This is a genomic window from Streptomyces sp. MS06 (assembly GCF_047200655.1).
Lineage (GTDB): Bacteria > Actinomycetota > Actinomycetes > Streptomycetales > Streptomycetaceae > Streptomyces.
This window is the reverse complement of the sequence record NZ_JBJZOJ010000029.1, coordinates 1-57,671: the sequence shown is the minus strand read 5'-3', so window position 1 is coordinate 57,671 and position 57,671 is coordinate 1. Positions and strand designations below refer to the sequence as shown.

The following is a 57,671-nucleotide window of genomic DNA, read 5'->3' as shown; positions in this document are numbered from 1 at the left end:
CGGCCGGGTCAGCTCGGTCGCACAGCGCGCCGCGGTCGTGGCCGCGTCCGCGGACAGGTTCCGGTAGGAGGTGCCGGGCGGGTCGGGCAGCAGCACGGCTTCGGCGAGCACGAGCAGCAGGACGCCGAACGTCATCCCGCCCAGCCGTTCGTCCAGGGTCTGCGGAGCATAGGGAGGGAAGCACGGCAGGATGTAGAGCAGTTGCAGGCCGGGAGCCGCCCCGGCCGTCCGTGGCCCGGTCACCGCGGAGTACGCGACCAGGAAGCCGATCACCAGAATGCCCGCCGTCGCGGTCCAGGTGCTCACGGCGAGCAGCGTCCCGGCGGTGACGAGCAGCCAGCCGACCGGAAGGAGCCGGCCGATGGCGACGGCGCGCTGCCGCCCGGTGCCGGGAACGCGGGAGAGCCCGCCCATCGCCACCACCGCGAACAGGCCGTAGGTGGCGGTGACGGGCTCGTGCAGGCCGTAGAGGCCCGGGTAGAAGGCGCAGACGGCGGCAAGCGTCACCCGGACGGCCCGCCTGCCCGCGTACGCGGAGGCGGATGTGCCGTACCGCACGTCGGTGACGAGTCGGCGCAGGTGCGGGGCGGCGCCCTTACGCGCGCGGGCGGTACCGCCGGTAGCCGTCCCTGAGCCCATGATCAGTGGTATCCGGACCCACCGGCTGTTCGCCGGGCGTCGAGAGGCCGGGTTCCGGAGGACCCGAGCGCTTCTTCGAGGTCCGCTCGGCCGGGGCGCCCGCCGGTGAGATGCCGCGCGAACTGTGCCGACTCGCTCTCCAAGTCCGCCATGACATCAGCGTAACCCCGATCTTGCAGGGGGGCCGCCGTCGGCGGAGTCGGTGGCGGCCCTGCCCTGCCCCGGCAGCACGCCGTCCGCCCGGCCGCCCACTCCACGGCCACCGCCCTCGACGCGCCGGCGGCGGGCATCCCGCGTCAAGCGACGGGGCGGCCCGACACGTGCCACCGGATAGGCTCTGCCCGTTCGGCCCGAGAGGCGGGCCGCCAACCTGGAGGGCTCGTCGCACTGAGCATCCACCTGCATCTTCGCGCCACTGCGGAGTCCGAGATCCGGGACGACCACACCTGGCTTGCGGCGTTCATGGCCGAGGCCTGGGACAACCACCCGGACGAGTACGCGGCAGGCGTCGCCGACTCGATCGAGAAGGTCTTCAACTCCGTCCACGACCTCCATGCCGCAGCCGAGGCCCTCGGTGCCGGCGTCGGCAGTGCCTGGACCCTGCCTGTTTTCGGCGGCCGCCCTGTGGCGTACGGCGCTGACGCCGACCCCTCCGGCCCGCCCCTGATGCTTCTGGAGTCACGCGGGGTGTCGCAGGCCGCGGACTTCCTCACTGCTGTCTCCTTCGACGAGCTCTGGAACGTCGCCGGTGCCGAGCTCGGCGGCTGGATGAGGGATGAGGAGCAGGTCAGGCAGGAGTTCTCGGATATTCACCGGGACCTGCAAGCCTTCTACGGGCGGGCGGCTTCCGCGGGCCACGCCGTGGTCAAAGCGGTGTGGGCCTGAGCCGGTGGCCGATGGAGCGGTGACGGGGAGACCTGACGGGGGCTCGGCGGATGAACGACAACCGCGGAGTCGGCGTCCCGTGTGCGACGCCCGGCCGTGGCTCCGCGGCCGGGCGCTCGCCCCCGACATGGTCGGGGAAGGTGCGTGACCCCGCCCCCGCGGTGTCTCCTGTCAGTCCCGGACGAGGCAGAACGGGTGTCCTGCCGGATCAGCGAAGACGCGCCAGCTCCGCTCTCCGTCCCCCTCGTCGAGCAGTGTGCCGCCCAGACCGAGGACGTCGTCCTGAGCCCGGTCCATGTCCTCGACACCCAGGTCGAGATGGAACTGCTGGGGCCGGGTGGGATCCGGCCACCGTGGAGGCTGATGGTCGGCCACCCCCTGGAAGGCCAGCACGAGCCCGTCGGTGTGGAGCGTCGCCCAGTCCACGCCGATCGACCACCGCGGATCCGGCTGGTTCACCACGCCGCCGAGAAGCGACTGGTAGAACCGGGACAGCTCAACGACGTCGGCGCAGTCCAGCACCACACACTGCAGCTTGGCGATCATATGCGGCAGCGTCCCACGACCCTTCGAGCACGGACTCGCAAGCCGTTCACGGACGTAAACGCAACGGTGTTGACCTCGTGGTGACCGCGCTGGAGTGTCCGAGCAGGTCCCGCAGGATCAGCAGCGGATCGGCTTTCACTGAAGTCCCGCCGGGCCCGCGGCGCCCGGCTCGAAGGACGCCCTTGCGTTTTCGCTGACAGTGACGGTGATGACGGCGGTGGCCGAGGGAGGCCACCGCCAGGACGGTCAGGACCGCCGTGCCCGCCGTCTCGACGTACACGGTCGGGCGGACCAGCTCCGCGTCGATCGACTCGCCGAAGCCGAACAGGCCGGTGGTGAGGCTCAGGATCAGCCCGCCGAGCGTTCCGGCCGTGAACAGCGCGGTGGCGGCGGCGACCGGCCCGAGCCGGCGCACGGGCGTGACGAGCAGCGTCACGGCGAGCAGGGTGCCGACGACGCCGTTGAGCAGGAAGAGCGGCCCGATGGTGGCGAGGTCCCGGTAGCCCTCGGCCCACAGGCGCAGATGGATCGCGGCCATGGTCGCCGTCAGGCCCGCGCCGGCGAGACGCAGGGCGAACCGCGCGGCCGCTCGGTTCGTGGTCATGGCCGCCTCAGTAGCCGTTGCCCGGGGACTGGTCGTTGTTCGACGGCTTGTTCGTGGACGGCGCCGGGGCTCCGCCGACCGTGATACCGGTCTTCATCCCGAGGTCCTTGTGCCCGTCGATCGGACAGTAGATCTGGTACGTGCCGGACTTCAGCGTCACCGTGAGGGCGGTGGACTCGCCGGGCGAGACGGTCTTGCTGCGGTTCGCGCCGCCGGGTCCCTGGACCACCAAGGCGTGTTCGTGGTGGCCGGTGTTCTTCGCGGTGAAGGTGTAGGTGCCGGCCGTGAACTTCTCCGTCGAGAGCTTGATGTGGAAGTCGGACAGCTCCGCCGTGACCTGGCTCGCCGAGGTTCCGGACTTCGGCGGGGGCGGCGCCGTCGCGGTACCGCCGCTGCCGCTACTGCTGCTTCCGCAGGCGGCGAGCACGGCGGTCAGGCCCCCGGCGGCCACGCCGAGGAGCACGCGTTGTCGGGTGCTTGGGATGGTCATGAGTCGGTCCTCCGGTTCGTCCCCTGGTAGGGGATACGGAGGCGGCCGGCCCGGGGATTGCGTCGCGGGCGGGACAATGGCCGTGAGGCAATCCCTTCGGGGCGGTGAGGCGTATCACTGGTATGTGGCGCATGGGCCTTTCTCTCGGGCGGGTATCCGACGAGACGTTGCTCACCGGTCTGACGACGGGCGATCCCGAGTTCGCGGTCGCGTTCGTGCGCCGTTTCCAGCGCAAGGTCTTCGGTGTGGCCGTCGCCGTCGTCGGCGACACCCAGCTCGCCGAGGACATCGCCCAGCAGACCTTCGAGCGCGCTTGGCGGCACGCGCAGGTGTACGACCCGCGTCGGGGCTCCGTACGGGCGTGGCTGACGGCCATCGCGCACAACCTGGCGATCGACGCGGTCCGGGCCCGGCGGGCGAGCCCGATGATCCCGGAGGACCTGGACGCGCTGCTCGGTGTGGTCACGGAGACGCCCGAGCGGCGGGCGCTCGCCGACGACAGCGCGGAGCGGGTGCGGCGGGCGGTGGCGGAGCTGCCCCCGGAGCAGGCGCGGGCGCTGGTGATGGCCGGGATCTACGGGATGACGGCGCGCGAGGTCGCGGCGGCCGAGGGCGTTCCGCTGGGCACGGCGAAGACCAGGATCCGGACCGGGACGATCAAGGTGCGGGCGCTCCTCGAACCGGCGGAGGGAGGGCGAGGGCGGTGAGCGGCATGGAGTGCGAGCGTTTGCGGGAGCTGGGCGCCGAACTGGCGCTCGGAGTCCTGCCGGCCCGCGAGCGGGCCGAGGCGGTCGCCCACCTGGACCGCTGCCCGGAGTGCCGGGAGCACGTCGAGCGGCTGACGGCGGTCGGTGACGGGCTGCTCGCGCTGCTGCCGGGCGCCGAGCCGCCGGTCGGTTTCGAGTCGCGGGTGGTACGGGCCCTGGGCGCGGCACCCGTGCGGAAGTCGCGCGCGCACCGGCTGCGGCTGGCGGCGACCGGGCTGGCCGCTGCCCTGGCCTGTGGGTTCGGCGGGTGGGCGGTCGGCGCCGCCGTCGTCGGGGGTGCGCCTGCGGCGGTCTCGCAGCGGACCGGGGTCGTGGAGGCCGCCCTGGTGTCCGACGGCCACGAGGTGGGCCGGATCTACGCGCACTCCGGCAGCGCGGGCTGGGTGTACATGTCCGTCGACCTCGGCCGGCCGACCGTCGACGGGCCGGTCCGCTGCGTGCTCGTGCACGCCGACGGGTCGACGGTCCCGGTGGGCTCGTTCCCGATCAAGGGCGGCTACGGGTACTGGGGGGCGCCGGCCGGGACCGATCCGACGACGGTGACCGGCGCCCGGCTGGTGTCCGCTGACGGAAACGTCCTGGCCACGGCTCGGTTCCCCGGCTAGGAGCGTGGGCCGGCAACGGCTTGGCCCAGCCGAGGCCGAGCGTGGGGTCCCTCGGTTGTCACGGCTCGTTTCCGGCCCCGGCAGGGAGCCGGGAGCCACCCCTTGACCGAATACCCCTGGGGGTATTTGACGCCGACCTCCGGTCCGCCGTACTCTCGCCGGAGAGATACCCCAGGGGGTATTTGAGGAGGCAACGACATGGCTCGTGAAGTGACGCAGGAAGCGTTCGCGGCGGCCTGGGCCGACGGCGCGCTCGTGGTCGACGTCCGGGAGGCGGACGAGTACGCCGCCGGACACGTGCCCGGCGCCCGACCGATGGCGCTGCGCACCGTGCCCACACGGAGCGGTGAGCTGCCGCACGGCCGACCGGTGTTCGTGATCTGCGCCAGCGGCAACCGCAGCAGGGCCGCCGCGGACTGGCTGAACTCCCGCGGCCTCGACGCCTACTCGGTGATCGGCGGCACCGGCGCCTGGGCCCGCGCCGGCCGTCCCGTCGCCACCGGTGCGCACGAGCACGCCGCCTGACCTCCCCCGCCCCCGTACGCCGGCCAGCAGGAAGGGAGCACCGCCTTGGCCGCCACACCCTCCCCCACAGACCACCCCCTCTCCGGCCGCCACCGCGTCGCCGTCATCGGCGGCGGCAGCGCCGGCATCAGCGTCGCCGCCCGCCTGCGCCGCGCCGGTGTCAGTGACATCACCCTGGTCGAACCGTCCGACACGCACTGGTACCAGCCGCTGTGGACTCTGGTGGGCGGTGGCCAGGCACCCCTGCGTGTCAGCCGCCGCCCCGAGGGGTCGGTCATCCCTGACGGCGTGCGGTGGATTCGCCGCCGCGCCCAGGCCGTCGACCCGGAGAACCGCACCGTGACCCTGTCCGGCGGCGCCGAACTCACCTACGAGCACCTGGTGATGGCACCGGGCATTCAGCTGGACTGGGACGGCGTCCCCGGCCTCGGGCAGGCCGTCGGTCACGACCGGGTGAGCAGCAACTACGCGCCGGAGTACGCCCCGCGCACCTGGGAACTGATACGCCGGATGCGCTCGGGCACGGCCGTCTTCACCCACCCGGCGACCCCGCTGAAGTGCGGAGGCGCACCGCAGAAGATCGCCTACCTGGCCGCCGACTACTGGCGCCGGCACAAGGTCCTCGACGACATCCGCGTCGTCCTCGTCCTCCCCGACCCGGCGATGTTCAAGGTGCCCGGCTGGTCGCAGGTCCTGGAGGAGGTGGTCGCCCGCTACGGCATCGAGGTGCGGCTGCGCTCCGAGATGACCGCCGTCGACGGCGACGCCCGCGAGGTCACCATCACCGACCACGCCAACGGCACCAAGGAGACCCTCGGCTACGACCTCCTGCACGCCGTGCCGCCGCAGAGCGCCCCCGACTGGGTCAAGGCGAGCCCGCTCGCCGACCCGGCCAGCCCGCAGGGCTTCGTCGCCGCCGACAAGCACACCCTCCAGCACCCCTCCTACGAGAACGTCTTCGCCGTCGGCGACGTGGCGAACCTGCCCACCTCCAAGACCGGTGCCGCGGTGCGCAAGCAGGCCCCGGTGGTGGCCGGCAACCTGCTCGACTTCATGAACGGGCGTTCCCCCTCGCACCGTTACGACGGCTACACGTCCTGCCCGCTGGTGACGGCCCGGGACCGGATGCTGCTCGCCGAGTTCGACTACGACCTCAACCCCGCGCCCTCCTTCCCGCTGCTCGACCCCTTCAAGGAGCGGCGCTCGATGTGGGTGTTCAAGCGGTACGGCCTGCCGCCGATCTACTGGCACGGCATGCTCACCGGCCGCCTCTGACCGGTCGGCCCGGGCCTCCCCCGGTCCCGGGCCGACCACCGCACCCCGCCCTCCGACGAGGGCGGACCGGACTCTTCCGCACAACCCCCAGGCATTTGGTCCCCATCCGGACGTGGAGGTCACCCGACCATGTTCTTCGCCCAGTACTACCTCGACTGCCTCTCCCAGGCGTCGTACCTGATCGCCGACGAGAGCACGGGCAGGGCCGTCGTCGTCGATCCCCGCCGCGACGTCTCGGAGTACCTGACCGACGCCGCCGCCCACGGTTTCACCATCGAGGCCGTCATCAACACCCACTTCCACGCCGACTTCCTCGCCGGCCACCTGGAGCTCGCCGACCGCACCGGCGCCTGGATCGGCTACGGACAGCGCGCCGAGGCCGAGTACCCGATCCGCGAACTGGTCGACGGCGAGCGCATCAGCCTCGGCGACGTCCAGCTCCAGATCCTGGAAACCCCGGGCCACACCCCGGAGTCGATCAGCGTCCTGATGTACGAGCACTCCGGCGACACCGTCCCCTACGGCGTGCTGACCGGTGACGCGCTGTTCATCGGCGACGTCGGCCGGCCCGACCTGCTGGCCTCCATCGGTGTGACCGCCGACGAGCTCGGCAGGATGCTTTACGACACCGTCCAGAACAAGCTGATGGGTCTCCCGGACGCCGTGCGGGTCTTCCCGGCCCACGGCGCCGGCTCCGCCTGCGGCAAGAACCTCTCCACCCAGCGTCAGTCCACCATCGGCGAACAGCGCGCCACCAACTACGCGTGCCGGCCGATGAGCGAGGAGGAGTTCGTCGAACTGGTGACGGCCGGGCAGCCGTCCGCGCCCGCCTACTTCGTCCACGACGCCGTCCTCAACCGCAGGGAACACGGCCTGTTCGACGCGACCGCCGCCCCCCTCCCGCTGACTGCCGAGGAGTTCATGCGGCGACGCGCGGCCGGAGCCGTCGTGGTCGACGCCCGCTCCCCGCAGGACTTCGCCCCCGGCCACCTGCGCGGCTCGCTCAACGTCCCCGCGGACGGACGCTTCGCCGAACAGGCCGGCATGGTCGTCGCCCCCGAGCAGGAGATCGTCGTCATCGCGCCGCAGGACCGGGAGGAGGAGGTCGTCACCCGGCTGGCCCGGATCGGCTTCGACAGGGTCGGCGGGTATCTGCGCGAGCCCGAGGGGGCCTTCCCGGCCCTGGCCGACGAGATGGAGCAGGCCGGCCGTCTGACCGTCGACGAACTCCGCCGGCTCCTGGACGGCGACGAACCGCCGCTGGTGCTGGACGTGCGCAACACCGCCGAACGCGAGGAAGGCTTCATCGGGGATTCGCTGCACATCCCGCTGGCCGAACTCGCCCGCCGCATCGACGAGATCCCGGCCGGCCGCCCCCTGGTCGTGCACTGCGCGGGCGGACACCGCTCCTCCATCGCCGCCAGCCTCCTGCGCCACACGGGCCGCAACGACGTCTCCGACCTGCTCGGCGGCTACGGCGCCTGGCTCGCCCTGCCGGCACCCGCCGACGTCTGATCCCCCGCGCTCCGGGCGGCGACCGCGGCGGCAGACTGCCGACGACCGCCGCGGTCGGCACCGGCCGGTCCGCTCCACGAAGACCTTCGCCGACCGGCCGCCTCACCGGCCCGCACATCGCCCGCCCGGGGCTTCGCGGCCCTCGTCACGGCGACCGCCCCCGCCGGCGGCGTGATCGGGGGGCTGCCGGTCGGGCGGCGGATCCCGCAGGACACGCCGGGGCGCGGTGCACGTCCCCCGGACCCGGCCCTGAGGAGGTGTTACGTGAAACCCACCCCGAAGTGCGTCCTGGACCGATCCCGCCCCTGCAACGCGTGCATCGCCCCGGACCCTCGCAGCTGCCCCTACCCCTATCTGCTCGCCGGGGACGACACCATGGACCCGGACGACGGCGTCGGCACGGACGACGGCATCGCCGACGACGGCATCGCGGACGACGATTCCGCGCACGCGGAGGAATGAGGCGCAGGACATGGACGCAGCGGGCTGGGACGAGCGCTACCGCGGCGGCGAACTGGTGTGGAAGGCCGAGCCCAACCGCTTCGTGGCCGAGGAACTGGCCGGTCTGAAGCCGTCCGGGCGGGCGGTGGACCTCGCCGCCGGCGAAGGCCGCAACGCGGTGTGGCTCGCGGCGCGGGGCTGGGAGGTGGACGCCGTCGACTTCTCCGCCGTGGCCCTGGAGAAGGCCGAGCGGATCGCCGCCGCCCGGGGAGTACGGCTGCGCACCGTCCAGGCCGATCTCACGCTCTGGGCGCCTGCGGAGGCGACGTACGACCTGGCGCTGATCGCCTATCTGCACCTGCCGTGGACGGACATGGCCCGGTTGCTGCCCCGGGCCGCATCTGCCGTCCGCTCGGGCGGCACCCTGCTGCTCGTCGGCCACGACGCGGCCAATCCCGAGCGCGGATACGGCGGCCCGCAGGATCCCCGCGTGCTCTACACCGCCGAACAGGTGGCCGACCTGTGGCGGCCCTGCGCCGACATCCTGCGGGCCGAGACCGTCACCCGGCCGGTGACCGACGCCGAGGGCAACAGCCGCACGGCCCTCGACGCACTCGTCCACGCCGTGCGGAGGTAGGGACCCGCCCGGCACTGATCACGGCTGACGGCGCCCGCGCCGAAAGCGTCGAGGCCGGCCTGTCCTGCGCGTTCTTCGCCCTCGACGCCACCGCTGAGGGGCCCGTCCTGGTTCGCGCCAGGACGGGTTCGGGCTCCCTACCGCGCCGGCGCCGGGTCCCGCCCGGACGAACAGCGGGGTCAGGAAGCGTTCAGCGGTGCCGCGGCGTCCGGATGACCTTCCGGCCAAGCGACCGCGTCGGGGTTCTCCCGGGTCCAGCGGGCGCAGACGGCCCCTCGGTGGCCGACTGCGGAAGCGGGCGGCGACAGCGGTGCGGAAGCGGGCGCGCGAGTGGTCGAGCCGCATCAGACACGACGCGATTTCGGAGTGGCTGACTCGCTCTTGGTTGCAGGAGACTCCGGATGCCCGGAGGCGGTGCGCTGCCCGTGACGAGAGTTGCCGTGGCGCGGTGGCCTGGTCAGCGTGATTTGGCGGACCAGTTGTTGAAAGCATGCCAGGCATGCAAATGTCGGCAAGGCGGCCGCAGCGACACCGGCGAAGGTCCGATCGGCGTCTACCACGCAGAGCGCCACGGCGAGAGAGGAGAACAGCAGCACGACGAACCAGGAGTGCGCAGCTCGTCGTTGGTGCAGAGCGGTCCGCAGGATGGAGAGCGAGGCGACAGTCCAGGGCCCGTAGACGAGAAGAGGCCACCAGGGCAGCGTGCCGGACTGCGTACCGGAAGCGATGCGCTGCAAAGGAGCGTAGGCGATCAAGCCGCCGAAAACGCTCACCATCGCCACAATGGCGGCAGTGAATGCGGCGATCATGAAACTGACCGTCTGTAACCACGAGAAGTGGCGTTTCCGAACCCGCACTTTCCGATGTCCGACAGAACGGGTCCGCAAGGGTGGCAACTCGCCAGTGATCCTTGCCAGGTTGTCCATCGAGTCACTGGTGAAGTCGGTGTCGGGCGATGGCTGGCTACGCGGTGGCGGCACGGCGCCTGCCTGCTCCGCTGCTGCGGGGTCCTGCAAGAAGAAGGTGAGTTCCTCCACAGCGTCCCAGCCGTCATCCAAGGGGGTCGCCGAGTGCCAGCCGCCGGCAGGACCCCGGTACTGGGCGGTGGTCAGACCGGTGGGACGCTCATCGGGATACCCCTCATGTCGAGCGAAGGACAGATCCGGATACTCGTCACTCACTGGGACTCGCCCCCCTCACATGGTCGTGTAGCAGGCGGAGCACTCCTGATCGTTCCACCTTCCGTTCAGTTCCTCCTGAGTCGCGTCCAGCATCGTCAGGAGTTCACTGAGCAGTGATTCGATGATCCGGAGTTCTACTGTCGCACCGTCTCGGTGCAATGCGCCGACAGCCTCGGTCGCCGGGCCCTCTGCGGCAGGTGCGCGGGGGTATCGCCTCACTGTCACAGCCCGGGCCGCCAGCAGATCCTCCGTCGACGCTCGGGAGGGTCCCGAGCCAAGGGAACTTGCTTTCGTCATATTCCGCTAACGCGGTAGGCCTGCTCCAGATGCGCGGCAATCGAGTGAGCCTAATTTGGTGAATAGCCGATGAGAACGTTTCCTCGATTCATCAGCGGTGCATGACCCGTCCGACGCGCTTGTGGTTCACGTGCTCGCCGTCGTCGCGCGGCTCGGCGGTGATGCGGGGGCGGCCGTAGGTGCCGTCCCACACGGCGTGGACCTCGATCCTTCAGACGTGATCCTGCCGGGTGACGTGGTCCGTTCATGCCGTTTGTTCCGACTGGCGCCGGATGGAATCTTTGCGTGTCGCTGCGGCTGCGCCGGGCTTCCACGACACCGGCAAGTACGTCGCCACACTGCTGCGCCCGGCAACGCCCCGCCCAACGACGTCGCCGACCACAAGACGGTGCCGGCCGCCGCGCTGCGGCAGCTCCCGCTGCCGCTGTGGTCGAAGCTGCTGGTACGGATCGACGGGGGGCCTTCAGCCACGACGCCCTCGACCACCTCCAGAGCCCGACCGCCAGCCCGCGCCGGGAGCGCTGGGTGACCGGCTGGGCCATCAACGAGACGGACGAGCAGGCCATCGCGCTGCTGCCCGAGAAGGCGTGGACGGCCGCACTGCGGCAGGACGGCGAGGTCCACGCGATCAAGGGACCCGACAGCGACATGGTCGCCGAGATCACCGGGTCCGCGACCTGACCGGCTGGCCCGAGGGGATACGGCTGATCGTGCGCCGGGTCAAGCCCTCACGGCGGGACGCGAAGAAGCTGACCACCTCCGAGACGCGCACCGGCTGGCGCTACCAGATTGTCGCCACCAACGTCCCCTCCCACCAGGGACTTTCCGGGGCGCCCGGCTCCGGGCCGGTGTGGTTCGTCGATGCCCTCCACCGTGACCACGCCGAGATCGAGGACCAGGAAGGAGCAGACCAGCAGGATTCCGGCCCCATGGAAGCCGGCGCACCCGCGGCATCACGCGACGGCCGGTCCCGACACGACACGGGACATATCGGGCAGCCAGCCGCTCACGACGTCACCGTCAGCCCTCGGAAGATCGAGGCCGGTGAGAGCCATGGTCCTCACCGGTCATCCTGGCCCGCAACCTGCACCACACGTCATGCGTACGCACGAAACCGCGGTTCGGGAACTCTTCGCGGCCGGCTCAAGAATGGCACCGCAGTTCCCATGATGTGTCATCGGAAGACCGTCGGCATCGACGAGTCACACCTGTGTCCCCGCGGAGGTCATCGGTTCCCCCGCCCGTGCCGCCGGGGTGCGGGGCTGAACCCCGGCCGCCGCACGGCCGGGGTTCGTCTGCCGGGATCGGTCGGGAGGCGGCCTCACCGGCGCCGCGAACCGCTCGCCCCACCCGGGGACGGCATCACAGAGCGGTCACCGCGCATCGGGAGGGTCAGCGCCGCAGGGTGAGGACACCCGGCCGCCAGGGCAGTTGGTTGTAGTCGCCGCCCGCGTTGGGATCCTTGCCCTGGTAGAGGAACTGCAGGTTGCAGGGGTCGATGGTCATGGTCTGGTCGGGGTTGTTGCGGACCAGGTCACCGTGGCTGATGTCGTTGGTCCAGGTGGCACCGCTGTTGGCCTTGCCGGCGAAGGGGCTGCTCTCGCCGGTGGCCCGCGGGGTCCACGCCCCGCTCAGGCTGGAGGCCGTGAAGGAGCGGAAGTAGCGTCCGTTCGCGCCCATCGCCTCAACGATCATGAGGTACTGGTTCCGGCCCTTGACCTTGTAGACCTGTACGCCCTCGAAGAGGTGGGCCTGCGTGTCGCTCATGATCGTCGTGTACGACGAGCCGAAGTTGCCCGGGAAGTTCCCGATCGGCATGCTCGCCCGGTAGATCTTGCCGTTGTCACCGGCGAAGAACAGGTACATGTTCTGGCCGTCGGCGATCAGGGTCTGGTCGATCGGGCCGGTGCCGGAACCGGAGATGCTCCCGGTGAACAGCGGCTGCGGCGAGGACCAGCCGTTGGGGTTGGTGGGGTCGCTCGACGTGCGGTAGATGAAGGGCCACGCGCCCCACTGGTACGCCAGCACCCAGATGTTCCTGGGCGCGAAGTAGAACAGCGTGGGCGCCACCGCGGCCTGGCTCATCCCGGTCTGGCCGGCCGACGCCATGTCCGACCAGTTCGTGAAGGGACTGAACATCATCGAGCCGTACGACGATCCCGACACGTTCGACGCGTAGACCAGGTGCTTGCCGTTGTACGTCACGGTGGTGAAGTCCTTGACCGCGGCCCACCCGTTCGCGGGCTGCGCCAGCGCACCCGTCGACGTCCAGCGGTACGTCGACGGAAGAGCACACGTGCCGTCGGTCGGCGGCGTCCCACTCAGACCGGTCCACTTCTGGTTGCTGCCGCCGTTGCAGGTCCACAGTTGCACCGCCGTGCCGTTGGCGGTGCCGGCGTCCGCGACGTCCAAGCACAGCCCGGACTCCACGCCGACGATCGTGCCGTCGGAGTTCACCCGCCACTGCTGGTTCGCCCCGCCGGAACAGCTCCAGATCTGCACCCGGGTACCGGCCGTGGTGGCGTGGCCGGGAACGTCCAGGCACTTGCTGCCGTACACGGTCAACTGGTTGGCGTCCGTCGACGTCCACTGCTGGTTGGTTCCGTTCCAGCAGTCGTAGATCTGCAGGTACGTGCCGTCGGTCTGGACAGCGCCCGGCACATCGAGGCACCGGCCCGAGCCGACACCGCGCAAGGCGCCGCTGGCAGAGGCCTGGGCCGGGGTGGCGACGAGCATCGCCGCCACCGCGGCGAGGGTCGCGACCACGGCGGCGAGCACCGCAGACGGATGCCTGCGGCTGAAACTTCGTCTGTGCATGGGGACTTCCTCAACCTTGAGTGGACGGTTCCGGCTTGAGCTGACGGTTCCGGCCGGCCTTGTCAGAGACTGCCCGGACTGTCGGTGCGGTGGTGCGGCGTGGCGCTATCTGACGCATACATGTCATGCACGCCACAGTTCCCGGCGAATCCGAGTGTGGCGCTGCACCTCGGAAGCACCCTGCCGCGCGATGGAGCGATCCGATCTGTTCGTCATTTCGAACAAAGGTCGACCTATCGAGCACCCGGAATGATAGAGGGCCCGTATACGACGTCAACACCTCTCGCACATATCGCTGCCGACACCGAAAGATTCCGCGAAGCACGGACTCGGACAGCCCAAGCCACGTCGACCTCGACCAACTCGCTCATCAGTCAAGACCGAGCAAGTGACACTGATATGGACCGTCGAAAGTTTCGAACACAGACAGAAACTTTCTTCGAACCAAGTCTTGACGATGCATTATCAAGACTCAATCATTCATGTCGGAGAAAGCGGCCGCGGCTCGACATCTCGAACAGCATCGACCTTGAGGAATCCGTGCCGCGCGGCGGTCCCCGGGCAGAGCCGCGATGTGGTGCCCCGCCCCTGCGCGCTCACTCCTCCCCCCTCACTTCCCCCTTGGAGGCACAGTCATGGGCTCCTACGCCCTTGCCGGACCCGTTGCCCGCCGGAAGATCCGCGGTGTGGTGTTAGCGCTGTTCGTCGGCGTCCTCTGTGCGGCGTCCGCACTGGTCACGCCGCCGACAGCACACGCCGCGGAGAGCACGCTCGGTGCCGCTGCGGCGCAGAGCGGCCGCTACTTCGGCACCGCCATCGCCTCGGGAAGACTGGGCGACTCGGCATACACGTCGATCGCAGGCCGTGAGTTCAACATGGTGACGGCCGAGAACGCGATGAAGATCGACGCGACCGAACCGCAGCGGGGCCAGTTCGACTTCAGCGCCGCCGATCGCGTCTACAACTGGGCGGTGCAGAACGGCAAGCAGGTACGCGGCCACACCCTGGCCTGGCACTCCCAGCAGCCCGGCTGGATGCAGAGCCTCAGCGGCAGCTCACTGCGGCAGGCGATGATCGACCACATCAACGGCGTGATGACCCACTACAAGGGCAGGATCGCCCAGTGGGACGTCGTGAACGAGGCTTTCGCCGACGGCAGTTCGGGAGCCCGCCGGGACTCCAATCTGCAACGCACCGGCAACGACTGGATCGAGGTCGCCTTCCGCACCGCGCGCGCCGCCGACCCGGCGGCCAAGCTCTGCTACAACGACTACAACATCGAGAACTGGACCTGGGCGAAGACCCAGGCCGTGTACGCCATGGTCCGGGACTTCAAGCAGCGCGGCGTGCCGATCGACTGCGTCGGCTTCCAGTCGCACTTCAACAGCGGAAGCCCCTACAACAGCAACTTCCGCACCACCTTGCAGAACTTCGCCGCCCTCGGCGTCGACGTGGCCATCACCGAACTCGACATCCAGGGTGCCCCGGCCTCGACCTACGCCGACGTGACCAACGACTGCCTTGCCGTCTCGCGCTGCCTCGGCATCACCGTCTGGGGCGTGCGCGACACCGACTCCTGGCGGTCGGATCAGACGCCGCTGCTGTTCAACGGTGACGGCAGCAAGAAGCCCGCCTACACCGCCGTCCTCGACGCACTCAACGGCGGCTCCACCACGCCGCCCCCCGCCGATTCCGGACAGATCAAGGGTGTCGGCTCGGGCCGCTGCCTGGACGTGCCCGACGCCGGCACCGCGGACGGCACCCAGCTCCAGTTGTGGGACTGCCACAGCGGCACCAACCAGCAGTGGACGTACACCGACGCAGGCGAGCTGAGGGTCTACGGCGACAAGTGCCTGGACGCCGCCGGCACCGGCAACGGCTCCAAGGTCCAGATCTACAGCTGCTGGGGCGGCGACAACCAGAAATGGCGCCTCGCCTCCGACGGGTCGATCGTCGGCGTCCAGTCCGGCCTCTGCCTGGACGCCGTCGGGGGCGGCACCGGCAACGGCACCCTGATCCAGCTCTACTCCTGCTGGAACGGCAGCAACCAACGCTGGACCCGCACCTGACGTTACCTGCCGGCAACGAAAGAGCGCATCGATGACGGCCCACGGTGCGGTCGCTCCCGCGGCTCACTGAAAGCGTCGTGGATGGCCGCGGGTCGCCGCCGTGAGGGCGGCGACCCGCACTGTCCGCCGGCTCACCGCGAGGGAACACCGGCTCGGGAATCGCCACGCACTCCGCATACGACGTCAAGGAGAACAGGTCGCCATGCGGCGGAGATGACATACCGGCAGGTCGGCTGCCGCTTCCTGCTACGGCCGTCGCTGACCGCCCCACCGCGGTGCACGCGGATCGAAAGGTTTCGTGCCCGTGAGTGCACCGGGACCGGACCATTCCGACGCCGTGACCGCCTCAGTGGTCGGTGCGATCATCTCGCCCGTGACCAGCGGTTGCGGCAGCCTGATCTCACTCCACCGCGCCGCGCCCGCGGCTCGAAGGGAACACGCGCTTTGCATACATACGACAATCCGGTGATCAGCGGCTTCCATCCCGACCCGAGCGTGTGCCGCGTCGGTGACGACTACTACCTGGTGTGCTCCAGCTTCGAGTACGTCCCCGGGCTGCCCCTCTTCCACAGCAGGGACCTCGTGCACTGGGAGCACATCGGCAACGTGCTCGACCGGCCCGGGCAACTGCCGCTGCCCCTTCCCGGCGCCAAAGCGTCCGGCGGCCTCTACGCCCCCACGATCCGCCACCACGACGGCCGTTACTGGGTCGTCAACACCAACATCGACGGCGGCGGCAACTTCGTCGTCCGGGCCGAGCGTCCCGAAGGGCCGTGGAGCGACCCGGTGTGGATCGACCTGCCGGGGATCGACCCCGACCTGGCCTGGGAGGAGGACGGCACCTGCTGGTGCGCGTTCTCCCGCCCCGAGGGGGGCATCAACATGGCAAGGATCGACCCGGTCGAGGGTGAGGTGCTGGAGGGGCCCTTCGCCACGTGGTCGGGCAGCGGCCTGAAGTACCCCGAGGCACCGCACCTCTACCGCATCGGCGACTGGTGGTACCTGCTCATAGCGGAGGGGGGCACGGAACGCGGCCACAGCGTGTCCATCGCCCGCGCCCGCTCGCCGCGGGGACCGTGGGAAGGCGCCCCCGCCAATCCCCTGCTGTCCCACAGCGGTACCGCCCGCTCCATCCAGAACACCGGCCATGCCGACCTGGTGCAGGCTCCCGACGGCAGTTGGTGGATGGTGCTGCTCGGCGTCCGGCCCCGCGGCTTCACACCCGACGTGCACGTCCTCGGCCGCGAGACGTTCCTGACTCCCGTGGAGTGGAGGGAGGACGGATGGCCCGTCGTCACACCCGTTCCCGAGAGCCACCCGGCCCCCGGCGGCGCCTGGCACCCCGTGCCCGCGCTGACCGCCCGCGACGACTTCGACACGACCGCGCTCGCGCCGCACTGGATCTCGCCGTTCGCCCGGCCGGAGGACTCCTGGTCGCTCACCGAGCGCCCTGGCTGGCTGGTCCTCAGCGCCACCGGTACCACCCTCGACCGCCCCGGCTACACCTTCGTCGGCCGCCGCCAGCAGCACCACGACTGCCGCGTCACCGCTGTGATCGACCCGGATACGGGCCGCGGCGGCCTCAGCGTCCGCCTGGACGAGGCCCACCACTACGAAGTGGAGGTCGGCGACGGCGAGGCCTGCGTCATCGCCCGGATCGGTCCTCTGCACCAGACGGTGGCCCGCCGGCCGGTCGGGCCCGGACCGCTGACCCTCACCATCGAAGTCCGCACGTCCGACCTCGTGCCCGCGTCGCCCGAACTCACCGACGGCGGAACCACCGGCCCCGACACCCTCGCCTTCCGGGTCGGCGACCCCGGCGCCCCGGACACCCGGCCACTGGCCGAACTGGACGGGCGCTACCTGTCCACCGAGGTCGCCTGCGGCTTCACCGGGCGCGTCGTCGGCATGTACGCCATCGAGGGCGCGGTCGCCTTCGACTGGTTCGAGTACGTCCCGGTCCTGACGCCCGACGCCTGACGCCCGGCGCCGGGCGTCAGGCGTCAGGTGCCCGGCCGTGCGCGGCCCCCCGCGGACGGGGGAAACTGAACGGCCACGTCATCGGGATGCCGTGTCCCCATGTCCCCCCACCCGCCGGCACGCGCCCGACACTGTCCCTGGTGGCCAAGGCCGCCGGTACGAGCGTGCCCACCGTGTCCAAAGTGCTGCGCGGTGGGACCGACGTCTCGGCCGAGACGCGCGCGAAGGTCATGGAAGCCGTGCGGGCCGTCGGCTACACCCGCCGGACGGGGGCCAAGAGCGAGGGCGCCCGGGACGAGGCCGGCTCGTCCGACGTACTCGACCTCGTCCTCACCAACTGGTGGAAGGGCAACGTCACCCCTCCCCACCCGCGCCGGCAGCTCGGGCACCGGGCTCGCCGACCTGCCGGGCCGTACCGGAGATCACCTGGGCGCACTCGCCCGACTGCCCCGCTACGGTCGCCCCCGCGCGCACCCATGGTGACACTCGTAGCACCGAGAGTCACCGATGCCCGGGTGGGGGACGCTCCCGCGGCCGCCGCAGTGGCCCGGCGCAGCACTTTCCCCTCGGGGCATCGCACGAGTCAGGAGGAATCACCATGGGCCACGTCGCCCCGAGAATCCGGGCTTCGCTGACGTGCGCGATACTGCTCGCCGCCGCCGGGTGCGGCCAGCAGCAGGCAGGCACGGGGTCGGGCACGTCCGGCGACCCGATCAAGGCGGGGCTGGTCGCGAACCTGCAGAAGAGCGGGTTCGACGTCAGTCCCGGATACGCCAGGCTGTACACCCAGCAGGACTGCAAGGACTACACCTACCCGAAGCTGAAGAACTGCCTGGCGAACAACCCCGCGGCCCCCTACGTGGTACCCGTCGTGAAGACCTGGCCGGGCGAGTACGACGACCCGGCGATGGTGAACGCCTTCGGGGCGACACGTCCCGGCTACACGTCGAGCTACCGGCTCGATGCCCGGGACGCGCTCGTGATGTACGGCAGGATGCCGCCCCCGGGACGCTACATGAGCATCCAGACCTTCGAACTCAGCCAGCAGGGGCACTGGAAGACCAGCGACTACCTCAAGTGGCAGCGCACGACCGACGTCATCCCGATGCAGTACCTGTTCGACACGATCCCGCCCGACGGGCAGAAGTCGGACCGGACCCAGAGTTTCTCCTCGCTCGGGGACACCGTCAACAACGTCGGCATGAAGCGGCAGTCCGGTTACTCCTTCGACAAGGACCGGTACTTCATCGTCACCCCCAGCGCCACCACCGACCGCGCCGTACGCCGGGCCCTGCAGGCGCAGGGCGTTCCCGCCGAGGACATCTTCACCGAGCAGATCCCCGACCGCGACAGCCACGGAGAGATCGGGCCGCTCGGCATGGGCAGGAACGCCATCGACTTCTTCACCACGTTCCGGTACGCCCTCCCCGACCCCGGCCAGGAGCAGGCCGCGGAGAAGTGGCGGAGCAACCCCCCGATGACGGTGATGCGCGTGCGCGCCCCCGCCTCGGCCGGGCCCGTCCAGCGCTACGGGTCGCTCACCTACGCCAAGCGGACGGCCGACAGCGAGGCCGGCCTGGCGGGCGACATGGCGAACCTGATCAGCGCGGTGTGCGACCGCGTCCGCAGCACGGCGCACCTGCGGGCCGAGGACTGCACGCATCCGCTGCCGGAGTCGACCAAGATGGCCGACCCGGTGCGGGACTTCGGCTGGACCGGGCCCTACTGCCGCAAGATCAACATGAACTGCCTGGGCGACCAGCAGGACGCGGCGTACTTCGTGGCACCGCCACTCCCGCTCGACTCCGGACAGGTCTACGCGGTCGTCGACACCCTCGCCACCGAGACCGGCAACGCGACCTACAGCGCGCTGTCCATCAACGACGCCTCGTTGCTGGCGGGCGTGGCGAACGTGCTGGACACCACGCTCAAGGGCTCCGCCGACGGATACTCGAACACGGTCGGGAACAGCGGCAAGCTCTTCGTGCACTACTTCACCCGGGACTGCGCGGTGCTGCGGGGCCTGCCCGACTGGCCGAGGAACTGCAGCTCGATCAGCACGCAGTTGCTGCCGTCGCACCTGGACACCGCCGCCGAGGGCGACCCCGCTCTGCACGGCGAGTTCATGGCCGCGCTGCGTGACTACGTCAAGCCGGGCACCGAGCGCGGCCCGGACTCCTCGAAGCTGCTGTACCCGAGGATCCTGACGTTCACCCAGCGCGCAAAGTAGCACCCGTCCACCGGCCCCCGCCGCGCCCACGGGCCCGATCCGATCCGACGCACCCCGATCCCACGGGGCGGGTCGGATCGTGGTCGGACGGGGGGCAAATCGCGGTCGGACGGGGGTCGGATCGCGGTCGGACGGGCCGGCGGCACCCCAGGGCCGACGAACGGGTCGTCTGCGGCGGCCGGGGGTCAAGGTGCCCCGAGCAGCGCCGCGACGGCTGCGCGGGCGTGGCGGGCCGGGGCCGGGTCGCCGCTGATACCGGCCGTCACGATGGCTCCCTCGGCGAGCAGGAAGACCGGTTCGGTCACCGGTACCCCGGTGGCTCGCACCCACAGTGCGATCTGTTCGCGGAACGCCTGCTTGTGGGAGCGGACTTCGGCGAGCACCGCCTCGGACGACGCACCCAGTTCGGCGTGGGCGTTCACCCACGCGCACCCGCGGAAACCCGGCTGTGCGAACCACTCGGCAAGCCAGTCGAAGACCGCAAGCACGCGCTCGCGGGGGTGTTGGACCTGTTCCACGTGGGCTGCCAGGCTTCCCCTCCACCGCCGGTCGCGCCGTTCGAGCATCGCCACGACCAGATCCTCCTTCGTCGCGAAGAAGCGGTAGATCCGTTTCAGCGGCAGTCCGGATGCCGCGCGGACCTCGTCCATCCCGGTCGCCCGGATGCCCCGCCCGTAGAAGAGGCTCTCCGCTGCGTCGAGCAGCACTTCGCGGTCCAGGCGGTTCTGCTCCTCGGTGATCGGGGCCGGCATACGGGGCTCCTTGACGTAGAGAACGATCGTTCCCTACGTTAGTGCCCCACCGATGGAGAACGCTCGTTCTCAACCGAGGAGGACGCGATGCCGGAAGATCGCCCGCCCCACCCGCCGTTCACGCGGGAGACCGCCCTGCGGAAGGTCCAGGCCGCCGAGGACGCATGGAACACCCGCGACCCGCGGCGGGTCGCATCGGCCTACACCCGGGACTCGACATGGCGGAACCGGGACGTGTTCGTCAACGGCCGCGAGGAGATCGTCGCCTTCCTGACGCAGAAGTGGGAGCGCGAACTGGACTACGCGCTGCGCAAGAGCCTCTGGGCGTTCCACGAGGACCGGATCGCCGTCCGATTCCAGTACGAGTGGCACGATGCGGGGGGCAGGTGGTGGCGCAGCCACGGCAACGAACTGTGGGAGTTCGACGAGCGCGGTCTCATGCGACGCCGCGAGGCGAGCATCAACGATGTCGCCATCACCGAGGGCGGTCGACGCATCCACGGCCCCCGGCCCGCGGACGAGTACGGGGCCGACATCCCGATCCGCTGACCCTTCGACCCGCTCCTCGGACCGAAGGACCCCATTGCCGATCTTCCGTTTTCGAGGAGTGCCCAAGGAGACGGGCCGGGTGGGCACGGCGCGAGGCGCCCGGACGGCAGTCGGATCTTCGGGTGGCGCCGGACGGCGGGGCGGAGGCGACCGCTTCCGGGATCCGGAACTCCGCTGAGGTTGCCGCCTCCGAAGGAGGGCAGGCCGGCCTGCTGTGGGGTGATCTCGGCACGGCGGGTGGCGAGAACTCCCGGATCGTGGGCGGTGTCCATGCCGTCCGCGCTGGGCGGGGCGGCTCGGGGCTGGGGGGTTCTGTCGGTACCTGTAACGGCAGTGCCTTCCGTGAGGCTGTGAGCTGCGGTTTCCTCAATGGTGGCAACGGATGCGGTCCGGTCGCGAAGAACGGGGAACCCGCCTGCGGGATGCCTGCCGACCCGGAGTGGCCGAGAGTGGACACCGCCGCATCCTCGTGTTCGTACCGTCGCAGGGAGACACCTCATGGCGAAGCAGTCCGCGCCCCGGGAGCTGGCCGGCATCGCGCCGAAGCTCGTCGAGATCACCGACGAAGTCCTGTTCCAGGATGTGTGGGAGCGCCCCGGGCTCTCCCCGCGGGACCGCAGCCTGGTCACGGTCGGTGTGCTGGCCGCCCTCTACCGCAGCGAGCAGCTTCCGTACCACCTGGGTGTGGCACTGGACAACGGGCTCACGGTCGAGGAGCTGTCGGAGGCGATCACACACCTGGCGTTCTACGCCGGATGGCCCAACGCCATGACGGCGATCGCCCTGCTGAAGAAGATCGCGGACGAGCGCTCAGCCTGATCATCGGCTCGAGCAGCACAACGGTGCCCCACACGGTCGGCGGGGCGTGTTGGATCAAGAGAAGGAACGAGATGACTGACAACGGTTTTGATCAGATATTCCCCCTCGGGGAGAAGAACGACGCCTTCGCGCAGTACTTCACCGGCCAGAGCTACCTGGCCCCACTCGCCTCGGGGAGCGTTCCCGTCAGTAACGTCTCCTTCGAGCCGGGGTGCCGCAACAACTGGCACATCCACCACGGCACGGGCGGCGGCGGTGACCAGATTCTGCTGTGCACGGCGGGCAGCGGCTGGTACCAGGCCGAGGGCGAGGACCCCGTCAGCATGGAGCCGGGAACAGTGGTCCGGGTCCCGGCGGGCACGAAGCACTGGCACGGCGCGAAGGCCGACTCGTGGTTCTCCCACGTCGCCTTCATCACTCCGGGCGAGGACGTCGACAACGAATGGCTTGAGCCGGTCACCGACGAGGTGTACGGGCGACTGCACAGGAACGGAGCGAACGCATGACCATCCTGGACGAGACCTACACGCTGTCCAACGGCGTCCAGATTCCCAAGCTGGGGCTCGGCACCTGGTTCATCGACGACGACAAGGTGGCCGACGCGGTCCGCGCAGCCGTGGAACTCGGCTACCGCAACATCGACACCGCCCAGGCGTACGGCAACGAGCGCGGCGTCGGCAAGGGGGTGCGCAGCGCGGGAGTGCCCCGGGACGAGCTGTTCGTCTCGACCAAACTCGCGGCGGAGATCAAGGACTACGACCAGGCACTGGCCGCGATCGACGGCTCTCTCGGGGAGCTGGGCCTGGACCGCATCGACCTGATGCTGATCCACAGCCCGCAGCCGTGGAACGACTTCCGCGGCGGCGACTACGCCCAGGGCAACCGCGAGGCATGGCGTGCCCTGGAGGACGCCCACCAGGCCGGCAAGATCCGCTCCATCGGAGTCTCCAACTTCCAGCAGCGCGACCTGGAGAACATCCTCTCGAGCGCAACCGTCGTCCCGCACGTGAACCAGCTGCTCGTGCACGCCGGCAACACCCCCTCCGGCCTCCTGGCCTATTGCGAGAACAAGCAGATCCTCGTCGAGGCGTACTCGCCGATCGCCCACGGCGCGATCCTGAAGAACGCCGAGGTCCAAGCCATGGCGGAGAAGTACGGCGTGTCCGTCCCCCAGCTGTGCATCCGCTACACCCTGCAGCTGGGCACGGTGTCGCTGCCCAAGACGGCGAACCCCGAGCACATGCGGTCCAACGCCGAGGTCGACTTCGAGATCTCCGGCGCCGACATGGACGTCCTGCGCGACCTGCGCGACGTGGACTACGGCGAGCACAGCGCCTTCCCCGTCTACAGCGGGAAGTGACGCCGGACGCGCGCCACCTCGCGCCGGCACCGGTCGGCCGTGACGCACCGAGCCGGACGCATCCGCGCCGACCACGCCGGCATCAAGGTGGCGTTCACTGATGCGCTGACCCGGATCCTTTCCGGCAGCGGAGGTGGTGGCGGTCGGTTCTGCTCCTGGCCGTTCCGGGTGGGCAGGGTGGCGGAACGGGTGGCGCGGCCGTAGGTGCCGGTGGCGGTGGCGCTTTGGATGTGTTTGCCGTGGACGGCGAGGGTGCAGCGGACGGTGCCGCCGTGCAGCGGACGACAACGTCACCTACCCGGAGGAGGACGACGGCGCGAGGTCGGCGTACTGCTACGACCCCAAGACACGCTACTCGCTGCGCCAGTGGGACGCCGAGACCACGAAGTCGTGGACCTCGTTCAACCCGACGACCTACTGCGACCCGTCCGCACCATGGTCAACTCCGAGACCGACACCAGTACGACCTGCCAGAAGGGGCACAGCGGTGGCAACGCTTCCAGAGATCCAAACCCTCTTGGGGGTGCCCCGGTTCAACTGGTCGGATCCGACGCCGTGGATCGAATTGGAGCAGGAACTCGGCATCACGTTCCCTACGGACTTCCATGAGATCGTCGACGCCTACGGGTCGTTCGTCATCAACGGGCAGTTGTATCTGGAGCACCCCGCCGGCCACCTTCTGCACGATCTGGGAACAATGATCAGGAATGATCTCGAACTCTGGCGCGAGGAGGACATGGCCGAGTTCCTGCCGAGCCCGGTAGGGGCAATGCCGGGCGAGTTGATGCCGGTGGCGACGGCCACGACGGGCGAGGCGGTCTTCCTTCGCGTTCCCGACGACTCCGCGTCGCCCTGGCGCGTCGTCGTCCAGGAGTTCGACAGCCTGGCGTGGACACTCTACGAGATGAGCTTCAGCGATTGGCTGCTGGCCTATCTCAAGGGCAGAGACGTCACGTTGTGTTCGCGCAACCTTGCACCTGACGGTCCCTCCTGGAAATTCCTTCCCTGATCGCTGTACGGCCGGGGCCTGCAGCTGCGATACGGGCGCGACTGCCGCTGGTATCCGTACCGGGAGCGGTCCGGCACCTGGTGGCCCGCCGGGCCGCCCGCGCACGACCCCGTGCCGGCGCTCGCCGAGCTCCTCGACGGCTGACCGCCGCCCGACCGCCTTTCACGTGCTCCCCCGCCCGCCGCCCGCCGCCCGCCGCCCGCCGCCCGCCGCCCGCCGCCCGCCGAGCCAGGCTCCAACGAGCCTCCAGGTGTGGAAACCGCCATGGGGATCAACGCGTTCGCCGACCCCGGCGGGACGCGGACCGGAAGGAGGCATGGTGGAGGGCACCACCAGCCGCCGGCGATCGATCCGACAGGGCAGGACCGGCAGGAGTTGACCGAATCACAACGGGGCCGGCCTGCTGCACCATGATCGCGTCGCCCAACCGGACCGTCCCGGCTTACAGGACCTCCAGGTGGACACCGAGGCACGAGAGCCGCCGCAGGTCGAACACGGGGACGCGGTGCTCGGGGGGCGACCCCGCGCATGGTGCCGGGATCCGCCGGGAGTTCGTGGACGGTCGAAGTACGCGTCAGCTGACCCGAAGACCGACCGCCAGCGTCAGTTCAAGGACCCGGTGTGGCGACGCGAGATCCGGAAACAGGTCCCGCAGCTGCGACATCCGGTACCGGACTGTCTGGGGATGGACGTACAACGCTGCCGCCACCTCGTCCCGCCTGCCCTGGTGCAGCAGCCACGCCCGCAACGTCTCCTCCAGCCGCCGTGCGGTCGCGACAGGCAAGGTGTGCAACGGTGCGAGGGCTCGCGCGCGCAGGTCCGCCAACGCGTCCACGTCGGCGCTCAGCACCAGCTCGGGCAGGTGGTCCTCGGTGTCGCGAATATCAGAGGAGAGGGAGCGCGCGCGTACGGCTCGTGCGTACGAGGCGGACGCACGAGTCCATGGCCGGGCCGGGCCGACCACTGCGGTGCGGTCGGTCAGCTGCCGCAAGAGATGTGATCGGTCGGCATCGGGGACGAGCAGCACACCGGTGGCGTCCGGCAGATCGTCGAGGACGAGGGTGCCCGGGTCGAGCGCGCGGTAGGCGGGCCGGGCCTGGGCGGCGGGCAGCAGGACCGCGGTCACCGAAACCGGAGGCTGCCACCCGGCCCGTTGAGCAGAGGCCAGCAACACGTCCGGGCTCGCGCCGGCGAGAAGGTCGCGGGCCAGGTGTTCCAGGTGGCGCTCGTGGGCCCTGCCCCGGGCGGCCAGTTCGTCGGCGTGGCCCGCGGCGCTCGCGGCGGAGAGCTCGTCGATGTAGGCGAAGGTCAGCTCGGCGAACTTGGCCACCTCGGCGGCGGGCAGACCTGCGGGTACGGCACCCGCTGCCAGGCATCGCCAGGCCACGCGGGCGCCGACGCGGTAGGCGCTGAGCAGGGCGTCCATCGAACGGCCGTCGCGCACCTCGCCGCGGCCCAGCTCGTAGGCCGCGTCACCGGCGTCGCCGCCCGTGGCGTTCCCGCTCGCGAGGTCCAGGTAGTGCCCCAGGGCGGTGCGGACGGCTCGGCGGATGGTGGCGCCCATGTGGCCCGACAGGGCGTTGGCGTAGGAGGGAACTTCGTCCATGATCGCCTGGACGACCTCGTCGGCGGTGGTCTTCAGCGCGGCCCTCAGTGCGGTGACCGTCGTCTCGTCCAGGGCCAGTTCGCTGGCCCTCCGGGTTGCATGGCTCACGTCTTTGTTCCCTGCGAACAATTCTGCCGACCAGATTTACGTCCTGCGGTCAGGACTTTACGCCCTGAGGCGCAGCAAGCTGGAGTCATGACGAGTGCAACCCTCCGCGGCAGGGGGTGGAAACTGCTGGAGATGGTCACGACGCCGCTGCTGCCGTCGGACTACCTCGACCTGGTCAGCCCGCTGCGTGCGGGCGCTGACCTGCGTGGGCGCATCGAGGCCGTGTACCCCGAGACGGGTGACGCCGTGACTGTCGTGATCAGGCCGGGGCGGGGCTGGCGCGGCCACACAGCCGGTCAGTACGTGCGGATCGGGGTCGACGTCGACGGGGTGCGCCTGTGGCGTGCCTACTCCATCACCTCGCCGACAGACCGCCAGGACGGCCGCGTCACGATCACCGTGAAGGCGATCCCGGACGGCAAGGTCAGCAACCACCTGGTCCGCAGGGTGAAACCGGGCACGCTGATCCAGCTCGACCAGGCGACCGGTGACTTCGTGCTGCCGCAGGCCAAGCCCGCCAAGGTGCTCTACCTGACGGCCGGAAGCGGCATCACGCCCGTGATGGGCATGCTGCGCGACAACGAGTTCGACGACGCCGTCATGGTCCACTGCGCACCCCGGCCGCAAGACGTGATCTTCCGCAGCGAGCTGCACGACCTGGTCGCGGCCGGGAAGCTGCGGCTCACCGAGGTGCACACCGCCACGGACGGCATGCTCGACATGGCCCGTCTCGACGAAATCGTGCCCGACTGGGCCGAGCGCGAGACCTGGGCTTGCGGGCCGGCGGGCCTGCTCGACGCCGCCGAAAAGCACTGGATCGAGCACGGCGTACAAGAGCGCCTGCACACCGAACGCTTCCGCCCCAGCATCATCGTCGCCGGCGACGGAGGCGAGGTCACGTTCAGCGCCACCGGCAAGACCGTCGACGCGGACGGCGCCACGCCGTTGCTGGACATCGGCGAGGAGGCCGGCGTGCTCATGCCCTCCGGGTGCCGTATGGGCATCTGCTTCGGCTGCGTCACGCCGCTCAAGGCGGGCGCCGTCCGCGACCTGCGCACCGGCGAGATCACCGAGGCCGAGCCGGGCGTCCTCATCCAGACCTGCGTGTCCGCCGCAGCGGGCCCCTGCGACATCGAACGGTAGGAGCATCTTGACCGCCATCGACCCCACCGACCACCTGACCGCGGAGCAGATCGAGGACCTCGGCCGTGAGCTGGACGCGATCCGCGACGAGGTGATCGCCGGCCGCGGGGAGAAAGACGCCGCCTACATCCGTAAGGTCATCTCGGCGCAGCGCAAGCTGGAGCTGGTCAGCAGGGGCGTGCTGCTGTTCTCGATCTTCCCGCCGGCGTGGCTGCTCGGCACCGCCGGTCTGTCCGTGGCGAAGATCATGGACAACATGGAGATCGGCCACAACATCCTGCACGGCCAGTGGGACTGGATGCGGGACCCGAAGATCCACTCCACCACCTGGGACTGGGATCACGTCTCGCCGGCCGACCAGTGGAAGCACTCGCACAACGAGCTGCACCACACGTACACCAACGTGATCGGCAAGGACAACGACCTCGGCTACGGCATCATGCGCGTCGACGAGGACCAGAAGTGGCACCCGTTCCACCTCGGCCAGCCGCTGTGGAACTTCATCAACGCCTGTTTCTTCGAGTACGGCATCGCGGCGTACGACCTGGAGCTCGGCAAGAACCTGAACAAGCGCCGCCGCAAGAACCCGGAGTTCCGCGCGCGGGCCAAGGCCGTGGGCCGCAAGATCCGCAAGCAGGTGCTCAAGGACTACGTGATCCACCCGCTGCTGTCGGGCCCGTCGTTCCTCCCCACGCTCGCCGCCACGTTCACCGCGAACCTGGTCCGCAACATCTGGTCCCACTCGGTGATCATGTGCGGGCACTTCCCCGAGGGCGTGCAGGTCTTCGAGCGCCGGTCGATCAAGGGCGAGACACGCGGCCAGTGGTACCTGCGCCAGATGATGGGCTCGGCGAACATCAGCGGCAGCAGGGCCATGCACTTCATGACGGGCAACCTGTCGCACCAGATCGAGCACCACCTGTTCCCGGACCTGCCGAGCAACCGCTACGCCGAGGTCGCCGTGAAGGTGCGTGCGCTGTTCGAGAAGTACGAGCTGGAGTACGTCACCGGACCGCTGCCCAAGCAGGTGTTCTCCGCGTGGCGCAAGGTCTTCCGGCTCTCGCTGCCGAACAAGAAGCCCGAGGTCGGAACGCCGGACCGCGAGCAGGAGCTCGTCGCGGCCTGATTCCCGGTACTGGTTCGGATCTTTCGGCCGAACCCGGCGGCACCGCCGGGTTCGGTGAGATCGGCAGCGGACGGTGGGCCACCGCGACATCAGACGGTACGACACGGGATCCGCGGCAGCCCGGTGTCCGGCTGCGCTGCCTGACGTGCGCCAGGAGTTCGGCACACAGCCCACGGCGAGGTGTTGCAGTGCGCTGCCTTGTCATGGTCGGCGACGGCAGCAGCTTCCCGAGCGCCGCCCACCTGGCCTCCTACGCCGGCCTCGCACCGGCCACCAGATCCTCGAGGACCGCCATCCACGGCGCACGACCACCGATCGCTCCCGGCATGACGGGTGGGCGGGTGCGCTCGTAGATCAGGCGTTCCTCCGAGAGCAGCAAAGGATCAAGGACCGCGTACGGCCGCCGACCGCATGGTGCGTGCCAGTGCAGCCGATCTCACGGCCCGAAGCCGCACCGGAGCGCTCCGGTGCGGCTTCGTCGTCTCACGGCTCCGCGCAGATGTCCCGTCAGACGTTCCCCGGCGGGTTAGCCGTATCACCCGCTACGGCAGAGTTGTCACGAGCTGGGCGGATCCTCCCGGTAGAGACGGCACCACACGCCCGTCTTCCCGGCAATGACCGGAACAGCAGGTCAGCAATCCAGCGCACCTTCGGTGCGCGCCGGGGGCGTGGTAAATGCCGTGGCGCGCGCCGGGGGTGCTTCTGTCTGCCCTGACGTGGACTGATGGGGTACGGGACGCTGAGCTGGTTCGTTCCGGCCGAAACCGAAGCCTCTGTGATGCCGGTGAGCTCGCAGGTCAGCATGGTGCTGGGGACCGCCCACGGGAACCGTGGAGTATTGCTGCGAAGCACGTGCGTCAGAATTCCTGATCCGCCCTGGTCCTCCCGGAACGACGCACCCGGCTGTCCGGCGAGGGAGGGAGCAAGGCCGTGGATGTGCTGCACGAACGCTGCGCCGGCCTCGACATCAGCAAGAAGTGAACCGCCGACTTGTATGGGGGTAGCGGGACGCGGTCGGGTTGGCCGCTCGTAGCGTGCCGTAGGAGACCGCGACCCGGCCGCTCGAAGAGTCCGATGATCCGAACATCGACTGATCACATCCTGCCGACCATGGGAAACGGGAGCCGTCGGGGAAGCCGAGCGTCGGGCGACGGCAACCAGGACATCAGGGTGGGCGGGGGGCAGAGGCTGAGGGCGGCGCGCTCATGACCACAGGTCACGCTGGCGCGTGAACGACCATTCCCAGTCATGCCGTCGGGATTGATGCAACTTCTCAAGGAACTCCAGGTACTCGTCCTCGTATTCACGGCACTTGATGATCGCCACCATGACCGCATTCTTGCCGTTCCCTCTGACAGGCGCGCCTCTTCTCGCCATCTAGGCAGACAGTTTGAGGAACCCGTCGTCCACGTAAGTCAGCCCCCCGTCATTGCGCCGTGCATCGACCGGCTGTCCGTCCAGAAGCAAGTCTTGGGCGCGGCACTCCCTCGGGCGCAGGGGCCACAGGCAGTGCTGCCCTTCCGACGGTCAGCGGGGGCTGCCTGGAGGGTGACCAGCTCACCCCGCAGGATCCTCCCCCTTCTCGCTCCGGACGCCGGCTCGCACATCGTGACCCACCGAGGACTGTCCACCAGCCCACAACCGGCGCGGTACGCCCCCACTCCGCCCCGGCTCAGGTACGGGTGAGGTCGGCCAGGAGTGCGGGCAGCAGGCGCTCCTCCATGACGGCGTGGCCCGACTTCTCCATGTCCTGGGCCAGTCGGGGATCCCAGGGGCTGGCTGCGGGGGGTCCGGCCAGGGGGGTGGACTCGCCCTGGCCGAGGGCGTCACGGTAGTCGGCGGCGGTCATGCGCCAGAGGCGGGCCCCGTGGCGTTCCACGGCGGCGGCGGTGATGCGCAGGCCCGCCCAGTCGAAGTCGGCGCGCCAGTGCAGCCGGGCGCCGGCCCGTGCGGCGTCGCCGAGCAGCTTGTGGCAGGCGGCGGACGGTACGCCCTCGGTGCACACGAGGGCTGCGCTCTCGGCTTCGAGTTCGGCGGCGGCCGTGCGCAGGACGGCCGGGTTCTCGCACACGAAGATGTCACGGTCGGCGAGGACGACAGGGTCAGACGCGAGCTGGTGGAGCGTGAGCCGGAACGGGATGCCGAAGTCGGCGGCGTCGCGCAGCCAGTCGCAGACCACTGTGTCGCCCTCGGGCCGGATGCCCAGGACGAGGACCTGGCTGGCGAGGTCGTCGGCGATGGCGCCCGCGCTCTCCCACAGGGCTCGGCGTCCGGACCGGTCGCGCGGGACGTCGCCGCCCGCGTACCGGCCGCCCGCGCGCAGAACGAGAGCGCGCAGGACGAGTTGTTCGAGCGGGGCGCCGGGGACGAGGGCCTTGGTGTCCCCCGTGGCCCATTCGGCGAGGACCGGCAGTGGTACGACGCGGGACGGGTCCCGAGGAAGTCCCTCCAGGACGCGCACCGCCGCGTCGACCAGGGACGCGTCCTCCCGGCGCAAGAGCCGGGTGAGCGTGCCGTCGGCGGCGAGGCGGTCCAGCCAGGCCGCGAACCAGTCCTCACCGGCGAGACGGCTGGAGCGGGCGGACGTCAGGGACTGTTCTCGGCGGGTGTCCTCGTCGGCGCGTTCGGCGGGCCGGTCGCGCAGGGGGCCGTTCAGCCGGCCGAGGGTCTGGAGCAGACCGGTGCCGTACCGGTCGTACAGATAGGCATCCAGGGCGGCGAGGGGTACGGCGAGGCGTTTGACCGTCTCGGGCCGGTAACGGCCGGTGACACCGATGACGGTGCGGCGCTCGGCCTCACTGGGGGCGGTGAGGCCGATCTCGCCGTCAAGCGCGCCCGAGGTGCGCTCGAGCCTGCGGCGGGCGGCGGTGAGCAGCCGGGTCCAGCCCTCGCTGCGGAGTTCCTCGTACGGCGGTTCCCCGTGTCGCGTTGTGTCCTGCCCGGGCAGCTCAGCCGACATCGGCGACCTCCTTCGGCCCCGGTACGCGGCGGGTGCCCGGCGAGCCGAGCGCGGTGGTGAGGTCTCCGGTGTCGTCGGCGAGCAGCTTCGCGCCGTCCCAGACGAGCAGCAGCGCGGAGACGGTGTGGTCGATCGCCGAGTGCGCGAGATCGTAGTGGGCGGCGGCGGGAACGGAGGCGTGCGCGGCCCACAGGTCGTAGCCGGTCATGAACAGGTCGAGGTCGAACTGCGCGGCCAGCGACATCAGTTCACCCCGCCCGGTGTCGTCGACTCCCGCGAACGCCTCGTCGAGGGCGAGCAGCCGCGGAGCGTGCGGATGCGCGGAGTTGAGCATGGCGTGCGCGGCGGCGAACAGCGGCAGGTGCAGGGACACCGACTGCTCGCCGCCGGAGAGGCGGCTGTGCCGGGCGCGGGTGAGCCGCTCCTCGCTCCGGTCCGGGCGTACCAGCTGGAAGGCGAACTGCCGCCAGCGCCGGTAGTCGAGGACCTGGGCCAGCAGTTCGCGGTAGGGCAGGTCGCGGCGGCGGGCGCGGGCGTTCTTGATCTGCGCCGCGAAGTGGGCGCGGATACGGGCGCGTTCCTCGGGACCGAGCCGGGCGGCGTCCGCGTCGAGGATGGTGCAGACGGAGCGCTGCTCGTCGTCGAGGTCGTCGGCGAGCAGCCAGCTCACGCCGACCGTCGTCCCCGAGGACATTCGGCGCCGGCGCATGTCGGTGTTCATGCGCCGGATGAGATCGCGGGCGTCGACCGTGCGGTCGTGGATCTGCTGGGCGAGCCGGGTGAGCAGGGCGTCCTCGAGGATGCGCTGCTCGGAGTCGCTGAGCAGTTCGGCCTGGTCGCGGCGGTGCCCGGCGATCTTCCCGGCGAAGGAGACGAGGGGCAGCGGGCCTTCCTCGTCGGCGACGCGGACGACGATGACGCCGTCGGAGCCGTCCCATTCGGGCCGGTAGTCCTGTCCGGCGGCGGCCAGTTGGGCCTGCAGGTCGTCCAGGGCCTTGGTGAGGCGGGTGACGGACTGCTTGACGCTGTTCTCGGTGGGGGTGAGGTCGCGGGTGGCGGCCAGGATCGCCTCGTGGACGGCGACCGCCGCGGCGGGCAGCTCCTCGCCGGCCCAGTCGGCCTCCTGGGCAGGCCAGGCGAGGCCAGGCGGACAGCGCAGGATGTCGAGGAGTTCGCGGGCCGCGTAGGGGGCGAGGCCCCGGGCGGTGTCCTTCTGCTCGGCGGCGGCGACGGCGCGGGCCTCGGCCGCCGCGGTAAGGCGGGCCTCGGCGGAGGCGGTGGCGGCGATGGCGGTGTGCAGGGCGGCGGTCGACATCTCGGCCGAGCGGACCGCGCCGTCGATGGCGTCCTCGGCCTCCTGCGCCTGGCGCATCACGTCCTGCGCCTCCGCGCCGACAGCCTCCTGGAGGGCGTCGAGCCGTGCGGCCTCCTCGGTGTGGCGGCGGCGCGCGGCGCGCTCGGCGTCCAGGGCCGCTTCCTCGTCCTCGGCGGCCGCGCCCAGTCGGTCGGCGGCGGCCTGTACGGCCTGGAGCTGGCGGTCGTGTTCGCGGCGGCGCGCGGCGAGTTCGCGTACCGCCGTCTCGAAGGCGCGGGTGGCGGTCTCGACGGCGTCGACGCGGTCGGTTTCGATGCGGTGCTCGGCGGCGGCGCGGCGCAGGGCGCGCTCGGCGACCGAGGCGGCGGCCGCGGCCTCGTCGTACGCGGCCTGGGCGGTGTCGGCGGCTTCGCGGGTGGCGCGCAGCCGGGCGGCGGCCCTGTCGAGTTCGCGCAGCGCGGCGGTGATGCCGGCGGTGCGGGGCAGGGCGGCACGGGCGGCGTCGTACGCCTCCAGAACGGCGTCCGTACGGGCTTGTTCGCGCGCCGACTCCTCCAGCTGGGCGGCGAGTTCGGCGAGGAGGGCCTCGCAGGCGGCGACGCGGGCGGCGCGGCGGCACTCGCGGGCGGTGGCGCCGACGTATTCGGCGTGCTCCTTGGTGTGCGCGCCGACGAGGACGCCGACGGTGTACCGGCCGTCCGGGGCGATCTGCGCGGCGGAGGAGCCGGGGTCGGAGGTGACGGCGACGGAGCGCAGTACGGCGATGACGCGCGCGGCGGGGATCGGTGTGCCGTCCTCGGGGCGCAGCAGGTCGGCGAGGCTGGGGCCGTCGACGGGGGTGCGGGCGTGCAGGTAGCCGTCGCTGTGCCCGGCCGCCACGGGGGTGTCCTCGGCGGTGACGAGGGCGTCGAGGAGCCCGGACGCCTCCAGGGCGGCTTCCAGACCGGACCGCTCGCCCTCCGTCAGGTGGTCGGCGAAGTCGACGAGTTGCCACAGCGGCACGCCGGTTTCCCCGGTGCGGTCGGCGGTGCGGCCGCGGGCGGCGGGTGGGGCGTCGTCGTGTTCGGCGGCGATGCGGTCGCGTTCGGCCTCGGTCTCGGCGCGGCGGCGTTCGAGGCCGGTGCGCTGGGCTCGCAGGGCTGCGAGGGTGTCGCGCAGCTCCCGCACGGCGGGGGCGGCGACCTCGTTGAAGGTGTCGGCGAGAGTGGCCGCTTCTGCTTCGCCGGTGAGATCGAGGGCTTCGGCAAAACGGTCGGCGGCGCCCTCGGGGAGCAGCGGACCGTGGGCCTGCGTCCACTGGGCCAGCGCCGCCAGCGCCTGCGCGCGGGCAGTCTCGACCGCCGACTCGGCATCGGACTCGGCGCTTTCGGCGCCCGTGACGGCCTCCTGGGCGCGGTCGAGGGCACTCCGGGTCAGAGCGCGGGTCTGCTCGGCGCCGCGGCAGCTCTGCTGAGCGGCGCGCACGGCGCGTACGCCTTCGTGCCGGGCGGCGGCGAGCGCGGCGGACCGCTCGGCAAGCCGGGCGGGCTCGGCGTCGGCCGGGGTCCAGCCGATGCCCGCGGTGTGGGCGTGGTCGGCGACCGCGGCGGCGTCGCGGGACACGGCGGCCTCGAGTTCGGCGGTGAGCCGGCCCGCGTGTTCGGCTTCGGCGCGGGCGCGGCCGGTGGCGGCGGTGCGGCGTTCGCGTTCGGCGGCGGCCTGCTGAGCGGTGTGCTCACAGGTGCGCACCAGGCGTTCCAGGTCGGCCAATTGCTCGATGGCCTGGTAGGCGGCGGAAGAGCGCAGCTGGTCGAGGCGGGCGCGCAGGGCGGTGAGCGCGGCGCCGGCGCTCTCGGCGCGGGTCTCGGCGGCGGTCTGCTGTTCCCGGGCCGAGTCGAGATCGGCTGCGGCGGTACGCAGGGCGGTGGTACGGACGGTGGTCTCGGTGCGGCGGGCGGTGAGCCGGTCGGCGGCCACCCGGGCGTGGACCCGCAGATAGGTGGAGTAACTGGCGAGGAAGGCCCGGGTGGCGTCGTCGGCGGCGGCCAGCCCCTCCATGGTGCGCTGCACGGACTCCATGTCGTCGAAGGAGCGGGCGGCTTCGGCGATGAGGTCATCGTCGAGGGGGCGCAGGCCCTCGGTGAGGGTGTCGGAGAGCTTGGCCGGGTCGAGGTTCTTGGCGAGCTGCGGGCGGCGCAGGGTGAGGATGAGGGTGAGCAGCTGCTCGTAGCGCTCCCGGCCGAGGCCGAACAGCCGCTGGTCGACGGCGGCGCGGTAGTCGGTCGGGGAGGCGATGAGCTCGTGGCCGAGCTCGGCGGCGAGCTGCTTCTTCGTGAGCGGCCGGTCGTCGTCGGTGAAGAGGGAGAAGTCCTCGCCGACGCGGCCGTCGGTGACGAAGTGCCAGCGGGCGGGGGTGTCCCGGTGGCGCTGGGCGTGCAGGCCGATGCCGCAGGTGACGGCCTCGCCGGTGGCGGGCTGCACGAACTCGATCCAGACGTAGCCGAGTGCGTTGTCCTGCCCGCGGAAGAGCAGGTTGGACTTCATGGTGCGGTCCTCGGCGGCGAATGGGTTGAGCCGCTTGGGGTCGATACGGCCGTCGAGGACGAACGGGAAGAGGACTTCGAGGGCCTTGGTCTTGCCGGAGCCGTTGGGCCCGCGCAGCACCAGCCAGCCGCCGGCGAAGGAGAACTCCTCGTCCCGGTAGTCCCAGAGGTTGACGATCCCGGCGCGGGTGGGGACGAATCGGGTGACCGGGGCGGGATCGGGGGCGTTGGCAGGTGTGGGAGCGGGGATGCTCACGCGGTCGGGTCCTTGAGGGTGTCGTCGGCGAACAGGACTGGCTGCGGTGCGGGTGTGCGGCTGACGGTCTCGCTTCCCTCGCGGGACTTCACCCGGGCGGTGACCCCGCGGTAGCGGGCGAGGAGCGGAAGCGCGAGGACTCCGCCGTCGACACGGGCGATCAGCGACATGGCGGCCAGCAGGTCGAGGACTTGACCGAGCAGCCGGTCCGGGTCCTCGCGCAGGTCGACGGCGAAGCCCTTGCCGTACTCGCCGACGATCTCCTTGAGCCTGCCGCGCAGCCAGGAGTCGGTGACGAAGGGGTAGCGGGTCTCCTCCGGCTCGTCCCGCTTCCGCTCCGCCTCGCGCGTCTCGTACGCCGGTTCCTCTTCGGGTGCGGAAAGTCCGGCGAGCCGGCCGCGCTCCGGGAGGGCGGCGTCGATACGGCGGACACGGCCGGCGAGGCGTTCGGCCGCCGTCGGGGCGGGCAGCAGGTCGGGGGCGTGCCGCCCGGTGCGCTGGGCGGCCGCGCTGATGCGTGCACCGAGCAGCAGCGCGGCCTGGGCGACGGTGCCACCGCCGGGGAAGCGGATGTCGGACAGCCTGCCGGAGGTGTCGACGAGTGCGACTCCCTCGGCGCGGCGCTCCACGCCGAGGCCGGTGAGGCGCTGAAGGTCCTCGGCGAGTGCGGGGGCCCGCAGCTGGCCGAGCAGCTCGGGGTCGGCGTCGGCGTAGTAGGCGACCGGGTTCTCGAGCACGAGGCGGCGGGCCCGGCGGGCCTGGTCGCGGCGCTGTGCGTGGCGGCCCGTGGCCAGGCCGAGCCCGCCGCCGGAGTCGAGGAGCCCGGTGACCGAGGTCAGGTGCTGCAGGACGCGGGAGGGCTGGTAGACGGCGGTGAGGATCTCGCGGTCGATGTCGTACAGGGCCTCCGCGCGCTCGGGGTCGCCGGCCCAGGCGGTGGCGGAGCCGTCGGCGAGGGCGAGGGCGCCACGTTCGGCGAGCCAGGTGACGGCGTCGACGAAGGCGTCCCGGTCGGCCTTGCGGGCGGTGTCCAGGCCGAGGCCGTCGATGCGTACGGCGTCGGCGGCGACCGCGTCGGCGAGTTCGCCGAGGGCGACCTGTGCGCCGTGGCGGCCGAGGGCGGCGAGAGTGAGGACGAGGTAAGCGTAGCGGCGCCGGTCGAAGGGACGGCCGGCACGGGTGACGGCGGGCCGCGTCGCGTCCAGGTGGTCCTGGGCACGCTGCAGCCGCGCGGTGTCGGCGGTGGTGACGAGCCGGTAGCCAAGGACCTCCATGAGGTCGGTGCGCAGCTGCTCGGCCCAGCGGCGTACGGTGGCGAGGGCCGCCCTGTCCGGGTAGGCGGGGGTGATCAGCGTATGCCGCAGGACCAGCCGAACCGCCTTCTGGTAGTCGGCGAGTTCGAGGGGCGAGACGGTCTCGGCGACGCGCCCCGCCCGCCCCCGGCCTCCGGCGGGAGGCGCCCCTGGCCCTCCTGTGCCGGGGGCGTCGGGCGACGGGCGGGAGTCCCGTGCTCCGGTGCTCATACGGTGACCTCCAGTCGCAGCCCGTCCAGGTGCAGGTCGCCGCGGACAGTGCGCACGGTGGTGGAACCCTCGGCGGGGGTGAGAGTGAGGCGTACGCCGTGGGCGGCCCCGGCGGCGGCGGTGACGGTGCGGCTCGCCGGGACGCGGGCGGCGAGCGCCACGTCCATCAGCCCCAGCAAAGCCCGCGTCTCGGCCTCGTCGAGCACCCTGCCGTACACGCCGTCCGACGCCAGGGACACGGCGGCGCGGCGGCGCTCGGCCTGCTCCTTCAGCTGCTCGGCGCGCAGCCGGGCCCGCTGCTCCTCGTTGCGTTCGACGCGGCCGGGGCCCCTGAGCGCCGGGCTGCGGCCGGACTGGACGAGAGTGCGCGCCAGCTCGACCGGTTCGGCCTCCCACCACGACGTACGCCCCGGGATCAGCTCGGGGTCGGCGTACGGGACGGCGATATGGCGGGGCGCGCCGAGCCCGAAGACCGCCTGGAAGAGGGCGTGCGCGTCGTCGTCGCTCTCGCAGGAGGTGAACCACTGGGCGAGGTGGCGCAGTTGACTCTCCCGACTCACCCCGCCGCGGCGGGCCTCGGTGACGCGGCGCAGCAGGGCGAGGACGGAGCGGATGGCGGTGACCGTGGCGTCCTGCAGCCGCTCGGCCTCGCTGTGCTCGCGCTCCGCGAACCAGTGGACGATGCCCTGCCACCGCTGCCGCCAGTCGTCGAGGCGTTCGGCGGGGCTGCGGAAGAGGCGCTCGTCGGCCTCTGCAGCATGCTCGACCATCCGGTCGACGCCGGTGGCCGCGGCGTTCTCGGCGGCTTCGGCGAGCAGCGGGGCGTAGCGGCCCAACTCGGCGGTGAACTCCCGCATGTGCGCGAGCAGGGCGTCCTTGTGGGCGAGGAACACCTCAGGCCGGGTGTCGTTGGTCCGCGCCAGGTCGCCGAGCATCAGGTAGAACCGGGCGGCGCGCTGCGCCATCTCACCCAGCACGGAGTCCAGTCGGCCGAGCTTGCGGTACACCTCCTCGGCGTCGCCCGCGGCGTTGGCCTCGGCCAGCGCGTGCAGGTCGGCGAGGATGTCGGGGAAGACCAGACGCGACAGCTGGGCGTCCTCCAGCCGCGCCCCCAGGACGTCCTCCACAGCCCGGTACGCCCGGTATCCGGCCTGGGTGAACTGGTAGACGTAGTGCCGGTTGCGGTACTCGGCCAGGTTCGCGGCGCGCGTCCCGTCGTAGCTGCGGTCCAGGACCCGCCACTCGGCGAGCGCGTCGAGCAGCGGCTGTACGTCGCCGACGGCGGCCGCACCGGGATGGTCCGCGGCGAACCGCTCCAGCAGCCTCGCGGCGTCCGAGGCGTGCAGCAGCACCTGATAGTTGGCCCGTCCCCGGTCGAAGGCACGCAGCAGCCACAGATAGTCGTGGCGCTTGTCGGCGGCGGCGAAGTGGAACAGCCGCAGCCGGTCGTCCAGGGTGAAGGCGTCGATGCCGAAGGCACCCTCGTCGGCAGCTTCCAGGGCCATGGACTCGTCGGTCACGGATGCGATGGCTCTCTCGTCCGGTCGGCTCGGGTCTGATGCGAACAGCGCCCAGTGTGCCAGTCCGCCGTACGGGTTATCGCCACGCCCGGCACCTTGCACTCCCTGCGCTAAAATGCGCCGCCTCACACCCCCCATGACGCCGAGCCTCCGCCCCACCCGCAGCCCCGCCCGGCACGGGCAACGGTTGCGGTGGACGGCAAGTCCGGCCGCAGGCTCCGCGGCTATCGAGGCTGCCATGCCCGTACGAGGTCCTCCGGTCCCCAGTGCGCGGTCAGCGGCAGATCATCGGCCACCCCGCAGCGGGAGACCGCGACCATCGGGGTGTCCGGGGCGGTACCGGGAACAGCGAGCATGTCGCGTACCAAGGCGTCGTACTCATGACGGCCGAAGGGCTGGGTCTCCAGCCACTTGACCGACCCGACGAAGTGCACCTGCCGGGCCACCGGCTCGCGGTCTGCACCGATGAGGTCGATCTCGGGGTTGTTCCGACGGTTCCACCAGCCGCCGATGGCCTCGGCCTCGGGCCACTCGGCATTGGGCATCAGGCGCAGCAAGGACTCGCGGATCAGCGGCTCGACCGCTCGCCCGCGCCAGGTGGTCCATGACCGCTCGATGCGTTCCAGTGCCAAGTCACCGCGGCCACGCTCGATGAGCGGGATCGCGCGCACCAGGAAGGCCAGCCAGAACCGGAGATACGGGTCAGCGATCCGGTAGCGCTTGTTCTTGCTGTCCGGCTTGACGGACAGGGGGAGATCAGCGGCCAGGACTCGCTTGGCCTGCAGCATGGCCAGCAGCGGGGAGAGCGTGCCGGACGGCAGCGCGCTGACGCCGCCGGCCTGGGCCGCAATGGCGCTGAACGTACGCTCGCCGCTGCCAACCGCTTCCAGGACGGCCCGTGAGTGCGAAGCCTCGGGAAACTCACCCAGCAGGGACAGCTCGCCGGCCACCAGCAGGGGTGAGAGAGGATTGGCGACCGAAGCCCGCAAGAAGTCCGTACGCCCCATACCCGGCCGCCACGACTGCACGATCTCGGGGAATCCTCCAGTGATCAACTGGGCGTCGACGGCCCCGGCGGCGTCGAGCCCGGTCATGGCCTGCACGTCGGCCAGGTTCAGGGGGCGAATGGTCATTTTCGCTGCCCGGCCGAAGAACGGGCGCCCGTACGACTGCAGTGCCTCCATCACCGATGTGTCGCTGCCGACCAGCAGCAGAAGCACGGGCTTGGAAGACAGGTGACGGTCCCAGACGGTCTGGAGTGCGCCCTCGAATTCCTGATCCTGCTCGACCAGCCAGGGCACCTCATCAATCACCGCGATGCTGGGTGAGTCATCGGGTACCGCGAGCGCCAGCGAGCGCAGGGCCTGGTTCCAGTCCTGCGCCTGAAGGCCAGCCACCAGCTCCACCCCCGGCAGTGGCGACTGCGCGAGGGCCGCGGCGAAGTCGGCGCGCTCAGTCACCGGGTTACGCCCTCGGGTGGCCTGAAACACCACGTACGGCGCTCCCGAGCGGTCGCAGAACTCCTGGACCAGTCGTGACTTCCCCACCCGGCGCCGGCCCGTCATGATCACAGCCCGCCCTCGAGTGGCTCCAACACCCTCTGCCACTGCCCGGTACTGCTCGCCCAGCAGTTCAAGATCCCCGACCCGACCTTGAAACTCCATGACACCCCCGGAACTAACGTAGATAGATTATTACGTAGATTGAATCTTACTACATCTCAAGCGACCTCATGAATAGAGTACACAGACGGCCACGGAGAGTGAGATCACCGGGGCATCCGACGCCTATCAGGGGGATTGGCGCCACAGAGGTCGGCGCGATTCGACCCAGATCCGTCCGTGCGGATCGCGAGGCGCCCCTTGCCTGCGACGGGACGGACGGGTGGATGTGATGGGCCTTCAGAACGAGCGTCATGCGAGCGTCGACAACCCGACGGGCGCGCGGACACGCCTTGCGTCACCATCGCCGTGCCCGTCTGAAATCGCAGGTCAGGCGGGTATCGCAGACAAGCCCCGCGCTTCACCTGCTGGACGAGGGGAAACAGGTCAAGCGGACGACGATAACCACAAAACCGCAGGTCAGGAGCCCTTCGCGGCCGGCTCCAGGATCGCCACGCACTCCACATGATGCGTCATCGAAAAGAGATCCAACAAAAACATGTGAAAGAAAGCAGCAGGTCAACGGACCGTGAGACTCAAATCGGACAGACCGTTGGTGTGCGTTATGTGCAGAGTGGGCGGAATATGCGCCGCGCTGACGCTTCCTGCCTGTGTCCGGGCGCGCGAGAGGAGCCCGGCAAGGGCCGACTGTGACGTCCGCGCGTCGTCCATTCAACAGCCGTGGGTCCGGGAAGCCGGTGAGGCGCGGAGGGCACGGCCTCACGAGAGGTTCGGGAGATCGGCCCAGACCCCACTGAGGGTCCTTCACCCGCCCCCGTGCCCCGCCGAGACGGCCCGCCCCGCCTCTCTGGACGGAGCCGCCCCGTCCGTCCAGCAACGGCTGGGATCTTGTTCGACAGGACTTTAAAGCGAGCGTGCCACGCGCCGTGTCTCGGCGGGCGCCCGGGAGCGCCACCGTCGCAGGTATGCGTACCGCCGGTCCCCGGTTTCGGGCATGCTGGTGAGCATGAGCAGCAGGTACGCAAAGCTCCGGCCGTACACCCTGCCGAACTCGCTCGGGGATCTGAGCGGGCCAGTGGACGGCCTTGTCGTCCTGCCCCGGTACCTGGATTGGGGTCCGCACTACGAGTACGACCTGGCCGACGACGCCGACGTGCTGCTGACGTACGAGCGGGTGATCCGCGGGGCGCAGACGCCTGAGGCCCTGCACGCCCACCTCAGTGCGGAGGTGCTGCGGAGCCACTGGCGGGCCCGTTTCTGCCCGGCCCGGCGAGAGCCGCCTGGGATTCCCGCTTCCCCGAACTCGCCAGTACGCTGGCGGCGGCCGCGTAGTGAAAGACCTGCGCCATCGGCTCATCCGCATCGGCCTGGAAGCGCTCGCTGAGGAATTCGGCTACCGGCTCGCCGGAGGACACGCGATGGCGTCCCGTCATATGGTGTAGGGAATCTTGGCTGGGAAGTACCTCTACGCCAACCGAGTGGTGCCCACCGCTTTCGTGATACTTCCGTGGCCAGGAGTACGCCGACACCCGTCGGAGAGCGGGTTCAAAATGACCGGCACCGGCGCATCGCGCTGCTCATGATGTGTGTCCTCTCCTCTTGCGAAGCAGTGGGGAGACGATCAACAGTCGGGGCTGTCCACGCCCGTACGCCGCTGCTGCGAGCGCACCGACGGCAAGGGCTGCGCCGATGGCGGCCTTTTTTCGCGGGCTTGTGCCAGCGGACCGGGAAGGGGACGCGGGGGCTGGCGGCTGGGTGATCATCCGGGGATACGGCCGCACGGCCGCCGTATAGCGGCGTCGGCAGACCTGCGCGACCCGTGCACGCCGCGCGGGTGGCAGTGCGGAGAGGCGGTCCAGGAACATCGACTCATACCGGTCGACCTCGCGGCGCAGCTCCGCGGCGGCCGCGTCGCCGAAGAGCTCCACGAAGGCGGCGTAGACGTTCAAGGTGCCCAAGGCGACGTCCTGTTCGTAATGCCCGAGGTCGTTCGCGATGTCCGCGAGCACTTCCACCGGCCAGAGCAGGTCTCGGGTCGCGGGGTCCATCGACCGTCCGCGCAGGGCGAAGGTCATGGCACGCAGCAGGCGTACGTCGGTGGGCCGCAGTTCGACCAAGGCCAGGGCGTCCTGACGGGTGACGGTGCCGCGCGACGTAGTGGCGTTCTCCAAGCGGATGAACCGCTCAGCCTCGTCGACCAGGAAGGCCACGTCCTCGTTCCATGCCCCCAGGGCCCGCAACACCTTCTCGAAAGCCTTCTTGTACGTATGGAACGCCTCGTAGTCGCTGTTGCGCTCGGCGTCGAGGTCCACCGACGTGTTGCGTTCGGCCAGGGAGTCGACGCGGTAGACCAGGTACTCGACGCCGAGCAGCACCGGCGTGAGACGTAAACGCTGCCAGCGCGGCACCTCGTCCACGATGTAGTACATCCGCAGCACGTAGTCCCGTGTGATGCCCACCGCCTTCCCCAACGGGGTAGACGCCAGGCGTGCCAAATCGTTCACCATGTTTCCTTTCCGGAGATATCCAGGGAGCGGACGTCGACACGCCAGGCGCCCGCGAAGCCGACCACGAGCCCCAGCACGACGCCGCCCACGACGTCGGCGGCGTGGTGGGCGTCTGCCAGCACGCGGGAGACGCCGACAGCCGCCACGAGGGTCGAGCCCAGGCCCACGCACAGCCACCACACTGGCGTGCTGGTACGCAGCACGACCAGGAGCACCATGAGAATCAGCGTCGCGGAGGCCATGTGCCCGGACGGGAAGCTGTACCCGGGAGCGGGGAGAGTGCCGTCGACCGGCGGCGGCATCGGCCGTCCCACCAACGCTTCGAGCGCCGTCTCCGCCGCGAACTGCACAGTCAGGCCGGCGAGCACCCACATTGCGGCGCCGGGTCGGCAACGGCGCAGCAGTACGCCGAGGACCGTGAGCATGCCTGCCCCCAACAGGGCCGAGCCCACCGTGTCGGCCGGTCCGTCGGCGCCGAGCCAGGAGCCGGCCGACGTCCCGAAGACGCGGTCCGCAAATACACGGGCGTTGCCGTCGAACGCGCTGACGGCGTCGCTCCCGGACCCAACCAGCGCGGTCAGCGTGACGAGCGCCATCGTCGCGACTGCCGATCCGAGGAGATGCCGGGAGGCGGTCCCGGCTCCGGCGCCGGTCACGACGTGGGCTCGACGGGGGGGTGCGCGGTCGGGTCGGCGTCGCCGGGCTTCCTGGTGGTGACGACCTTGTAGCGGTGGTCCCAACGTGTTTCCTCGAAGTGGTCGACGACCTGTTGGCGGGTCGCGTTCACGACCGTTCCCTTCTGTCATCCGAGCGCGGACGACAGCCCTGTTGCGGAGCGGAGATTCTCAGAGCCGGCGCCAAGGCGACATGCCGGCGGCCTTGATGGAGCGGTGGAGCAGGACGCAGTAGGCGACGTCAAGCAGGAACGTCCATCCGTACATGACGTTGATCAGCGGCGTCAGCGGATACGAACGGCTGCCCAGCGACTTCCGCGTGAAGTCGGACCAGCTCGTGGGCCAGGTCTGCTTCGGTGACGTGGTGACGGTGAGGGCCGTGGCGATCCAGGCACACAGCGTGCCCAGCCATTTGCCGATGGCAATGTACATCGACTGGCCCGCGGGCGAGCCGCGGTCCTCCAGCATCTTGAGGTACAGGATGGACATCATGAGGTTGATGCCGAATCTGGTGTACTCCCCATCGGGATCCGCCAGGTCGATGAACGCGTGGTAGTTGACCGACAGGGCGGCGGCCACGCACAGTCCGAAGAGTGGCCGGAAGTAGCGGCCGAGCGCACTGTTCGGGAACTGGGCCGCGCCGTACTTCCATACCTGCCAGGCGATCACCGCGTCGACCAGAAAACCGAAGATGCTCGCGGTGTGGAAGTAGTCGCCCAACGGGTCGAGGAGGAAGCCATAGGCGAACTCCCAGGTCAGGTTGGCGAAGAAGGCGGCGAGCGGCACACCGTACGTCTGGTCGGCGAATCCCCGGTAGACGATCGCCACGTAGGCCACCAGCCATCCGACCGCGCAGAGCATGCCGAACAGGACGACGGCGCTCGAGACCCCTTCAACCGCGCCCTCCTCCTCGTGCCGGTCGGCCGCCGGTTCCGGGAAGGCGTCTCGGAGCGGGGCGCAGTGGAGCGTGAAGGCACGCTCGAGCCGCTCCCGGTCCGCCGCGCCGACCGATCGTAATCCCGCCTCGAACTGTGCTTCGAAATGGGCGATTTCCTCGCGCAGTCGCTCCGGGGCGGCGTCGCCGTAGGCGTCGACGAAGGCAGCGTAGAGGTTGGTGCGTTTGATCGGACGGGTGGCACCGGCGTACTGCTTCAGGTCCCACGCGAGGTAAGCCAGGGTCTCGGCGGGTCGCAGCGTCTCGCGCAGCTCCTCGTCACCGTCGCGGTCCCACGGCCGGCCGAGGTCGCGGACGAGGCGCAGTTCGCTGGGAGCCAACTCCAGGAGCCGCCGGAGTCGTTCCGGTTTCGCCACGCCATGGCGGACCCCGAATTCCACTTCGGCGAGTTCCGTGACGTCCCGACGGGCGCGCGCACCGTCGGGGATGCGCGCGCAAAGGCGGGCCAGCGCCTTCTCGATGCCTGCGTCCCGAAGCCCTGCCAGGTATCCGGACAGATTCCCCCCGACGGGTTCCGGGGCAAGTTCCTTGAGGCGAGCGCGTTTCACCGTGAAGGCGAGGTATCGCGCCGTCAACCGTACCGGCGTGGCCTTGAGTTGCTGCTTCAGGGACGAACCGAGGACGGGACCGTGCAAGCCCTCGCTGATGGCGGTCTCGATGCCGCGTCGAATCGGTGGGGCCACATGGGTGGCGGCCGAAGCCAACAACCGCTTGGCCCGCTGGGACGCCGCCGTCCTCAGGTTACGCATCATGCTCAATCCAGCCTCCTAGAGCCATTCCCCGCACAGCCCGTCCAGCCCGTGGACGTCCAACTGGCTTACCGGAATTGGTTGTTCAGACAGTACTCACCTGACCGGGTGATGAACATGGTGTACCATCACCAACCGCACCGCCAGACGTACTCGCAAGACTTGATACACAGGCTGCGCTTCCTTCGCCACGAATTCCGCCCGCCTGTGTTGCTTTTCGCGGTTCCGGTCACGTCCGACCAAATCACGGGGGATTACATGGACGACGTCTCAGGGCACTCTTCGTCGATTTTAGGGTACTCGCTGTCGGCTGAAGAGGCCGATGGCTTATGCACGGTAGCCCAGACTGCACTGGCCGCTCAAGGTTCTCCTGCGAAGTCCCTTTTCTATGAGGGCCTGGAAGAACATGTCCATCGAATACCGGAGTCGATTCGCTCGGTATTGAATGAATTCAAAGACTCGTCCTCGCTGGGCGCACTGCGGATCTCAGGGGTGCGCGTCGACGCCGACCGGTGCGGGCCCACCCCGGCCTCCTGGCAGGAAGCCGTCGACGACCGCCGCCAGGAGCTGGAGGAGGCGCAGCTGGCCCTGCTGGCCTCCGGTCTGGGTGAAGTCTTCGCGTGGCCGACCCTCCAGCGCGGCAGGATGGTGCAGAACCTCCTCCCGGTCGAGAGCGACAGGGAGCAGCAGAGCGGCCATGGCTCGGTCGCCCTGGACTGGCACACCGAGGACGGCTTTCACGAGGACAGGTGCCGCTATCTGGCGCTCCTCGGCGTCAGGAACCTCGATCGGGTGCCGACCACGCTCGGCACGGTCAACGACCTGCGGCTGACCGGGGAACACCGGTCCGTACTCAGCGAGCGGCGCTTCCACATCCGGCCTGACCTGGAACATCTGCGTCAGCTGGTCAGGTTCGCCCCCGACAGCGACATGCTCCGGCGTGCGCGCGAGATGTACGAGAACCCGGAGCCGGTCGCCCTCCTCTTCGGCGATGCCGAGGCCCCCTTCCTACGGATCGACGCACCGTACACGACCGCGCCGGCCGGTGACGACGAGGCCGCGGAGGCGCTGGCCGCGATCGTCGACGAGCTCACCCGTGCCCAGCGTGACGTGGTGGTCGGCGAGGGTGACGTGCTGATCGTGGACAACTACCGTGCCGTGCACGGCCGCCGGGCCTTCGAGCCGCGGTTCGACGGTACGGACCGCTGGCTGAAGCGCATGAGCGTGGCCGGCAGACCTCTGCCCAAGGCGACCGCAGGCCCGGACGCGCGCGTACTGGCGATCTGAGCAGGCCGACTGTCGCACCGCGATCCATCCGCCGTCAACCTCTATTTTTCATCGCCGCTGATCTGCGCCGTCGCCCATTCGCCCGGCGGCCGGTTCCCCGTATCCACGGGGAGAGTGGGCGCTCGTGTCTTTCGCGATTCACAACGCAAAAATGGAAACTGACCTTCCGGTTCCGATGGAAGAATTCCGTCGCCAGGTCAACGAGAAGCTGCGCTCCTCTGTCGACTCGGTGGAGCCGCCTCAACTGCGTGAGGCCGTGGCCTATTCGCTGCTGGCCGACGGAAAGCGCATCCGGCCGACTCTGTGCCTGTTGACCTACGAGATATTCGACACCGACGTCTCGATCGCGCTTCCCACCGCCTGCGGCCTGGAAATGCTGCACACGGCTTCGCTCATCCATGACGACCTGCCGTCCATGGACGATGACGATTTCCGCCGCGGCAGCCCCTCCAATCACCGGGTGTTCGGTGAGGGTATGGCCCTGCTGGCGGGTGACGCGCTGCTCGCCTATGCGCTGGAGTTCATACTCCGGAACTCCGGCTCACTGCGTCCGGAGATACTGCTGGCCGTCATGGCCAAACTGATCGAGGTGGTCGGCCCGTCGGGGCTGTCCGGCGGTCAGGCGATCGACCTCTACTGCCAGGGACGCGACGATGTCGACCCGTCGACCGTGGAGGAGATGCACATCAAGAAGACCGGCGCACTCATCGAGGCGTCCGTGGTCACGGGGGCGATTCTGGGAGGGGCTTCGCAGGACGACATTGCCCGGCTCACCACGTATGCGCGGAATCTCGGGCTCGCCTATCAGATCGTCGACGACATTCTCGACGAGACGTCTAATTTCGACGAGTTCGGCAAGGAGGTCGGCCAGGACCGGGCCGCGGGCAAGTGGACGTACCCCCGGCTGGTGGGGGTGGAGGAGGCACGCGGGCGGGTACGCGGACTGCTCACGCGGGCGGTGGCGGAGCTCGACGGATTCGGCGAGCGCGCGTCGATGCTCCGCTGGGCCGCCCAGGTGGTCCGCGGCCGGGTGGCGGCGTGATCGGCGCGGACGGCTCCCGGGAAGAGCTCCAGACCTTCTCCGCCCCGGCTGCTCCCCCGAACCCCGCCGGGGCGAACATCGCCGCCTCCTGGTATGCCGCGATCAAGAGCTCCCGCCTGGGCAAGGGGCCGCACCGGATGCGGCTGTTCGGGCGCGAGGTCGTGCTGTGGCGCGACCGGAAAGGGATGGCGCGGTGCGTGGCCGCGCACTGCCCGCACCAGGGTGCCAACCTGGGCCTGGGGGACGTCGTCAAGGGCGAACTGCGCTGCCCCTTCCACCACTGGCGGTTCGACGGGAACGGCGTCTGCTCCGCGATCCCCGGTCTCTCGCGTCCCCCGACGACGGCCCGGATCCGCTCCTACCCCACCCGCGAGGCGTACGGGTTCGTCTGGGTCTGGTACGGCACCGCCGAACCTCTCTTCGAGCTGCCGGAGTTCCCGGCCCTGACCGAAAGACCACGCCGGTACCTCGGCTTCACCTATGACGACGGGACCACCGGGACGGTCCGCCAACTGCTGGAGAACGCGGTCGACCACCAGCACTTCAGCGCTCTGCACGGACTGGCCCTGGACGAGGTCGAGTTCCGCGTGCTGGCCAAGCAGTCCGAGGCGGCGGACAACGGCCCAGCGCTGACGCGGGACGACGCCTGGTTCGGCGTGTGGTTCTCCGGCCGGCCGTGGCGGCCACCGCTGCGCCGCTCGCCTCTGGGCTGGATCACCGGTGTCGTCTCCACGTTCACGATGGGCCGCCACATGCAACTGCTGGTCGACGGGTGGCCGGGCGGTCAGCGCTTCACGGCGTACGTCGACGGCACCGAGGTCTACAAAGTGCTCATGGGCATCGTCCCCGAGGGGGACCGGGCCACCCGGCAGGTCGGCTGGGCCGGGGTGCGCCGCACCGGCCGCTGGCACCGCACCCTCTTCAACTACGTCCTGTTCTGGGTCCAGAACCGGGCGGGGACCTTCCAGGACGTACCCGTCTACGACTCGACCCGCAACGCCCAGCCCACCGTCTACGTGCGCTACGACAACGGGCTGCTCCGGTTCCGCCGTTACTACCAGTCATGGGTCGACCGCGCCGCGGACGAGGGAAGGGCCGTCAAATGAGTCTCGCGCCGGTACGGGGACAGCCGCCCCGCGATCTCGAACCCCCGCGCGATCTGGCGCGTGGCTGGTACGTGGCCGAGCGTTCCCTCCGGGTGGGACGACGGCCCCGGGCCGCCGTGGTGGCCGGACAGGAGGTGGTGCTCTGGCGCGCGGGAGACGGCGCGGCCGTCGTGATGGACCGCTTTTGTCCTCATCAGGGAGCCGCTCTGGAACTGGGACGGGTAGTGGGCGGAGAGCTGCGGTGCACGTTCCACCACTGGCGGTTCGACGGCAACGGGACCTGTGTGGCCGCCCCCGCGACCCGGCGGGTGCCGCGCGGTGCCTCGGCCCGGGTGCACCCCTCCTGGGAAGGGCTCGGCTACGTCTGGACCTGGGTGGGCTCGGCGGTCCCCGAGTACCCGCCGCCGGACTTCCCGCACCTGGACCGTCGGTCCCCGGCCCACCGGCGCTACCGGTTCGCCTTCGACACCCCCGCGCCGGCACGCCGTGTGCTGGAGAACGGATTCGACGTACCCCACTTCCCGGTGGTCCACGGAATCTCCGACAATCTGCGGCTCACCTGGGACTCCGAAGTGGACCGGCATACGCTCGCGGCGCGCATCACCACGGAATCGATCAGCCTGCCGGCTCCGCTCGACCGGCGGCGGCGCGGTCTGGGGCGGCTCTGTCTGCACCTGCGCTCGACGCCCTCGTACCAGGTGCTGACGTTCGAGCTCAACGACCGCCCGGTGGCGCACGAGTTGCTCGCCGTGACGCCGGTGGCGCAGGGCCGGACCACGATGCACGGCTGGACCGTCATGCCGCGGGCCGGCGGTCTGCTCGGCTCGTCCCCGGTCTTCTGGGGCTACCGGCTCCAGCACTGGTGGGGGACGCGGGCGGATCTGCGTATCTACCGGGACGCCGGGGAGACCGACGGTTCGATCAACACGGCCGACGACGAGGGTGTGTTGCGGTTCCGTCAGTTCCACCGCCGTTGGACGGAGCGAGGGAACAAGTGAGGGACCGGTCAAGGCCGTCGCAAGACGACGGCGGAGTGTTCGGGAGGGGACAGGATGAGGCACAGGACGTCTGAGCGGCTGGCCGCGTCGGCTCGGCCCGTCACGAACCTCGCCTCGGGCTGGTACGTCGCGCTGCCCTCCGCGGAGCTGCGTCGTCGGCCGCGCCGGATCACTCTCTTCGGCAACACCTACGTGGGCTGGCGCGGCGAGGACGGCCAGGCCCGTGTACAGAGCGCCGTGTGCCCGCACGCGGGGGCCGCCCTGCACGGCGGCAAGGTGGTCGACGGCACGCTCGAATGCCCCTTCCACCGCTGGCGGTTCGACGAATCCGGGGCGTGCGTCTTCGTGCCGGGGCGCCGCCCGCCGGCGCGGGCCGCCGTCGCCACGCTGCCCACCCGTGAACGCTCGGGCTATGTGTGGGCGTGGTACGGCATCGGGACGCCCCGTTACGAGCCACCGGACCTGCCGGACCTCGAAGCGCGGCGGTTTCCGGGCGTACGCAGCTTCCGGCTGGCGGACCCGACCCGGGCGACCACCCGGCGGATCCTGGAGAACACCTACGATCCGGACCACCTGGTGGCCTTGCACGGGCTGACGGTGACCGGGGAGGCCCGGATCGTGTTCCCGGACGTGCGCGAGGGGGCAGTGGGTGACGGAGCGCCGGACGACGGGCCGTCGGAACGCTGCGACGCGACCCTGACCTGGCCGGCGTACCGGGGCGCGCTGGGCACCGTGTCGAACGCGTTCGGGCTCAACGCGTGCGAGTTCACCCTGCGGATGCGCGGCTGGGCGAGCTGCCAGGAGATCGAGTACTACGCGGACGGCCGACGCCTGTACCGGATGATCCTGGCCGTCACCCCGGTCGGGGAGCTCCACAGCATCCAGCACATCAGCGCCGCCGTCGACCCCGACGGGGCGAGGGCCCTGGGGTGGCTGCGTGCGCTCGTGCACCGTGCGGAAGTGCAGGTGGCCGCCCGTCAGGACCTGCCGGTCTTCGACACCTTGCTGCCGGGGGACCGGCACGGCATCTACGTGCCCGGTGACGAGGGCGTGCGGCGTTTCCGGCGTTTCTATCAGCAGTGGGTGGAGGTGGCAGAGCATGACTGAGGGCGTGGTGAGCCTGACCGAGGCCGCGGACCTACCCGTCGAACGGGTCGGGGGCAAGGCCAAGGGGCTGGGCCGGCTGATGGCGGCGGGTTTTCCAGTTCCCCCGGGGTTCTGTCTCCCGGTGGATGTCTTCACCCCCGCGGCGGGCCTGGAGGAGGACGGGGAGAGCGCCGGCGGGTCGGGGCTGCGCGACGACGCGGTCGCTCAGCTACGGGACTACTGGGAGGCCCTGCCCGCCCCGCACGGAGTCGCCGTACGTTCGTCGGCCACCAGCGAGGACGGCGCCGCGGGCAGTGCCGCCGGCCAGTACGAGAGCGTGCTCGGCGTCCGCACCTTCGAAGAACTGCTGACGGCCGTCGGCCGCTGCCAACGCTCCCGGCACTCCGCCGCCGCCGGGGTCTACCGGGGCCGGATCGGCCTCGCCGAGCAGGTCCCGGCGATGGCCGTCGTGGTCCAGGCGATGGTGGTTCCCGACTGGGCCGGGGTGCTCTTCACCGCGGAGGCCCCGCTCGCCGACGGCGACCACCTGGTCCACGTGGAGGCGGTCGAGGGGCTCGGCGCGCAGCTCGTGGACGGGACGGTGGACCCGCACCGGGTGGCATTCTCCCGGAAAGAGCCGCACGCGCCCGTGTTCAGCACCGCGTTCGCGCAGCGGATGGGCGAGACGGACGGGAGCGGGGGCCCTCTGCGCTCACTGGTCCGCACGGCTCTGGCGGTGGAGCGGGCGCTGGGCGCACCGCAGGACATCGAGTGGGCGCTGGACGACGCCGGACTGCACCTGCTGCAGGCTCGCCCGATCACCGCCGCCGTCCCGCAGCCGACGCAGTTCGGCGACTGGGCGAGCGAGGTCCCCGGTGCGCGGTGGGCCCGGATGAGCATCTGCGACTCATGGCTGTCCGATCCGCTCTCCCCTCTCTTCGCCACCACCCTGTTCCCGGCGCTCATCGACCGGTGGGCGACCAACTGGGGCGGTCCGCACAGACTGCGCGCGCGCAGCCCGCTGATCCCGGAGCCGATGCACGGGACCGTGAACGGGTTCGCCTATCTGCGCTTCGACTTCCCCCTCTCCCGGTATCCGCTGCGCACCCTGCGACTCATCGCGCGGTGGCTGTCCTTCCACCTCTCGCCGGTGGAACGGCTCTGGCGGCACGAGGTACTGCCCGCGCTCCGGGCCGGCCTGGACCGGGCACGGGACACGCCCCTCGAGGACCTGACACCGGCCGAGGTGCTGCGACGGATCCGGACCATCGAGGACCTCAGCGCCCGCTACTGGGCGGTGATCGGCGGCCTCGCCTGGCACTGGAACACCAGCGAGTGGCTGCTGGGGGTGGTTTTGGCACGCGGCGGCCGGCACACCGCCGGGCTCACGACCGGATCCCTGCTCGTGGGCGACGACCGGCTCGCCCACCAGGCCGACCGCGCCCTGGACCGGGTCGCCGCGGCCACCCCGGAGGACGAGGAAGAACTGCTGCAGGAGTACCTGCGGCGCTTCGGGCACCTGGTGTACAGCCTCGACCCGGCCGAACCCACCGCGGTCGACGACCCTTCCATGCTCCGCTCGGTGATCGCCGACCGCCGCGACGGCGGCGACCCGAGCGCCCTGGCACCGGCATCGAGCCCCGGCGGAGCCCCGGGGCTCCGGCTCGGACGCGGTCCGGTCGGCCGGCTGCGGCGCGGGGTCCACCGGTGGGCGAACCACTGGAGCGGAGTACGGGACGAGGCCCTTCACTCCTTCACGCTCGGCTGGCCGTTCATGCGGGCCGGATATCTCGAACTCGGCCGCCGACTGGTCCTCGCCGGCCTACTCGACGCCGACGACGACGTGTTCTACCTGACCGGTGAGGAGCTGAGCGGCTGGGTGAACGCCGGTGTGGACGACCCGCGGTGGCGCGAACTGGTGCGTGAGCGCCGACTGCGGCGCCAGCGGCAGCGGCGGCTCGATCCGCCCGATGTGGTCCCCGCCGACGCTCGGATCACGCTCTTCGGGTCCGACATCACCTCCTTGGCGCTGTTCGGGACCGAGCGGGGGGAGAACAAGGGAGACGGGCTGAGCGGATCGGCGGTGAGCCCGGGGAGCTACACGGGCCGGGCCCGGGTGATCCACGAGTTCGCGGACGCGGGCACGCTGGAGAAGGGGGAGGTCCTCGTCGTACGCCAGGTGACGCCGGCGTGGGCGCCGCTGCTGGCACGGGCCGGCGCGGTGGTGGCCGACGTCGGGGGCGCGCTGTCCCACGGCTCGGTGGTGGCGCGCGAGTACGGCATCCCGGCGGTGATGGGCGTGCGGACCGCGACCTCGCGGATCGGAACCGGGGACATGCTGGCCGTGGACGGCGACGCAGGCACCGTGAGGTTGCGGAGTGAACCGTGACCCGGACCGAGTCCCCGCCGAAGAGCACCAGCACGCGCGCCCGGGTGATCCAGGCGCTGCTGTTCGTGGCGGTGGGCATCGGCCTGGTGATCACCCTGCGGGGTCTGGACACGGCCCGTCTGTGGGCGGCGCTGAAGGCCGCCGACTGGCGCTGGCTGGCCGTGGCCGTCCTGGCCAACGTGGCCTCGCAGGTGACCCGGGCCGTCGGCTGGAACGCGATGTTCACCGAGGTCCGGATCCGGTTCCCCCTCCTGGTGCGGATCGAGTTGGCCGTCCAGGCGGCGGCGGCCGTCAGCCCGGAGGGGGTGGGCGAGTTCCTCCGGGTCGGCTACCTGCTGCGCGAGGGGGTGGCCCGGTCGGTGACCGTCACGCTCATGATGGTCCGCAAGTTCTTCTCCAGCCTGGGCCTGGTGCCCTTCCTGGTGTCCATCTGGTGGCCGGGGAGCCACGTGCCGGGCTGGGCGGTGGCCGTCGCCTGGGTGTATGCGGCCGTGCTGACGGTGCTGTCCGTACTGATCGTGGGGGTCGCGCGCACCCCGTCCGCCCCCACCCGGGAGGGCCGGCTGCGCAAGATCGTGTTCGATGTACGCACGGCACTCGGCCCGGTCCGCCGCCCGCGCGTCTTCGCGGAAGTGGGGGCGGCCGCGCTCGTCACCCGGGCCCTGGACTTCCTGGCTGCGGTGACCATCGCGAAGGCTCTGGATCTACGGCTGCCGGTGGCCGTCCTCGTGCTCGTACTGCTGTCGATCGAGGTGTCCAATATTCTGCCGACCCTGCCGGGCCAGCTGGGTACCTTCGAGGCGGCCGTGCTGGGCGCGACAGCGGGCACCCTTGGGCAGGCTGAGGGTTTAGCCTTCGCGCTGGTTCTCCATGCTCAACAAGTGCTTCCCCAGATCCCGCTGGGCACCATCGCAATGGCCGGCGACTCCATTTTACGGAACCGATCGAAACAGGATGCATCATGACCGAACTGTGGAACACCGATAACCCCAAGGTAGTTACGCTGCCCTCGGGGCGGATGATTCGCGGACGCGGGCTCAGATACGATCTGCCGGAGGGGCAGACCCCTACGTTTGCCGTGCACTTGACGGATCACGAGCCGCCCAAGCCGCCGTGGGAGTCCCTGTGGATTCCCTGGCGGGATTTCTGGCTTCCCGCCGACCCTGTGGACGCGATGCGCAAACTTCGCATTGCCTACGACCGCACCGCGGGCGAACGCGTGGAGATCTGCTGCGGGGGCGGCATCGGTCGGACCGGCACGGGGCTCTCCGCGATCTGCGTCTTCGAGGGCATGAATCCCAAGGAGGCGGTCAAATGGGTGAGGCAGAACTACCACTCCCGTGCGGTCGAAGCACCGTGGCAACGGCGTTTCATCCGCCGGGTCTACGCTGCCGACGCGTCCGGCTCGGGGCGATGAGCCCTTCTCGATAACGCTTCGTGACGGTTTGTGCTCTTCGTTCAGGTGGTGCGTCCGTGTCCAGTTGGAGCAGGACGAGGGCGGCGCGGGCCATCCCGGTGATGTCGCTGGGGTCGAGGCTGACCCTGCGGGCCTTGGCCTTGAGGAGGCCCCTTGCTCGTTCGGCGACGGCATGGATGCCACGGGGCGGTCAGGGCGGCGGTAACTGCCTCCAGGTCGCGGCGGAAGCCGTCTACGAGGGTGTGGAGGAAGGGTAGGTCGTCGGCGAGGGCAAGGTCCATTCAGGCCGGCAGCCGGTCACCGCGCAGGTCACGCATCATGTCGGCGAAATCACGGACGTGCCGGGCGGTTGCGTCGAGCTCCGGGCAAGGGGTGCGGATCTCCTTCAGCTCGGCGGCGTCATCCGGCGGCACGAACTCCACCGGCACCGCCTCCGGCTCCTCCGCGACCAGGAGCGTTCCGGTCGACTCCGCAGTGACCGGGGGCGTGGTAAACGCGGCGCGGACGCAGACGTGGTGAACGGCGACCGTCTTGTCCACCACCTCGCCAAGGTTGCGCCAGAGATGCCGGCCGTCGGCGACCTGCAGGGCCTGCAGTGCCCCGGTCCGGGCGCCGTCAGCGTACGAGCCGGCCCTGTCTCGGCAGATCACTTCCACCTCCGGATGCCCGCACAGCCAGTCCGCGAGCGGCTCGGCATCCCGGCCGGACAGCGCATCGACCGGGCGCCAGGCCTCCAGGCCGAGCAGCAACGTGGTGTAGGTGGCACCCTTCAAGAGGCAAAATCATCGACCCAGGACTTGCTCAGCGCACGTCACAGCTGGACAACAGGGGTTCAGACACTTGAACCAGCACACCACCAACTCGATTACGACCGGGGTGCCACCGAGCGGAGTGTCCGCGAGGCGCCGCAGGCTCCGGCCGTGCACCCAAAGGACCGGCATCGCGCACGACGCGCACCGCACCAGCAGCGCCCGGGACACCGTACGAAGGGTGACCGTCCCCGCCCGTCCGCTGCGCCGATCATCGAGCTGCGGCCGCGTGCGGCCATGGACCTTCCGAAGAGCACAGGAGGTCGAACGGCAACCGCAGGACCGCACGCCCACCGGCCAAGATCCAGGCCAGTTGCGGGGCAGCGTCCCGCCGACGAATACAGGTGCCTTCGCTTTGCGTGATCAGGAGCGGTGTGCATGTACAACCAGCACTCGAAGAACTTGTTGGGCGTTCCGCACGCGTGGACCGGCGACGCCGCTTCGCGCCACGAAACTCCCAGCGCCCTGCCGCACTCACGTAATCAGTAGATCACTGACCAGCGACGCAGTTTACCTGACACCCCATCAGAATGAGCGTCAAATGAGCGTCACGAGCGTCATTTCAGCGTCAAGATATCGCCCGTAACGCCCACACCGCACATAATGCGCACGCACAAAACCGCAGGTCAGGAGCCCTTCGCGGCCGGTTCGAGGATGGCGACACACTCCACGTGATGCGTCATCGGGAACAGGTCGGTCACCACCCGACCAGGAGGGTCCGCAGGTCAGAGGCTGTTTCTCGGTCCGAGAAGGGGTGCGGCGGGATGCCGGAGCGTCGAACGAGCGTCACGGCCGACGGGTCCTCACCCGGCGATAACCGCACGGCCCAGCCGCAACCGCGACAGCAACGCGGCGCCGGCATGTTGCTCACGGCCCACCTGGCAGCACCCTCTGGCGTTAGCGTCTCAATCAATCCAGGAACCTCAGAGCCGGAACGCGAAGGGACAACAGCAAGCCACAACTGCCAGTAGGCCACCAGAGAAGCTGATAGCTCCCCCCGTGCGACACCCGAAGCCAATGGCCGAGCACCAACACCGAGCAGATCGCGCCTCTTGTCTGAACCTTCAAAGTGCTTGCTGGCGTCCTTGGACACCCGCGGATCGTCGAGAAGGCTACTGAGAATGAACGGAGGGGAAGCGGAGACCGGCGTTTCCCGTCGGCCGTCCCCGCGGAGCGTGGGCCGGAGCAACGGGGTGGGCTGCAGGGCGGTGACGGTCGCCGGTGCCGTGCTCGAGTCGCCGGTCATGTGAACGGATCGCAGAGGCCGCCTGTAGGGCCACGAACGGCCCTGAGCCGCAGAGGCGTTCGACGATCACGCGGCGCCCCGCCGGACGACCGGGGCTCCTCAAGGATCCCTGCAGCACGCTCGAGGCAGGCGCTGCTCGATCGGTGCGCGAGTGGATTCCGGTTCGATGCCGTCGGCCGTATGGCGCAACCCGATCCCCACTCCACCGGAGGTATCCGACATGCAGGTGAGCGTCGACCGGAGCCGGTGCTGCGGCGCCGGCCAGTGCGTCATGGCAGCTCCCGACGTCTTCGACCAGAGCGAGGACGACGGCCTGGTCCTGCTGCGCCCGGGCGCTGCCGGCCAGGCCGCCCGCGCCGACCTGGAGCTGGCCGCCGGCCTGTGCCCGGCCGGTGCCATCACCGTGGGCGAAGACCCCCGCACCGGGTCCGGGGACACCGACGGCGCCGTCGGTGCCTGACGCCCCCGCCTCGTTCGTCTAACCTCATCCGTGCAAGGAGCCCCTCGTATGACTCCCGCCCGCAGTGCCGTCACCGACCAGGAACTGTCCCTGCCTGCCCCCCGGGGTACCTGCCCCTTCTCCCCGCCGCCCGCCTATCTCGAGGCCCACCGCGCCGCCCCGCTCACCAGGGTGAGTCTGTGGGACGGCGAACGGTGCTGGCTGGTGACGGGTCATCAGCAGCTGCGTACGATCCTGCAGGACAAGCGCTTCAGCGCCGACGCGCGGGTTCCCGGCTTCCCCTTCCTCTCCCCCGGCCGCCGCCAGCTGCTCACCAAGGCCCAGCCCAGCTTCCTGCGGCTGGACGACCCCGAGCACGCCCGGCTGCGCCGGATGCTCACCGGCGACTTCATCGTCAAGCGCGCCGAGGCGCAGCGCCCGCAGCTCCAGAAGATCGTCGACGAGGCCCTGGACCGCGTGATCGCCCAGGGTTCTCCCGTGGACCTGGTCCGGGACTTCGCGTTGCCGGTGCCCTCCAGCGTGATCTGCCTGCTGCTCGGCGTCCCGTACGCCGACCACGAGTTCTTCGAGGGCCAGACCAGCATGCTGGTGGACCTGAGCACGCCGCCGGAGCGGATCAAGGCGGCCATGGCCACGTTGAACGGGTATCTGACCGAACTGGCCGAGCGCAAGCGGCGTGAGCCGGACGACAGCCTGCTGAGCCGGCTGGTCGCGCGCGGTGAGCTGAACGAGGCCGAGTGCGCGGCCATGGGCATGGTGCTGCTGGTGGCGGGCCACGAAACCACCGCCAACATGATCTCCTTCGGCACGCTGGCGCTGCTGCGCAACCCCGCCCAGCTGGCCAGGCTGCGGGCCGAACCGGAGCTGATCAAGGACACGGTCGAGGAGCTGCTGCGCTATCTGTCCGTCGTGCACTTCGGGCTGCCGCGCGCGGCACTGGAGGACGTCGAGATCGACGGCACGCTGATCCGGGCGGGCGACGGCGTGCTGTGCATGCTGTCCGCGGCCAACCGGGACGAGCTGGTGTTCCCGGGCGGCGACGAGCTGGACATCACCCGCGACGCCCGCCGTCACCTCGCCTTCGGCTTCGGTGTGCACCAGTGCATCGGCCAGCCGCTGGCCCGCGCCGAGTTGCAGATCGCGCTGGGCACGCTGCTGCGCCGGCTGCCGGACCTGCGTCTGGCGGTGCCGTACGAGGAGCTGGAATACCGCACGGACAAGGCCGTCTATGGTGTGCGCTCGCTGCCCGTGACC

The 57,671-nt window shown here is 70.3% G+C and carries 50 protein-coding genes and 3 pseudogenes (1 of these 53 running past the window's edge); 33 read left to right on the top strand and 20 right to left on the bottom strand.

Annotated features, from left to right (window positions below):
- Positions 1-639, bottom strand: partial view of an FUSC family protein gene (locus ACL02U_RS17660; protein ID WP_412791803.1) — the 5' portion only. It extends 1,638 nt beyond the left edge of the window; only the first 639 of its 2,277 coding nucleotides appear in the window; the start codon lies at positions 637-639; its stop codon lies beyond the left edge, outside the window.
- Positions 640-969: 330 nt separating this feature from the next.
- Between ACL02U_RS17660 and ACL02U_RS17655 the strand changes: the two genes are divergently transcribed.
- Positions 970-1,524, top strand: a complete 555-nt coding sequence (locus tag ACL02U_RS17655; protein ID WP_412791828.1) for a DUF1877 family protein — start codon at positions 970-972, stop codon at positions 1,522-1,524.
- Between the two features lie 171 nt (positions 1,525-1,695).
- Here ACL02U_RS17655 and ACL02U_RS17650 read toward each other — a convergent pair whose 3' ends face one another.
- The 3 genes from ACL02U_RS17650 to ACL02U_RS17640 are packed head-to-tail and all read right to left on the bottom strand — an operon-like array spanning position 1,696 to position 3,164.
- Positions 1,696-2,070: a VOC family protein gene (locus ACL02U_RS17650; RefSeq protein WP_412791802.1), complete on the bottom strand. Its 375-nt coding sequence runs from the start codon at positions 2,068-2,070 to the stop codon at positions 1,696-1,698.
- 46 nt (positions 2,071-2,116) lie between these two features.
- Positions 2,117-2,674 carry a hypothetical protein gene (locus ACL02U_RS17645; protein ID WP_412791801.1) on the bottom strand — a complete coding sequence of 186 codons (558 nt, stop codon included), beginning with the start codon at positions 2,672-2,674 and terminating at the stop codon, positions 2,117-2,119.
- Positions 2,675-2,681: 7 nt separating this feature from the next.
- Complete coding sequence (locus ACL02U_RS17640) at positions 2,682-3,164, bottom strand: copper-binding protein (protein WP_412791800.1); 483 nt, start codon at positions 3,162-3,164, stop codon at positions 2,682-2,684.
- 122 nt (positions 3,165-3,286) lie between these two features.
- Here ACL02U_RS17640 and ACL02U_RS17635 point away from each other — a divergent pair, with 122 nt between their 5' ends.
- The 7 genes from ACL02U_RS17635 to ACL02U_RS17605 all read left to right on the top strand — a co-directional run bounded on the left by ACL02U_RS17635 (position 3,287) and on the right by ACL02U_RS17605 (position 8,929).
- A complete protein-coding gene (locus tag ACL02U_RS17635) occupies positions 3,287-3,871 on the top strand; it encodes an RNA polymerase sigma factor (protein ID WP_412791827.1) in 585 nt (194 codons plus the stop codon).
- A 5-nt stretch (positions 3,872-3,876) separates the two neighbouring features.
- Positions 3,877-4,536, top strand: coding sequence for a hypothetical protein (locus ACL02U_RS17630; protein WP_412791826.1), 660 nt, complete (start codon positions 3,877-3,879; stop codon positions 4,534-4,536).
- Positions 4,537-4,734: 198 nt separating this feature from the next.
- Complete coding sequence (locus ACL02U_RS17625) at positions 4,735-5,061, top strand: rhodanese-like domain-containing protein (protein WP_412791799.1); 327 nt, start codon at positions 4,735-4,737, stop codon at positions 5,059-5,061.
- A gap of 45 nt (positions 5,062-5,106) precedes the next feature.
- Positions 5,107-6,336, top strand: coding sequence for an FAD-dependent oxidoreductase (locus tag ACL02U_RS17620; protein WP_412791798.1), 1,230 nt, complete (start codon positions 5,107-5,109; stop codon positions 6,334-6,336).
- Positions 6,337-6,465: 129 nt separating this feature from the next.
- Positions 6,466-7,851 carry an MBL fold metallo-hydrolase gene (locus tag ACL02U_RS17615; RefSeq protein ID WP_412791797.1) on the top strand — a complete coding sequence of 462 codons (1,386 nt, stop codon included), beginning with the start codon at positions 6,466-6,468 and terminating at the stop codon, positions 7,849-7,851.
- Positions 7,852-8,115: 264 nt separating this feature from the next.
- On the top strand, positions 8,116-8,313 hold the full coding sequence (locus ACL02U_RS17610) for a hypothetical protein (RefSeq protein ID WP_412791796.1): 198 nt from the start codon (positions 8,116-8,118) through the stop codon (positions 8,311-8,313).
- 10 nt (positions 8,314-8,323) lie between these two features.
- Complete coding sequence (locus tag ACL02U_RS17605; protein WP_412791795.1) at positions 8,324-8,929, top strand: class I SAM-dependent methyltransferase; 606 nt, start codon at positions 8,324-8,326, stop codon at positions 8,927-8,929.
- Positions 8,930-9,273: 344 nt separating this feature from the next.
- On the opposite strand, the gene ACL02U_RS17600 is transcribed toward ACL02U_RS17605, so the two are convergent.
- Together ACL02U_RS17600 and ACL02U_RS17595 are read right to left on the bottom strand one after the other, a co-directional pair.
- Positions 9,274-10,110: a DUF2637 domain-containing protein gene (locus tag ACL02U_RS17600; RefSeq protein ID WP_412791794.1), complete on the bottom strand. Its 837-nt coding sequence runs from the start codon at positions 10,108-10,110 to the stop codon at positions 9,274-9,276.
- 397 nt (positions 10,111-10,507) lie between these two features.
- A pseudogene (locus ACL02U_RS17595) lies at positions 10,508-10,609 on the bottom strand (IS3 family transposase); the annotation flags it as partial.
- Positions 10,610-10,833: 224 nt separating this feature from the next.
- Between ACL02U_RS17595 and ACL02U_RS17590 the strand changes: the two are divergent.
- On the top strand, positions 10,834-11,088 hold the full coding sequence (locus ACL02U_RS17590; protein WP_412791793.1) for a hypothetical protein: 255 nt from the start codon (positions 10,834-10,836) through the stop codon (positions 11,086-11,088).
- 711 nt (positions 11,089-11,799) lie between these two features.
- Here the strand turns inward: ACL02U_RS17590 and ACL02U_RS17585 are convergent.
- Complete coding sequence (locus ACL02U_RS17585) at positions 11,800-13,224, bottom strand: non-reducing end alpha-L-arabinofuranosidase family hydrolase (RefSeq protein ID WP_412791792.1); 1,425 nt, start codon at positions 13,222-13,224, stop codon at positions 11,800-11,802.
- A gap of 635 nt (positions 13,225-13,859) precedes the next feature.
- Between ACL02U_RS17585 and ACL02U_RS17580 the strand changes: the two genes are divergently transcribed.
- The 4 genes from ACL02U_RS17580 to ACL02U_RS17565 all read left to right on the top strand — a co-directional run bounded on the left by ACL02U_RS17580 (position 13,860) and on the right by ACL02U_RS17565 (position 19,503).
- Positions 13,860-15,293: an endo-1,4-beta-xylanase gene (locus ACL02U_RS17580; RefSeq protein WP_412791791.1), complete on the top strand. Its 1,434-nt coding sequence runs from the start codon at positions 13,860-13,862 to the stop codon at positions 15,291-15,293.
- A 444-nt stretch (positions 15,294-15,737) separates the two neighbouring features.
- The gene (locus ACL02U_RS17575) at positions 15,738-17,273 is read left to right on the top strand and encodes a glycoside hydrolase family 43 protein (protein WP_412791790.1); all 1,536 of its coding nucleotides are present in this window, start codon (positions 15,738-15,740) and stop codon (positions 17,271-17,273) included.
- 86 nt (positions 17,274-17,359) lie between these two features.
- Entirely contained in the window at positions 17,360-17,908 is a 549-nt protein-coding gene (locus ACL02U_RS17570; protein ID WP_412791789.1) for a LacI family DNA-binding transcriptional regulator, read from the top strand.
- On the top strand, positions 17,872-19,503 hold the full coding sequence (locus ACL02U_RS17565) for a hypothetical protein (protein ID WP_412791788.1): 1,632 nt from the start codon (positions 17,872-17,874) through the stop codon (positions 19,501-19,503). Before ACL02U_RS17570 ends, ACL02U_RS17565 begins: the two co-directional genes overlap by 37 nt.
- 185 nt (positions 19,504-19,688) lie before the next feature.
- Here ACL02U_RS17565 and ACL02U_RS17560 read toward each other — a convergent pair whose 3' ends face one another.
- A complete protein-coding gene (locus ACL02U_RS17560) occupies positions 19,689-20,255 on the bottom strand; it encodes a TetR/AcrR family transcriptional regulator (protein ID WP_412791787.1) in 567 nt (188 codons plus the stop codon).
- Positions 20,256-20,342: 87 nt separating this feature from the next.
- Here ACL02U_RS17560 and ACL02U_RS17555 point away from each other — a divergent pair, with 87 nt between their 5' ends.
- The 6 genes from ACL02U_RS17555 (at position 20,343) to ACL02U_RS17530 (ending at position 23,992) form a co-directional block, all read left to right on the top strand.
- Entirely contained in the window at positions 20,343-20,804 is a 462-nt protein-coding gene (locus tag ACL02U_RS17555) for a nuclear transport factor 2 family protein (RefSeq protein ID WP_412791786.1), read from the top strand.
- A gap of 498 nt (positions 20,805-21,302) precedes the next feature.
- Positions 21,303-21,623, top strand: a complete 321-nt coding sequence (locus tag ACL02U_RS17550) for a carboxymuconolactone decarboxylase family protein (RefSeq protein ID WP_412791785.1) — start codon at positions 21,303-21,305, stop codon at positions 21,621-21,623.
- A gap of 71 nt (positions 21,624-21,694) precedes the next feature.
- Positions 21,695-22,129 (top strand): cupin domain-containing protein, encoded by a 435-nt coding sequence (locus tag ACL02U_RS17545; RefSeq protein WP_412791784.1) that lies wholly within the window; start codon positions 21,695-21,697, stop codon positions 22,127-22,129.
- Entirely contained in the window at positions 22,126-22,983 is an 858-nt protein-coding gene (locus tag ACL02U_RS17540) for an aldo/keto reductase (RefSeq protein WP_412791783.1), read from the top strand. The genes ACL02U_RS17545 and ACL02U_RS17540 overlap by 4 nt, the downstream gene beginning before the upstream one ends.
- A gap of 39 nt (positions 22,984-23,022) precedes the next feature.
- Positions 23,023-23,187, top strand: coding sequence for a hypothetical protein (locus ACL02U_RS17535; protein ID WP_412791782.1), 165 nt, complete (start codon positions 23,023-23,025; stop codon positions 23,185-23,187).
- Positions 23,188-23,470: 283 nt separating this feature from the next.
- The gene (locus ACL02U_RS17530; protein WP_412791781.1) at positions 23,471-23,992 is read left to right on the top strand and encodes an SMI1/KNR4 family protein; all 522 of its coding nucleotides are present in this window, start codon (positions 23,471-23,473) and stop codon (positions 23,990-23,992) included.
- Positions 23,993-24,566: 574 nt separating this feature from the next.
- Here the strand turns inward: ACL02U_RS17530 and ACL02U_RS17525 are convergent.
- Positions 24,567-25,706: a PucR family transcriptional regulator gene (locus ACL02U_RS17525; RefSeq protein WP_412791780.1), complete on the bottom strand. Its 1,140-nt coding sequence runs from the start codon at positions 25,704-25,706 to the stop codon at positions 24,567-24,569.
- Positions 25,707-25,838: 132 nt separating this feature from the next.
- On the opposite strand from ACL02U_RS17525, the gene ACL02U_RS17520 reads away from it, so the two are divergent.
- The 4 genes and pseudogenes from ACL02U_RS17520 to ACL02U_RS17505 all read left to right on the top strand — a co-directional run.
- The gene (locus tag ACL02U_RS17520) at positions 25,839-26,849 is read left to right on the top strand and encodes a ferredoxin reductase (protein WP_412791825.1); all 1,011 of its coding nucleotides are present in this window, start codon (positions 25,839-25,841) and stop codon (positions 26,847-26,849) included.
- A gap of 7 nt (positions 26,850-26,856) precedes the next feature.
- Positions 26,857-27,975, top strand: coding sequence for a fatty acid desaturase family protein (locus ACL02U_RS17515; RefSeq protein ID WP_412791779.1), 1,119 nt, complete (start codon positions 26,857-26,859; stop codon positions 27,973-27,975).
- A pseudogene (locus ACL02U_RS17510) lies at positions 27,888-28,109 on the top strand (DUF6207 family protein); the annotation flags it as partial. The gene ACL02U_RS17515 and the pseudogene ACL02U_RS17510, both read left to right, overlap by 88 nt.
- Before the next feature lie 45 nt (positions 28,110-28,154).
- Positions 28,155-28,289, top strand: a pseudogene (locus ACL02U_RS17505) (transposase); the annotation flags it as partial.
- Between the two features lie 889 nt (positions 28,290-29,178).
- Here the strand turns inward: ACL02U_RS17505 and ACL02U_RS17500 are convergent.
- From ACL02U_RS17500 to ACL02U_RS17455, 10 genes are all read right to left on the bottom strand, one after another.
- Positions 29,179-29,304 carry a hypothetical protein gene (locus ACL02U_RS17500; protein ID WP_412791778.1) on the bottom strand — a complete coding sequence of 42 codons (126 nt, stop codon included), beginning with the start codon at positions 29,302-29,304 and terminating at the stop codon, positions 29,179-29,181.
- Positions 29,305-29,647: 343 nt separating this feature from the next.
- Positions 29,648-30,934 carry a TIGR02679 family protein gene (locus ACL02U_RS17495; protein ID WP_412791777.1) on the bottom strand — a complete coding sequence of 429 codons (1,287 nt, stop codon included), beginning with the start codon at positions 30,932-30,934 and terminating at the stop codon, positions 29,648-29,650.
- Complete coding sequence (locus ACL02U_RS17490) at positions 30,924-35,027, bottom strand: TIGR02680 family protein (protein WP_412791776.1); 4,104 nt, start codon at positions 35,025-35,027, stop codon at positions 30,924-30,926. Before ACL02U_RS17490 ends, ACL02U_RS17495 begins: the two co-directional genes overlap by 11 nt.
- Complete coding sequence (locus ACL02U_RS17485; protein ID WP_240123518.1) at positions 35,024-36,550, bottom strand: TIGR02678 family protein; 1,527 nt, start codon at positions 36,548-36,550, stop codon at positions 35,024-35,026. The genes ACL02U_RS17490 and ACL02U_RS17485 overlap by 4 nt, the downstream gene beginning before the upstream one ends.
- Positions 36,547-38,070 (bottom strand): TIGR02677 family protein, encoded by a 1,524-nt coding sequence (locus ACL02U_RS17480; RefSeq protein ID WP_240116622.1) that lies wholly within the window; start codon positions 38,068-38,070, stop codon positions 36,547-36,549. Before ACL02U_RS17480 ends, ACL02U_RS17485 begins: the two co-directional genes overlap by 4 nt.
- Positions 38,071-38,294: 224 nt before the next feature.
- Positions 38,295-39,734: an ATP-binding protein gene (locus tag ACL02U_RS17475; protein WP_412791775.1), complete on the bottom strand. Its 1,440-nt coding sequence runs from the start codon at positions 39,732-39,734 to the stop codon at positions 38,295-38,297.
- 1,535 nt (positions 39,735-41,269) lie between these two features.
- Positions 41,270-42,199 carry a hypothetical protein gene (locus tag ACL02U_RS17470; protein WP_412791774.1) on the bottom strand — a complete coding sequence of 310 codons (930 nt, stop codon included), beginning with the start codon at positions 42,197-42,199 and terminating at the stop codon, positions 41,270-41,272.
- Positions 42,193-42,795, bottom strand: a complete 603-nt coding sequence (locus ACL02U_RS17465) for a phosphatase PAP2 family protein (protein ID WP_412791773.1) — start codon at positions 42,793-42,795, stop codon at positions 42,193-42,195. Before ACL02U_RS17465 ends, ACL02U_RS17470 begins: the two co-directional genes overlap by 7 nt.
- Positions 42,796-42,851: 56 nt before the next feature.
- A complete protein-coding gene (locus tag ACL02U_RS17460; protein WP_412791772.1) occupies positions 42,852-42,986 on the bottom strand; it encodes a hypothetical protein in 135 nt (44 codons plus the stop codon).
- Between the two features lie 58 nt (positions 42,987-43,044).
- Complete coding sequence (locus ACL02U_RS17455; RefSeq protein ID WP_412791771.1) at positions 43,045-44,586, bottom strand: hypothetical protein; 1,542 nt, start codon at positions 44,584-44,586, stop codon at positions 43,045-43,047.
- A gap of 432 nt (positions 44,587-45,018) precedes the next feature.
- On the opposite strand from ACL02U_RS17455, the gene ACL02U_RS17450 reads away from it, so the two are divergent.
- The 8 genes from ACL02U_RS17450 to ACL02U_RS17415 all read left to right on the top strand — a co-directional run bounded on the left by ACL02U_RS17450 (position 45,019) and on the right by ACL02U_RS17415 (position 53,902).
- Entirely contained in the window at positions 45,019-45,864 is an 846-nt protein-coding gene (locus tag ACL02U_RS17450; RefSeq protein WP_412791770.1) for a TauD/TfdA family dioxygenase, read from the top strand.
- 175 nt (positions 45,865-46,039) lie between these two features.
- Positions 46,040-46,906 carry a polyprenyl synthetase family protein gene (locus ACL02U_RS17445; protein ID WP_412791769.1) on the top strand — a complete coding sequence of 289 codons (867 nt, stop codon included), beginning with the start codon at positions 46,040-46,042 and terminating at the stop codon, positions 46,904-46,906.
- On the top strand, positions 46,903-48,012 hold the full coding sequence (locus ACL02U_RS17440) for a Rieske 2Fe-2S domain-containing protein (RefSeq protein WP_412791768.1): 1,110 nt from the start codon (positions 46,903-46,905) through the stop codon (positions 48,010-48,012). Before ACL02U_RS17445 ends, ACL02U_RS17440 begins: the two co-directional genes overlap by 4 nt.
- Positions 48,009-49,010: a Rieske 2Fe-2S domain-containing protein gene (locus tag ACL02U_RS17435; protein ID WP_412791767.1), complete on the top strand. Its 1,002-nt coding sequence runs from the start codon at positions 48,009-48,011 to the stop codon at positions 49,008-49,010. Before ACL02U_RS17440 ends, ACL02U_RS17435 begins: the two co-directional genes overlap by 4 nt.
- A 54-nt stretch (positions 49,011-49,064) precedes the next feature.
- Positions 49,065-50,117 (top strand): Rieske 2Fe-2S domain-containing protein, encoded by a 1,053-nt coding sequence (locus tag ACL02U_RS17430; protein WP_412791766.1) that lies wholly within the window; start codon positions 49,065-49,067, stop codon positions 50,115-50,117.
- A complete protein-coding gene (locus ACL02U_RS17425) occupies positions 50,110-52,485 on the top strand; it encodes a PEP/pyruvate-binding domain-containing protein (protein ID WP_412791765.1) in 2,376 nt (791 codons plus the stop codon). Before ACL02U_RS17430 ends, ACL02U_RS17425 begins: the two co-directional genes overlap by 8 nt.
- Complete coding sequence (locus ACL02U_RS17420) at positions 52,482-53,450, top strand: lysylphosphatidylglycerol synthase transmembrane domain-containing protein (protein ID WP_412791764.1); 969 nt, start codon at positions 52,482-52,484, stop codon at positions 53,448-53,450. Before ACL02U_RS17425 ends, ACL02U_RS17420 begins: the two co-directional genes overlap by 4 nt.
- Entirely contained in the window at positions 53,447-53,902 is a 456-nt protein-coding gene (locus ACL02U_RS17415; RefSeq protein ID WP_412791763.1) for a protein phosphatase, read from the top strand. Before ACL02U_RS17420 ends, ACL02U_RS17415 begins: the two co-directional genes overlap by 4 nt.
- Before the next feature lie 281 nt (positions 53,903-54,183).
- On the opposite strand, the gene ACL02U_RS17410 is transcribed toward ACL02U_RS17415, so the two are convergent.
- Entirely contained in the window at positions 54,184-54,651 is a 468-nt protein-coding gene (locus ACL02U_RS17410; RefSeq protein WP_412791762.1) for a hypothetical protein, read from the bottom strand.
- A gap of 1,526 nt (positions 54,652-56,177) precedes the next feature.
- Between ACL02U_RS17410 and ACL02U_RS17405 the strand changes: the two genes are divergently transcribed.
- Both ACL02U_RS17405 and ACL02U_RS17400 read left to right on the top strand, forming a co-directional pair.
- A complete protein-coding gene (locus tag ACL02U_RS17405) occupies positions 56,178-56,417 on the top strand; it encodes a ferredoxin (protein ID WP_053049592.1) in 240 nt (79 codons plus the stop codon).
- 48 nt (positions 56,418-56,465) lie between these two features.
- Positions 56,466-57,671, top strand: a 1,206-nt coding sequence (locus tag ACL02U_RS17400; protein ID WP_412791761.1) for a cytochrome P450, incomplete at its 3' end; no start/stop codon positions are given.

Coding starts and splice junctions, on each gene's coding strand:
- ACL02U_RS17405 (WP_053049592.1), top strand. CDS start 56,178: ATGCAGGTGAGCGTCGACCGGAGCCGGTGCTGCGGCGCCGGCCAGTGC.
- ACL02U_RS17645 (WP_412791801.1), bottom strand. CDS start 2,674: ATGACCACGAACCGAGCGGCCGCGCGGTTCGCCCTGCGTCTCGCCGGC.
- ACL02U_RS17500 (WP_412791778.1), bottom strand. CDS start 29,304: ATGGTGGCGATCATCAAGTGCCGTGAATACGAGGACGAGTACCTGGAG.
- ACL02U_RS17415 (WP_412791763.1), top strand. CDS start 53,447: ATGACCGAACTGTGGAACACCGATAACCCCAAGGTAGTTACGCTGCCC.
- ACL02U_RS17425 (WP_412791765.1), top strand. CDS start 50,110: ATGACTGAGGGCGTGGTGAGCCTGACCGAGGCCGCGGACCTACCCGTC.
- ACL02U_RS17445 (WP_412791769.1), top strand. CDS start 46,040: ATGGAAGAATTCCGTCGCCAGGTCAACGAGAAGCTGCGCTCCTCTGTC.
- ACL02U_RS17605 (WP_412791795.1), top strand. CDS start 8,324: ATGGACGCAGCGGGCTGGGACGAGCGCTACCGCGGCGGCGAACTGGTG.
- ACL02U_RS17545 (WP_412791784.1), top strand. CDS start 21,695: ATGACTGACAACGGTTTTGATCAGATATTCCCCCTCGGGGAGAAGAAC.
- ACL02U_RS17470 (WP_412791774.1), bottom strand. CDS start 42,199: ATGGTGAACGATTTGGCACGCCTGGCGTCTACCCCGTTGGGGAAGGCG.
- ACL02U_RS17555 (WP_412791786.1), top strand. CDS start 20,343: ATGCCGGAAGATCGCCCGCCCCACCCGCCGTTCACGCGGGAGACCGCC.
- ACL02U_RS17475 (WP_412791775.1), bottom strand. CDS start 39,734: ATGGAGTTTCAAGGTCGGGTCGGGGATCTTGAACTGCTGGGCGAGCAG.
- ACL02U_RS17615 (WP_412791797.1), top strand. CDS start 6,466: ATGTTCTTCGCCCAGTACTACCTCGACTGCCTCTCCCAGGCGTCGTAC.
- ACL02U_RS17625 (WP_412791799.1), top strand. CDS start 4,735: ATGGCTCGTGAAGTGACGCAGGAAGCGTTCGCGGCGGCCTGGGCCGAC.
- ACL02U_RS17570 (WP_412791789.1), top strand. CDS start 17,360: ATGCCGTGTCCCCATGTCCCCCCACCCGCCGGCACGCGCCCGACACTG.
- ACL02U_RS17540 (WP_412791783.1), top strand. CDS start 22,126: ATGACCATCCTGGACGAGACCTACACGCTGTCCAACGGCGTCCAGATT.
- ACL02U_RS17650 (WP_412791802.1), bottom strand. CDS start 2,070: ATGATCGCCAAGCTGCAGTGTGTGGTGCTGGACTGCGCCGACGTCGTT.
- ACL02U_RS17495 (WP_412791777.1), bottom strand. CDS start 30,934: ATGTCGGCTGAGCTGCCCGGGCAGGACACAACGCGACACGGGGAACCG.
- ACL02U_RS17635 (WP_412791827.1), top strand. CDS start 3,287: ATGTGGCGCATGGGCCTTTCTCTCGGGCGGGTATCCGACGAGACGTTG.
- ACL02U_RS17430 (WP_412791766.1), top strand. CDS start 49,065: ATGAGGCACAGGACGTCTGAGCGGCTGGCCGCGTCGGCTCGGCCCGTC.
- ACL02U_RS17550 (WP_412791785.1), top strand. CDS start 21,303: ATGGCGAAGCAGTCCGCGCCCCGGGAGCTGGCCGGCATCGCGCCGAAG.
- ACL02U_RS17630 (WP_412791826.1), top strand. CDS start 3,877: ATGGAGTGCGAGCGTTTGCGGGAGCTGGGCGCCGAACTGGCGCTCGGA.
- ACL02U_RS17435 (WP_412791767.1), top strand. CDS start 48,009: ATGAGTCTCGCGCCGGTACGGGGACAGCCGCCCCGCGATCTCGAACCC.
- ACL02U_RS17585 (WP_412791792.1), bottom strand. CDS start 13,224: ATGCACAGACGAAGTTTCAGCCGCAGGCATCCGTCTGCGGTGCTCGCC.
- ACL02U_RS17560 (WP_412791787.1), bottom strand. CDS start 20,255: ATGCCGGCCCCGATCACCGAGGAGCAGAACCGCCTGGACCGCGAAGTG.
- ACL02U_RS17485 (WP_240123518.1), bottom strand. CDS start 36,550: ATGAGCACCGGAGCACGGGACTCCCGCCCGTCGCCCGACGCCCCCGGC.
- ACL02U_RS17465 (WP_412791773.1), bottom strand. CDS start 42,795: ATGGCGCTCGTCACGCTGACCGCGCTGGTTGGGTCCGGGAGCGACGCC.
- ACL02U_RS17565 (WP_412791788.1), top strand. CDS start 17,872: ATGGGCCACGTCGCCCCGAGAATCCGGGCTTCGCTGACGTGCGCGATA.
- ACL02U_RS17580 (WP_412791791.1), top strand. CDS start 13,860: ATGGGCTCCTACGCCCTTGCCGGACCCGTTGCCCGCCGGAAGATCCGC.
- ACL02U_RS17520 (WP_412791825.1), top strand. CDS start 25,839: ATGGTCACGACGCCGCTGCTGCCGTCGGACTACCTCGACCTGGTCAGC.
- ACL02U_RS17640 (WP_412791800.1), bottom strand. CDS start 3,164: ATGACCATCCCAAGCACCCGACAACGCGTGCTCCTCGGCGTGGCCGCC.